This is a genomic window from Shewanella sp. 10N.7, assembly GCF_020806285.1.
In the GTDB taxonomy this organism is placed as follows: domain Bacteria; phylum Pseudomonadota; class Gammaproteobacteria; order Enterobacterales; family Shewanellaceae; genus Shewanella; species Shewanella electrodiphila.
In genome coordinates this window covers 1-57671 of sequence record NZ_JAJGZS010000029.1, presented here as the reverse complement: position 1 = coordinate 57671, position 57671 = coordinate 1, and the positions used below count along the sequence as shown (strand labels likewise).

The 57671-nt window shown below is 41.1% G+C and carries 48 protein-coding genes (1 of these 48 running past the window's edge); 21 read left to right on the top strand and 27 right to left on the bottom strand.

Going from position 1 to position 57671, the window contains the following annotated elements; translation table 11 throughout:
- From pepN to LMH66_RS16865, 6 genes are all read right to left on the bottom strand, one after another.
- A protein-coding gene (pepN, locus tag LMH66_RS16890) for an aminopeptidase N (RefSeq protein ID WP_229371455.1) crosses the window boundary here: on the bottom strand, positions 1 to 1225 show its start. The gene continues 1412 nt to the left of window position 1, outside the view; the window shows 1225 of its 2637 coding nt (coding positions 1–1225); the start codon lies at positions 1223 to 1225; the stop codon falls past the left edge of the window.
- Between the two features lie 117 nt (positions 1226 to 1342).
- Positions 1343 to 1936: a penicillin-binding protein activator LpoB gene (gene lpoB, locus LMH66_RS16885; RefSeq protein ID WP_198589569.1), complete on the bottom strand. Its 594-nt coding sequence runs from the start codon at positions 1934 to 1936 to the stop codon at positions 1343 to 1345.
- 73 nt (positions 1937 to 2009) lie between these two features.
- A complete protein-coding gene (locus tag LMH66_RS16880) occupies positions 2010 to 3377 on the bottom strand; it encodes a COG3014 family protein (protein WP_229371452.1) in 1368 nt (455 codons plus the stop codon).
- Positions 3374 to 3943: a peptide deformylase gene (gene def / locus LMH66_RS16875; RefSeq protein WP_229371450.1), complete on the bottom strand. Its 570-nt coding sequence runs from the start codon at positions 3941 to 3943 to the stop codon at positions 3374 to 3376. Before def ends, LMH66_RS16880 begins: the two co-directional genes overlap by 4 nt.
- A gap of 108 nt (positions 3944 to 4051) precedes the next feature.
- Complete coding sequence (locus LMH66_RS16870; RefSeq protein WP_102528199.1) at positions 4052 to 4264, bottom strand: SlyX family protein; 213 nt, start codon at positions 4262 to 4264, stop codon at positions 4052 to 4054.
- A gap of 36 nt (positions 4265 to 4300) precedes the next feature.
- On the bottom strand, positions 4301 to 5266 hold the full coding sequence (locus LMH66_RS16865) for a WD40 repeat domain-containing protein (protein ID WP_229371448.1): 966 nt from the start codon (positions 5264 to 5266) through the stop codon (positions 4301 to 4303).
- Between the two features lie 149 nt (positions 5267 to 5415).
- On the opposite strand from LMH66_RS16865, the gene fkpA reads away from it, so the two are divergent.
- Positions 5416 to 6174 (top strand): FKBP-type peptidyl-prolyl cis-trans isomerase, encoded by a 759-nt coding sequence (gene fkpA, locus LMH66_RS16860; protein ID WP_102528201.1) that lies wholly within the window; start codon positions 5416 to 5418, stop codon positions 6172 to 6174.
- A gap of 114 nt (positions 6175 to 6288) precedes the next feature.
- On the opposite strand, the gene LMH66_RS16855 is transcribed toward fkpA, so the two are convergent.
- Positions 6289 to 7257, bottom strand: a complete 969-nt coding sequence (locus LMH66_RS16855; protein WP_102528202.1) for a zinc transporter ZntB — start codon at positions 7255 to 7257, stop codon at positions 6289 to 6291.
- Positions 7258 to 7469: 212 nt separating this feature from the next.
- On the opposite strand from LMH66_RS16855, the gene LMH66_RS16850 reads away from it, so the two are divergent.
- Complete coding sequence (locus LMH66_RS16850) at positions 7470 to 7841, top strand: YacL family protein (RefSeq protein ID WP_102528304.1); 372 nt, start codon at positions 7470 to 7472, stop codon at positions 7839 to 7841.
- 145 nt (positions 7842 to 7986) lie between these two features.
- On the opposite strand, the gene LMH66_RS16845 is transcribed toward LMH66_RS16850, so the two are convergent.
- Together LMH66_RS16845 and narQ are read right to left on the bottom strand one after the other, a co-directional pair.
- Positions 7987 to 8616 (bottom strand): response regulator, encoded by a 630-nt coding sequence (locus LMH66_RS16845; protein ID WP_102528203.1) that lies wholly within the window; start codon positions 8614 to 8616, stop codon positions 7987 to 7989.
- Entirely contained in the window at positions 8609 to 10348 is a 1740-nt protein-coding gene (gene narQ / locus LMH66_RS16840) for a nitrate/nitrite two-component system sensor histidine kinase NarQ (protein WP_229371446.1), read from the bottom strand. The genes LMH66_RS16845 and narQ overlap by 8 nt, the downstream gene beginning before the upstream one ends.
- Positions 10349 to 10591: 243 nt before the next feature.
- Between narQ and nrfA the strand changes: the two genes are divergently transcribed.
- Together nrfA and LMH66_RS16830 are read left to right on the top strand one after the other, a co-directional pair.
- Complete coding sequence (gene nrfA, locus LMH66_RS16835; protein WP_102528204.1) at positions 10592 to 11992, top strand: ammonia-forming nitrite reductase cytochrome c552 subunit; 1401 nt, start codon at positions 10592 to 10594, stop codon at positions 11990 to 11992.
- Between the two features lie 171 nt (positions 11993 to 12163).
- Positions 12164 to 12610 carry a GFA family protein gene (locus tag LMH66_RS16830; RefSeq protein ID WP_229371442.1) on the top strand — a complete coding sequence of 149 codons (447 nt, stop codon included), beginning with the start codon at positions 12164 to 12166 and terminating at the stop codon, positions 12608 to 12610.
- Between the two features lie 25 nt (positions 12611 to 12635).
- Here LMH66_RS16830 and LMH66_RS16825 read toward each other — a convergent pair whose 3' ends face one another.
- The 4 genes from LMH66_RS16825 to lpxL all read right to left on the bottom strand — a co-directional run bounded on the left by LMH66_RS16825 (position 12636) and on the right by lpxL (position 18191).
- A complete protein-coding gene (locus tag LMH66_RS16825; protein ID WP_229371440.1) occupies positions 12636 to 14336 on the bottom strand; it encodes a M16 family metallopeptidase in 1701 nt (566 codons plus the stop codon).
- The gene (locus LMH66_RS16820) at positions 14336 to 15748 is read right to left on the bottom strand and encodes a M16 family metallopeptidase (RefSeq protein WP_420709435.1); all 1413 of its coding nucleotides are present in this window, start codon (positions 15746 to 15748) and stop codon (positions 14336 to 14338) included. Before LMH66_RS16820 ends, LMH66_RS16825 begins: the two co-directional genes overlap by 1 nt.
- A gap of 223 nt (positions 15749 to 15971) precedes the next feature.
- The gene (locus LMH66_RS16815; protein WP_229371436.1) at positions 15972 to 16937 is read right to left on the bottom strand and encodes a L,D-transpeptidase family protein; all 966 of its coding nucleotides are present in this window, start codon (positions 16935 to 16937) and stop codon (positions 15972 to 15974) included.
- Between the two features lie 327 nt (positions 16938 to 17264).
- A complete protein-coding gene (lpxL, locus tag LMH66_RS16810; protein ID WP_229371434.1) occupies positions 17265 to 18191 on the bottom strand; it encodes an LpxL/LpxP family Kdo(2)-lipid IV(A) lauroyl/palmitoleoyl acyltransferase in 927 nt (308 codons plus the stop codon).
- 104 nt (positions 18192 to 18295) lie between these two features.
- Between lpxL and hldE the strand changes: the two genes are divergently transcribed.
- Both hldE and LMH66_RS16800 read left to right on the top strand, forming a co-directional pair.
- Entirely contained in the window at positions 18296 to 19726 is a 1431-nt protein-coding gene (hldE, locus tag LMH66_RS16805; RefSeq protein WP_229371432.1) for a bifunctional D-glycero-beta-D-manno-heptose-7-phosphate kinase/D-glycero-beta-D-manno-heptose 1-phosphate adenylyltransferase HldE, read from the top strand.
- Positions 19726 to 20751: a hypothetical protein gene (locus LMH66_RS16800; protein ID WP_229371430.1), complete on the top strand. Its 1026-nt coding sequence runs from the start codon at positions 19726 to 19728 to the stop codon at positions 20749 to 20751. The genes hldE and LMH66_RS16800 overlap by 1 nt, the downstream gene beginning before the upstream one ends.
- An 83-nt stretch (positions 20752 to 20834) precedes the next feature.
- Here the strand turns inward: LMH66_RS16800 and LMH66_RS16795 are convergent, their stop codons facing one another.
- From LMH66_RS16795 to LMH66_RS16775, 5 genes are all read right to left on the bottom strand, one after another.
- Positions 20835 to 22193 (bottom strand): MipA/OmpV family protein, encoded by a 1359-nt coding sequence (locus tag LMH66_RS16795; RefSeq protein ID WP_229371428.1) that lies wholly within the window; start codon positions 22191 to 22193, stop codon positions 20835 to 20837.
- Between the two features lie 174 nt (positions 22194 to 22367).
- On the bottom strand, positions 22368 to 23381 hold the full coding sequence (locus tag LMH66_RS16790; RefSeq protein ID WP_229371426.1) for a sensor domain-containing diguanylate cyclase: 1014 nt from the start codon (positions 23379 to 23381) through the stop codon (positions 22368 to 22370).
- A gap of 288 nt (positions 23382 to 23669) precedes the next feature.
- Complete coding sequence (locus tag LMH66_RS16785; protein ID WP_102528213.1) at positions 23670 to 25049, bottom strand: NAD(P)(+) transhydrogenase (Re/Si-specific) subunit beta; 1380 nt, start codon at positions 25047 to 25049, stop codon at positions 23670 to 23672.
- 5 nt (positions 25050 to 25054) lie between these two features.
- The gene (locus LMH66_RS16780; protein ID WP_055025191.1) at positions 25055 to 25330 is read right to left on the bottom strand and encodes an NAD(P) transhydrogenase subunit alpha; all 276 of its coding nucleotides are present in this window, start codon (positions 25328 to 25330) and stop codon (positions 25055 to 25057) included.
- 5 nt (positions 25331 to 25335) lie between these two features.
- Positions 25336 to 26523: an NAD(P) transhydrogenase subunit alpha gene (locus tag LMH66_RS16775; RefSeq protein ID WP_229371424.1), complete on the bottom strand. Its 1188-nt coding sequence runs from the start codon at positions 26521 to 26523 to the stop codon at positions 25336 to 25338.
- A gap of 342 nt (positions 26524 to 26865) precedes the next feature.
- Between LMH66_RS16775 and LMH66_RS16770 the strand changes: the two genes are divergently transcribed.
- From LMH66_RS16770 to LMH66_RS16755, 4 genes are all read left to right on the top strand, one after another.
- Positions 26866 to 28650, top strand: a complete 1785-nt coding sequence (locus LMH66_RS16770) for an assimilatory sulfite reductase (NADPH) flavoprotein subunit (RefSeq protein WP_229371422.1) — start codon at positions 26866 to 26868, stop codon at positions 28648 to 28650.
- Positions 28651 to 28744: 94 nt separating this feature from the next.
- The gene (gene cysI / locus LMH66_RS16765; protein WP_229371479.1) at positions 28745 to 30436 is read left to right on the top strand and encodes an assimilatory sulfite reductase (NADPH) hemoprotein subunit; all 1692 of its coding nucleotides are present in this window, start codon (positions 28745 to 28747) and stop codon (positions 30434 to 30436) included.
- A 39-nt stretch (positions 30437 to 30475) separates the two neighbouring features.
- Positions 30476 to 31216 carry a phosphoadenylyl-sulfate reductase gene (locus tag LMH66_RS16760; RefSeq protein ID WP_229371420.1) on the top strand — a complete coding sequence of 247 codons (741 nt, stop codon included), beginning with the start codon at positions 30476 to 30478 and terminating at the stop codon, positions 31214 to 31216.
- 689 nt (positions 31217 to 31905) lie between these two features.
- Positions 31906 to 33627, top strand: coding sequence for a hypothetical protein (locus LMH66_RS16755; protein ID WP_229371418.1), 1722 nt, complete (start codon positions 31906 to 31908; stop codon positions 33625 to 33627).
- 244 nt (positions 33628 to 33871) lie between these two features.
- Here the strand turns inward: LMH66_RS16755 and LMH66_RS16750 are convergent, their stop codons facing one another.
- Positions 33872 to 34771: a phospholipase A gene (locus tag LMH66_RS16750; protein ID WP_229371416.1), complete on the bottom strand. Its 900-nt coding sequence runs from the start codon at positions 34769 to 34771 to the stop codon at positions 33872 to 33874.
- Positions 34772 to 35037: 266 nt separating this feature from the next.
- Between LMH66_RS16750 and cobA the strand changes: the two genes are divergently transcribed.
- The 9 genes from cobA to LMH66_RS16705 all read left to right on the top strand — a co-directional run bounded on the left by cobA (position 35038) and on the right by LMH66_RS16705 (position 46325).
- The gene (gene cobA / locus LMH66_RS16745; protein ID WP_229371414.1) at positions 35038 to 35859 is read left to right on the top strand and encodes a uroporphyrinogen-III C-methyltransferase; all 822 of its coding nucleotides are present in this window, start codon (positions 35038 to 35040) and stop codon (positions 35857 to 35859) included.
- Positions 35860 to 36399: 540 nt separating this feature from the next.
- Positions 36400 to 37761 carry a Na(+)-translocating NADH-quinone reductase subunit A gene (locus tag LMH66_RS16740; RefSeq protein WP_229371412.1) on the top strand — a complete coding sequence of 454 codons (1362 nt, stop codon included), beginning with the start codon at positions 36400 to 36402 and terminating at the stop codon, positions 37759 to 37761.
- Positions 37761 to 38978: an NADH:ubiquinone reductase (Na(+)-transporting) subunit B gene (locus tag LMH66_RS16735; protein ID WP_229371410.1), complete on the top strand. Its 1218-nt coding sequence runs from the start codon at positions 37761 to 37763 to the stop codon at positions 38976 to 38978. The genes LMH66_RS16740 and LMH66_RS16735 overlap by 1 nt, the downstream gene beginning before the upstream one ends.
- The gene (locus tag LMH66_RS16730; RefSeq protein ID WP_229371408.1) at positions 38968 to 39738 is read left to right on the top strand and encodes a Na(+)-translocating NADH-quinone reductase subunit C; all 771 of its coding nucleotides are present in this window, start codon (positions 38968 to 38970) and stop codon (positions 39736 to 39738) included. The genes LMH66_RS16735 and LMH66_RS16730 overlap by 11 nt, the downstream gene beginning before the upstream one ends.
- Positions 39738 to 40358, top strand: a complete 621-nt coding sequence (locus LMH66_RS16725) for an NADH:ubiquinone reductase (Na(+)-transporting) subunit D (RefSeq protein WP_102528222.1) — start codon at positions 39738 to 39740, stop codon at positions 40356 to 40358. The genes LMH66_RS16730 and LMH66_RS16725 overlap by 1 nt, the downstream gene beginning before the upstream one ends.
- Before the next feature lie 5 nt (positions 40359 to 40363).
- A complete protein-coding gene (gene nqrE, locus LMH66_RS16720) occupies positions 40364 to 40972 on the top strand; it encodes an NADH:ubiquinone reductase (Na(+)-transporting) subunit E (RefSeq protein WP_055025195.1) in 609 nt (202 codons plus the stop codon).
- A gap of 76 nt (positions 40973 to 41048) precedes the next feature.
- Positions 41049 to 42266 (top strand): NADH:ubiquinone reductase (Na(+)-transporting) subunit F, encoded by a 1218-nt coding sequence (gene nqrF, locus LMH66_RS16715; protein WP_229371406.1) that lies wholly within the window; start codon positions 41049 to 41051, stop codon positions 42264 to 42266.
- Positions 42267 to 42643: 377 nt separating this feature from the next.
- On the top strand, positions 42644 to 43849 hold the full coding sequence (locus tag LMH66_RS16710) for an amino acid permease (protein WP_102528224.1): 1206 nt from the start codon (positions 42644 to 42646) through the stop codon (positions 43847 to 43849).
- Positions 43850 to 44168: 319 nt separating this feature from the next.
- Positions 44169 to 46325: a S46 family peptidase gene (locus LMH66_RS16705; RefSeq protein ID WP_229371404.1), complete on the top strand. Its 2157-nt coding sequence runs from the start codon at positions 44169 to 44171 to the stop codon at positions 46323 to 46325.
- Positions 46326 to 46347: 22 nt separating this feature from the next.
- On the opposite strand, the gene LMH66_RS16700 is transcribed toward LMH66_RS16705, so the two are convergent.
- From LMH66_RS16700 to LMH66_RS16675, 6 genes are all read right to left on the bottom strand, one after another.
- Entirely contained in the window at positions 46348 to 47049 is a 702-nt protein-coding gene (locus LMH66_RS16700; RefSeq protein WP_229371477.1) for a 23S rRNA pseudouridine(2604) synthase RluF, read from the bottom strand.
- A 14-nt stretch (positions 47050 to 47063) separates the two neighbouring features.
- Entirely contained in the window at positions 47064 to 47768 is a 705-nt protein-coding gene (locus LMH66_RS16695; protein ID WP_229371401.1) for a hypothetical protein, read from the bottom strand.
- Between the two features lie 163 nt (positions 47769 to 47931).
- Positions 47932 to 49263: a Na+/H+ antiporter NhaC family protein gene (locus LMH66_RS16690; RefSeq protein ID WP_102528227.1), complete on the bottom strand. Its 1332-nt coding sequence runs from the start codon at positions 49261 to 49263 to the stop codon at positions 47932 to 47934.
- Between the two features lie 467 nt (positions 49264 to 49730).
- A complete protein-coding gene (locus LMH66_RS16685; protein WP_229371399.1) occupies positions 49731 to 50321 on the bottom strand; it encodes a TIGR04211 family SH3 domain-containing protein in 591 nt (196 codons plus the stop codon).
- 240 nt (positions 50322 to 50561) lie between these two features.
- Positions 50562 to 51830, bottom strand: a complete 1269-nt coding sequence (locus tag LMH66_RS16680) for an inorganic phosphate transporter (protein WP_229371397.1) — start codon at positions 51828 to 51830, stop codon at positions 50562 to 50564.
- Between the two features lie 25 nt (positions 51831 to 51855).
- Positions 51856 to 52539, bottom strand: coding sequence for a TIGR00153 family protein (locus tag LMH66_RS16675; RefSeq protein ID WP_229371395.1), 684 nt, complete (start codon positions 52537 to 52539; stop codon positions 51856 to 51858).
- Between the two features lie 224 nt (positions 52540 to 52763).
- Here LMH66_RS16675 and LMH66_RS16670 point away from each other — a divergent pair, with 224 nt between their 5' ends.
- Positions 52764 to 54248: an inorganic triphosphatase gene (locus tag LMH66_RS16670; RefSeq protein ID WP_229371393.1), complete on the top strand. Its 1485-nt coding sequence runs from the start codon at positions 52764 to 52766 to the stop codon at positions 54246 to 54248.
- A 478-nt stretch (positions 54249 to 54726) separates the two neighbouring features.
- Here LMH66_RS16670 and LMH66_RS16665 read toward each other — a convergent pair whose 3' ends face one another.
- Both LMH66_RS16665 and LMH66_RS16660 read right to left on the bottom strand, forming a co-directional pair.
- Positions 54727 to 55440: a pirin family protein gene (locus LMH66_RS16665; RefSeq protein ID WP_229371391.1), complete on the bottom strand. Its 714-nt coding sequence runs from the start codon at positions 55438 to 55440 to the stop codon at positions 54727 to 54729.
- 49 nt (positions 55441 to 55489) lie between these two features.
- The gene (locus LMH66_RS16660; RefSeq protein ID WP_229371389.1) at positions 55490 to 55936 is read right to left on the bottom strand and encodes a DoxX family protein; all 447 of its coding nucleotides are present in this window, start codon (positions 55934 to 55936) and stop codon (positions 55490 to 55492) included.
- Between the two features lie 107 nt (positions 55937 to 56043).
- Between LMH66_RS16660 and LMH66_RS16655 the strand changes: the two genes are divergently transcribed.
- Positions 56044 to 56961 carry a LysR family transcriptional regulator gene (locus LMH66_RS16655; protein ID WP_229371387.1) on the top strand — a complete coding sequence of 306 codons (918 nt, stop codon included), beginning with the start codon at positions 56044 to 56046 and terminating at the stop codon, positions 56959 to 56961.
- The last annotated feature ends 710 nt before the right edge of the window (positions 56962 to 57671 follow it).

Sequence of the window (57671 nt, the reverse complement as noted above, 5' to 3'; positions counted from 1 at the left end):
CGTCAATATTATCAAACGCATTCATGCTGGTAGGTACAGGCACTTCGATAGGATGAGTGGTGACTAAGCTATCCTGACGATAAGCACTTTGTTTACCAGTCGCATAAAACGTTCGCCAGGCATGACTAAACTCCGTTGCTTCGCTGGTGGCTAAGGTGCCCATGAAGGATGCAAAGCTTTCGTTAAGCCATAGGCCATTCCACCATTTCATTGTGACTAAGTCACCAAACCATTGGTGCGCCATCTCGTGCATGATAACACCAGCTAAGCGCTGTCGCTGGGCTGCCGTCATCGTGTCTTTATACATGAAACGGTTTTCTGCAAAAGTAATGGCGCCTGCATTTTCCATCGCGCCATATAAAAAATCAGGGACTAACAGTTGGTCGTATTTTTTAAATGGGTAGTCGATACCAAAATAATCATCAAAGAATGTTAGGCCTTGCTTGGTGTAGGTGAACCAGTCTTCAGCGGTGACTTGTTCGGCAACCGATTGACGGGCAAATAAGCGCATTGGGTATTTGCCGCTGTTGTCTTCCCAAACATGATAAGGCCCCGCATGCATCGAGAAGTTGTAAGGGCTAAGCTTAGGCGTGACTGGAAATGTCCATAGATTGCTATCAGCTTGCTCTTCAATGTTACTCTCGCGCATGGTGCTAATGACGCTCCAATCTTTAGGGGCGTTAACTGTGATTTGATAAGTGGCTTTTAAGTCGGGCTGATCAAATACGGCAAACATTTGCTGAGCGGCAGCTGGCTCGAAATGAGAGTACAAGTACACCTTGTCATCAACAGGATCGACAAAACGATGTAAGCCTTCGCCATTGGTGCTATGTTCGCGGCTGTATTCGACTTCAATGGTATTTTTACCATTGCTGAGTAACTGCGAATTGATACTGATATAAGCATCGTTATAATTCGGGTAAATGCCTTTACCATTAATGGTGAGCTTGCTAATTGTGGCTTGATTCAAGTCAAGTGTCAGCGGCTCTTTATTGCTGCTAAGGTTGAAATCTACTTTAGTGATAGCACTAAAATGACTTTCGCCAGTAAGATTAAAACTCAGCTGATAATTCACTTCTGAGACGACATTAGAGCGAGCCATTGCTTGGGCTTCGCTGATATTGGCACTGCCATCACGTTCTGTTGCAATAATTTGGGGAGTGCTATTACAAGCAAATAAGCTTGCGCAAGCAAGCGCGACGATAGACGACTTAAACAGGTTCACAATTTCTTCCCTAAATATTTATTATTGTTTTTTGGAACTAGCGTTTTATTCAATGACTATTGTTTACAGTTGTAAAAAAGCCGACTCTAAGTCGGCTAATTAAAGTTTATCAGAGGCTTATAAGCCTAAGAAAGACTTAGATTTAACTTTACGGATTTCTTTTTCATCAGACCATTCGATTAGGCCTGTTTCTAAGTCCATAAGACGCATGGTCATTTTGTAGTATACGTCTTTTGTGCTGCCATCTTGCTTGACGATGCTAGATAAGTTGCCGTACAGCATGTACTGGGCACCGACTTGACGACCGAATTTAATCGCAGTAGACGGGTCAACCATACCAGCATTGTTTTGGTAGTCTAGTTGCTTACGCACTGAGTCAACTTTAGTCATATCGATAAAGCGGAATTTACCTGAACGTAATAATTTATTGCTGATGGTATCAGTGACGGATTCTGTATCGATATGCTCAGAGGTTTTGTTTTTGATTTTATCAACAAAGATAATTGGGCGATCGTTCTGTGTCATGACGATGACAGGCGGGAACGTCAGCATGCTATCAACCATTTTTGCAGCAATGGCTTGTAAATCAGTTGAACCGAAGTTTTCATTAACGGTTTCTACTTCGGTTGCATCGCCATATTCAACCTTAGATTGACAAGCTGATAGCCCGATTACAGCGGCTAAAACAAAAATCAGTTTAAAATGTTTCATAGTAAGTTCCATGTTGGATATGACTTATAAGTAGTCGAGTTAAATAAATAGTCGAGTTAAATAAATAGTTGAGTTAAATAATTATTGAATAAAAACGGGTTTGATTACCAGTCTCTATCACCCAAATTAATGTTGCCCGATTAGGTTGTACATCAATTTTGGCAGCAGGACTGTTGCCTAAACGGATTTGGTACTCGCCTGGTTCAGTATATTGGCGGGCGATTTGTGCCTGTCTTGGTAATGTCAGCCAGCTACGTCTGTCAGCTTGCTCGGTCACTACATTAAAAATCTGCATTAAAATTGCTGCTGCATCGGCTTCGTTATTACGGCGCTTACTGCCACTTTCAACACTGCGAGTCATTTCAGACTTAGTATAGACCCGCGCAGCTTGGCGTACCAAGGCTGCAGGTAAATCTTCTTTTAGTGCGTTAATAGCTAAGGCATCAATATTGGCAATTGGTTCCGCTTTTAATACGGTTCCGAGACCTTGGATAGTCGAAGGTTGAATCACTTGGCGGTGTGGCTGATATGTAGCCAGTGACACTGTTTGCCAATTACCATCAATAGTAAACGGAACGGTTAAGCTTTGTTTTTCAGGCACGAAGCCTTTTTCGACCACCATCACCACTTGGCCTTGGCCTTTTTTAGGTAAAATTGCATCTCCCCAACGACGTTTAAACTCATCGTATTGAGGCATAGACAATTGTTTAGCTAACCTGACTAGATCTTGCTGCAGGTATTTATTGTTTGGTGTGATTTGTGCCGCTTTACGGTAATCAATATAGGCATCATTGGGCTCGCCTAACAGTTCATGAAGCAGACCTGTTGTGTAATAGCTATATGCATTTAAAAAAGAACTGGTAACGGTGCCAGTGGCTTGATCTAGCTTATTGATTTCACTGTCGATAGTGCCGTTAGCCATTGCCCGTACCGATTTTTGCGATTTTTGATAGCGTGCCTGTTCACTGGCTTGTAGTTGATTACTTCGACGCACTTCGACTAATGCACCTTGTGCATCACCAGAAAACAGATAGTTAAATGCTTGATATTGATGAACCATGATCCGTTCATAACCTGGTCCACGGTAAGGTATTGCGTTGTCGTTTAACACTAAACTACTTGCGGTGGCAGTTAAGTCAGATGCGCTAATGGTTGCTCTGTCATCAAACGCTTTATAAGCCTGAATAGCCGCTTGATAGTAGGTTTTACTGGTTTCGAAATCGCCCGAAACCTGGGCGACGCGGCCCGCTTCTTGAGCATATAACAAGCCATCATTGGTATCGATTTCACCCGCTAACTCTGACAATTTAGCACTGGGTGTTGGGCTTGCAAGTTGCTGTTTAATCGGTGCGATCTGCGAAGGATAGTTTATCAATATGCTATTGTATGCACAGCCAGTAAGACTGAAACACAGTAGACCTATGCTAAGCAGTTTATTCATTCGACAGCACCTTGCGTGTGCTGATTTTGTTGATTTTGTTCAGTACTGATTTCTTGATTGCCAGTTTGTGATGCAGTTTGGTCAGCCATAGTTATCCGTTCAAGCAAAGTAATTCCCTGTAAATGATCAAATTCATGCTGAAAAATTCGGGCAACAAAATCACTCAGTTGCTGCTTGATAACCTCTCCGCTTAGAGATTGATACTGAACATTAATTGTTTTGTGCCTTAATACGTCAACACGCCGTTCAGCGATAGATAGACAACCCTCGCTCCCCAGCTCCATTTCATCTGAATAAGCAATAATACGTGGGTTAATCACAACGGTTGCCGAGGTTTCTGGTGCATTTGGATATCGGTCATTAGATCTTGAATGCATGATAAATATAGCTAAATCACTAAATACTTGCGGCGCAGCAATTCCGACACCATTTGCAGCTGTCATCGTGGCTATCATATTCTCAGTAAGCTGAACCAGAGCTGGATCAAATGATATGACTGCTTGTGCTTGACGATTCAAAATGGCTTCGCCAGATTGTGCTATTGTCATGATGTCACTTGCAGGCATAGCGTTCCTTAATGCTTCATTGATAGTGATTTATATAAGATAGCTTGTTGGTTTACTCGTCAGTGAATATAGCAAACATCACTTTAGTAAACATGCTTTAGCCAACACTTAATAATGCGGTGGCGGGGTTTCTTCTGATGCTGAAGCCATGTTGCTGGGCTCAATGGCTTGTAGCTTATTTAATATTAATGACATTTGGTGTTGTTGAAATGCCACTAAGTCATTTAATTTAATCACTTCTTGGTTAAGATCTTCAAGTGTTATCTCCTGAAAAGCGACTTTCATTTCTAGATCATCAATCTTTTGTTGCATGTCTTGCATTACTTCCTCTCATCGCCATAGAGTTGCGCATTACGATTATGGCAATGGCCCCCATGACTCAACTAAACCTTGATTACTGATACTCACAATCTGCTGTTGGGCATCACTTGCAATAGAGTATACAACGGCACCTCTATTTTGACTGTTTTTAGTTAGCTGAATTTGCCTGTTTGCCAGTTTTTTACCTGTTTGGGTTTGCCATAGAATAATTTCTTTCGATGGCGAGCCGGTTACTAGGATTTTATCTTGTTGAATAAAGCGTGCACTACTGAAAGTCATTTGACGACGATTAATGGCAAGAGTTGATAATACCTCGCCGGTATCGCTGTAATAAATCGCGCCGTTGCCTGTAATATCACTGGCAAAACTAAGTTGGCCGTTCTGGCTAAGGGTGACTTTGCCAATACGAGATTCAAGTTGCCATTGGTGAACCGGCTGACCCGTTTGCGCCTGCCACAGGATCACTGAGCCATCATTTGAGCCACTCAGCGCCAATTGCCCATTTGCTGAAATAGACACACTGGATACTCTTTCTTGGTGGCCTAAAAATTTGATCAGGCTTTTTTGTGGTGCAAAAGACATCACTGAGCCATCAACTAAACCGACTAAAGTTTGGGCATTATTAGCAATTGCCACCGATTGCGCTGAGGCAGGAAGTGACCACCAACCGATAGATTCACCAGTATTAACATCCCAAATCGCCAATGAGTCTGCGGTTAAGGTGGCAGCATATTGCGCGTTGGAAGAAAGGGCTGTGTCGAAAACATTATTGTCAGTGGACTGCGCATCACTGCCATGTTGCCAGCGAAATTTTAAGGCTTGTTTATTGAGGTTCCATAACTGAACACCATTGCTAGCCGTGCTCACTAAAGCAAGTTGACCATCTTCAGATAAGCTTGCGCTATAGCTTGAATCTTTAGTGACACTAAACACTTTTTCAGCCGCGGGTTGGCAACCCAAAAGGGAGCAGATACACAATATCAGCATAGTAAGTCGAAACATGAACTTGCTCCTGTAAAAGTTGTCTCAAAGGCAGTGTTATTATTCAGGCCATTGCAAAAAACACTTTATTTAGTATAAAGTGGCCAAATATATACAAATTTTTTACCTACAGGTTATTGTAACCGCTATAGGACGCTGAGGAAGCTTTAATGAAATCTATTTACAAATTATCGTTAGTTGCACTGGCTGTTGTTGGTCTTACTGCATGTAACCAAGAACAAGAAGTCGTGGCAAAGAAAGTTGAATTAACAACTGACGCGCAAAAAGAAGCTTACAGTGTTGGAGGCTCAATTGGCCGTTACATGGCTGGTCATATTACCGAGCAAGAAGACCTAGGTTTCGCTGTTGATCGTACGTTAGTGATTCAAGGATTTAGCGATGGTTTAGCTGATACTTTAGATCTTACAGAAGAAGAAATGCAAACTGTACTTCAAGGTCTTGATGTTAAATTAAATGAAAAACGTGCTGAACAAGCAGAGTTATTAGCAAGCCAAGCTGTTGAAGAAGGTAAGAAATTCCTTGAAACCAACAAAGCTAAAGAAGGCGTTGTTACGACTGAGTCTGGTTTACAGTACGAAGTGCTAGAAGCCGGTGAAGGCGAGACTCCTGTGGCAGAAGACACTGTTGAAGTACACTACAAAGGTACATTAATCGACGGTACTGAGTTTGATAGCTCATACAGCCGTGGCGAGCCTGCTAAGTTCCCTCTAAACCGCGTTATTCCTGGTTGGACTGAAGGTGTTCAATTAATGCCTATTGGTGCTAAATACAAGTTCGTTATCCCATCAGAATTAGCTTATGGCGAACGTGATACTGGTACTATTCCAGCTAACTCAACGTTAGTGTTTGAAGTTGAATTATTGTCTATCGAAAAAGCACAAGTTGAAGCAGCACCAGCTGCTCAGTAATGTGTTGATGCTGTGTTTGTAGCAGCTATCGATTAAAAAGGACGCTATATGCGTCCTTTTTTGTGGGCAAAGGTTAACTGTAAACAAAATTTAATAAAATTATTTATGCAGATTTTATAACCATTTCCAGCGGTAAAATAACCACATTTGAATAGCGACGAGTAGAATTAACCCACCAGAGAACATAGCAAAAGCCCATGTGTTTTCGGTTCCGGGAATACCGCCAATATTCACACCAAGCAATCCGGTTAAAAACCCAAGCGGCAGGAAAATTGCCGATATCAGTGATAGAAAATACAAGCGCTTGTTAAGTTGCTCAGCCTGCTGAGACTGAAGTTGCTCTTGAGTGACGCTAGCGCGATCGCGAACAGCATCTAAGTCTTCTATGACCCTGATTAACGTTTCGTTTATTTCGCGTATACGCAGTTTATGTTCAGAATTGAACAACACATGTCCATCGTTTAATAGTCGAGATAAGGCATCCCGTTGAGGTGAAAAATAGCGCCTTAACGTGACTGTTTGTTTTCTAAGTTCAGCAATATCAGAGCGAAGCGACGAACTTATTGGTGCAGTAATTTGGTCATCAAGATCATCTAATTGATCTTCGAGATTATGTATTAGCTCCATTTTTCGGTGCGTTAAACGTTCACAAAGTGATACTAAAAAGTCAGCACTAGAATCAATACTGTTAGGTTTACTGATAATTTGTTCCGCGATGTCTTTTACTGACTGAAGTTGACGCTCACAGGTTGAAACTATTCGATGTTGCTGGGCAAAAATACGCATTGATACCATGTCTTCAGGTGAAGAATTAGGATTTAGGTTAATGCCGCGTAAAACCATTAATACCCCATCTTGAGAGCTTAATGAGCGTGGACGAGTATGCTCCGCTAATAAGGTATCAGTTTCCGTTTGCGGCAGTTGGGCATCGATAACCCATTGTTTTGCTTCTTCATCGCTGTAGCGTAAATGCACCCATAATAATCCGTCTTCAGGTTGCCATTGATTAAGTTCTGATGGCGTGATGCTCTGACCTGCATTAGGGCCCGATAAGAGTAAGCAATAAATAAAACCTGTATCCATATAAGTCCTGACTCGCGATGATGAACGTGTACTGTGATTTGTCGTGCTGAATGTAAGATTAAGTGTTGAATGTATAGGCAATAGTAGCACTGAATATAAAAATGACGGATTTTTTATTCATCTGCAACATTTTCATTATTTACGCGTTGTGACTGCGCAGTTTTAGCTAACATCAGTTAAAATAAGATCAAAGCCTAATGTTGAGTTTTATCATGGAATACGAGTTTCGCCGTAACAGTTTAGACGGCACTTTATTTGCTGAATTTAGTATGGAACATGCCATTCTTGGTCGCTTTTTTGCCGAGCGATTGGGTAATGATATTGAGCAGTGCAATAATATTATTAAGCAAATTGAGATTATTAGGGCTAATAAGCAAAATGATTGGCTAATGCATAGTCGTGATTTAGCCTTGTTGATCGACAGTGAACAAGTCAGAGTGTTCGCAATTGCTATCGACTTTGATGAAGATTTTGATTTGGAAGAGTCGATGAGCATGTACGATTCAGAGTCTGAAGCTTATTGTGGTCTAGAGGATTTTGAGACGGCACTTAAAAGCTGGATGGAGTTCATCCTTAAGCGTTAAGAGCTAAATGTTAAGAACTAAGCGTTAAGTTAACTGTTAATCTTGGCTGTTCAGTCTTAGTGTTTACAAACAAATGCTCGTGATTGCAGAAATTAAAAAGGCGCCTCTATTATGAGTCGCCTTTTTTAAATCAGTCAAAAATAAACTAGTGGTTTAAATATCTCACTGCCATTTCTGTTCGCGATTTTGCGTTTGCTTTACGGAGTAAATTTTTCACATGAACTTTCACCGTACCTTCACTGATATGTAAATCTTCAGCGACGACACGATTACTCTTACCTTCAGCTAACTCTTTTAAAATCTGCAACTCACGAGGGGTTAATGATGCAATCCAAGTTTCATCATTATCAGCATTTTTCAGCTCATAGATGTACTCTTCAACTTCATCACTAATAACGCGATGGCCAAGCATGGCTTTTTTCAGTTGCTCCAGTAATAAATCTGGCTCAGTGTCTTTAAGAAGATAACCATCTGCACCGGCTCGAAGTAAACGAATCACGTCTTGCTTCGCATCAGAAACGGTTAGAATAACAATCCTTGCGGTGACGCCTTCTTGGCGCATGGCATTCAAAGTATCTAGGCCAGACATGCCTTTCATGTTCAAATCGAGCAAGATAATATCTGGCTCATCTTCACCAATCGCAGTCAGTGCGTCTAACCCCGTTCCTGCTTCACCAAACAGTCTAAAGTCACTATCTGAAGTTATTAACTGACAAATACCACGTCGAAGTAGCGGGTGGTCATCTACTACTAATACTGAATAAGGTTTACCCATTTAAAGGCTCCTGCTGGGGTGGAAATACGAGGGAGACAGTTGTGCCGCCCTGCGGATTATTATCAAACTTGACAGTGCCATGCAGTTTCGTTGCACGCTCGTACATTATTCCGAGACCAAAATGCTGATCGCGTTCTTTTAAATGCGACACGCCAATGCCATCGTCCTTGATATTGATATGTATCATATCAGAATTTGCCAAAAAACAATCAATTTCTATGCGTGAAGGTTTTGCATGTTTAATTGCATTGATTGTTGCCTCGCGAGTGAGTTGCAATACATGAATGTGTTGCTTGGCAGCGAGTAAATGCGGTGATAACTGGTAATTTAGCTCAATAATGATCCCTGTCTGTTTACGAAGTTGCGCTAACATCACTTCAATGGCTTGACCTAAGTTAGGATCTTTAATGGTTAACCTGAATGTAGACAGTAACTCCCTAAGCTGGCCATAAGCAGTGCTGACGCCATCATTAATGTCCACTAGCTGGGTCTGCACATCTTCAGTCATGCAATTAGGCTCAATTTTTTTGCGCAATAAGCTGACTTGGATTTTGAGATATGAAAGTAGCTGACCTAAAGAATCATGCAGCTCTCTGGCAATGACGGCACGTTCTTCCATTAACGCGAGTTGCTGTCTTTCTTCTGTGGCATTGTGGATAACAATGGAACGAGTCAGCATCATGGCGAAATTGACAAATAACATGTTGTTAAGTGGTTTGAGAGATACCACCTCAATATAACCGAGATTTTTATCTTCTAGTTGTAAGTTGAACTTAACTGGCTTGACCTCTGTATGTGCATTAGAGTCTTGTACCTCAGGGTCTAACCAGCCATTATCTGCTTCAATACTATCAATGGTTTCGTCATCGTGTTCAATCACTAAACGAACATAATCTAATGCTTCAAAGTCTTTGAGCTGAGTAAGTGCAGTGCTGAGTGCTTTATAGTCGAGGCTATCGGCGTGTAATCTGATGAGATTGTCATACAAAAAACTTAGCTCGTTGTTTGCTCGTGTCAGTGCGATGGTCTTTTCATTGACCTGGCCTTCTAAATCTTGATAAAGGGTATCGAGCTCTGATGCGGTTTTCTTAAAGGCTTCTCCGAGTGCATGCAGCTCCATATATTCTGTTTGTGGTACATCAACTTTGAATTTACCTTTCGAAATAGAGTTAGCGACATCCATCAATTGGAGTATAGGCTGTACCATTCTCTTGCGGGTATAACGTGTCGCAGCGATGGCGACAATTAACATTAAGAATAAACCAATGATTTGACCAATCACCAATATCCGCAGTTTTAGTGCAGCAAAACGCTCCATTTCCAACACTAATATATCTATGGTATCAACAAAGTCTTTTAAAGAGTCACTGTACTCTTGACGCTGATGATTCTCGATGAAAAAGCGCATTTGCTCCCACTTATCCACCACCAACAGATATTGCTGAGATAATGCATCAGGACTGTACCAGGTTAATGAACGCTCTAACGCCTCAGAATGCAGAGTCGTTTCAAACTGATTTATCTTTTCTTGCAGCAGTTGTTCATCACGCTCTAAATACAGTTTTAAACGATAACTTTGCATACGCAATGAGCCCGAAGCGTTGATGGCTCTGGCGTCACCAATACTGAAACTTAGATTGATAATTGAATACACAGCTAAGCTGGAAGAAATGAAAATTAAGACTAACATTAGTCTTAGAATAGTGGAGGTGAGACTGCCTCTTTTAATCATTTGGTATCCAACTTAAGTCTGTTTTAACGGGAATTTTAAGCAATATTTTACATTAGAGATTACTGTAATATATTAACAAGTATTCAAAAGTGTGATGTACAACATATTAACATATTGATCTAGCGCAAGCTTATTGCCCAATACTCATAAAGGGGTATTCTTAATTTAACCTTAAATGGATAAGTTTGTTCATGGAGATGTCGTGAATATTTAAAATAAAATGTAACACGGAGATGAACGGTGATGAAAATGAAAGCAAAAGTTGTTGCGCTTAGTGCGTTGATGGCAACCAGTTTTATGATGACTAGTGCGATGGCTAGTGATAAAACTGAACCAAGAAATGAAGTATATAAAGATAAGTATAAATTGCAATATGAAACTTGGCATGCGACATCAGAAAGCGATGAAATCGTAGATGTGTTAGCAGAAGATCCAAATCTGGTTGTGTTATGGGCAGGTTACGGTTTTGCTAAGGATTATAATAAGGCACGTGGTCACCACTACACAGTGACTGACTTGCGTAATACATTACGTACTGGCGCACCAACTGGACCAGATGATGGCCCAATGCCTATGGCATGTTGGAGCTGTAAAAGCCCAGATGTACCTCGTATGATCGAAGAGCAAGGCGAAGACGGTTACTTTAAAGGTAAATGGTCTAAAGGCGGAGCTGAAATCGTTAACTCTTTAGGTTGTGGCGATTGTCATGAAAAAGGTTCACCAAAATTACGTATTTCTCGTCCATATGTTGATCGCGCTTTAGAAGCTATCGATAAGCCATTTGATAAAGCGTCTCGTAAAGACAAGCAGTCTATGGTTTGTGGTCAATGTCACGTTGAATACTACTTCGAGAAAACTGAAGACCGTAAAGGTTACGTGAAATTCCCATGGGACAACGGCACAACTGTTGAAGAAATGGAAGTTTACTATGATGCAATCAACTTTGCTGATTGGACTCACGCGATTTCTAAAACGCCTATGCTAAAAGCACAACACCCTGGTTATGAAACTTGGATGCTAGGTATGCACGGTAAAAACAACGTAAGTTGTACTGACTGTCATATGCCACGTGTTGCTAAAGCAAATGGTAAAGGTAAATTCACTGACCATAAAGTGGGTAACCCTTTCGATCGTTTCGACGAAACTTGTGCAACTTGTCATGAAGGTAAAACGAAAGAATTCATGATGGAAGTGACTCACGAGAATCAAAAGAACGTGACTGAAATTAAGCTAAGAGCTGAAACTCAACTTGTACATGCTCACTTCGAAGCTGGCGCAGCTTGGGAAGCAGGTGCAACTGAAGCTGAAATGAAGCCTATCCTAATGGATATTCGTCACAGTCAGTGGCGCTGGGATTACGCTACAGCATCTCACGGTGTTGCAGCTCATGCTCCAGCAGAAGCGTTACGCATCTTAGGTGGCGCAGTTGATAAAGCAGCTAATGCACGTATCAAACTGGCTCAACTACTTGCAGCTAAAGGCGTGAAAATGCCAATCGCTATCCCTGATATCTCTACTAAAGAGAAAGCGCAGGAAGCATTAGGTATGGACATGGATAAGATGAATGCTGATAAGCAAAGATTCTTAAAAGAACTTGCTCCTAAGTGGGATGCTGAAGCTGAAAAGCGTGAAGCGACTTACTAAATAAGTTTGCTCCTTTAAAAATATCTCTATTAAAAGCCCTCATTTGAGGGCTTTTTTATTGGTTATTTATTGATTCAGGGGGGAGTTATTCAGATAGTTTTGACTTCATTTGTGGCTGAGGTAATGATAAATACTCAATCAATTGGCAATTTAACCATTAAGGAATGAGTTATGGGTATGGAACAGCAGGCGGTTGAAATCGTTGAAACAAATAAACCTGTTATTTTACAAGGCGGCTGTTTATGTGGCGCAGTGCGATATCAGCTATCTGCCAAGCCATTTGATGCCGATTATTGCCATTGCAAGCAGTGCCAAAAATCGTCTGGTGCCGTATTTCAAGTATGGATGGATTTTAAACGCGAGCAAGTAACCTGGCTTAAAGGCGAGGTGAGCGAATTTGAATCTTCAGATAATGTTCGTCGTGGTTTTTGCAAGCAATGCGGTTGCACATTAAGTTATCGGGATACGCGCTACCCTGATTACTTCACACTGACCATTGGTTCTTTAGATGAGCCGAGCTTAATTAAACCTAACTATCATATCTATACATCAAACCAAGTGAAGTGGTTATCGATTACTGATGACTGCGAACGTTATCAGCAAGAAAGAACTTCGTAGCCTGTGGCGTCAGTTTTCTTATTTGTTAGTCGTGCGCTGAAATCAATTGTACTTGCCAGCTTGGTAGTTTTTGTCGAATATCTGCGCTGATTTTATCTGCGTCGCCACGGATGACGACTGTGGGGGGATGGGATAAAACATGATTCGAGATTTGTAAAAACTGTGCTGGGGTAAGCTGGCTTATTGCGTTGACTTTCTGTTGCGCTTGCTGAGTTGTTTTGCCTGATAAAATATTACGTATGTAATTACTTTCTTTACCAAAAGTCGTGTCCAATGCCAGTTGTTGCTGTCCAATTAAATAGGTCGAGACTGCATTTAACTCAGCTTGACTAACAGTGCTTTCGGTCAGTAGCTGAGTATGGTCAAGTATGCCTTTAATAAAGGCCCCTGAGTTTTCTAGTGCTGTGCTGCCATAAAAATATAAATACTGACTAAGTGGTGCATCAACACAGCGGCCGTATATCCCATAGGTTAATCCGCGGGTTTCACGTAAATCGTAGAATAATCTGCCGCTGTAACTTCTACCTAATAATGGTGCGATGGTTTTACAACCTACACTATTATTCGTTGCCGTTTGTTGGTGGTGATTCAATAAGTTGTTCGCATTTTCGCTAACAAAGCCTACTCTCACCTGTGTTTGCACTGTATCTGGGGCATCAATGAGATAAATAGTGGCTGTGGGAGTTATTTGATCTTTGGGAGTAACCTCAGCGGTTAAAGTTTTTGTATTATGGGCTGTGTTGCTAGCTGTGTTGCTGGCTGTGTAACTGGCTTTGTTATTCAACATGCTATCACTGGTACTGGAGTCATGTAGTAGCCAGAGAGGTAAACTGTCATTAATCGTTTTGCTATGCAGGTTTTCAGCTGTTTCACGTTCGATTAGAGGCTGATTCAAAGGCTTTTGCGAATCATGATTAAATGAATTTTCTACATCATTAGTAAACAAATGCCATTGCAATCGCTCACGGGTAGTAAGTTGTAAGTGCTGCAATTGCTTAAAACCTGCTTCGGTGTTTTCAAGAGAGTCTACTAATCCCTGGCTGTCGAGACTTACATTATAAGGATGCTGTGGGCCGAGTAATTGACTGCGAAAGACTTTATCGATTTCTGAACCTGTGAATGCACCAATGTGTTTATTGAGTTTTAAGTTTCTTTGTACTGTTTCAATATTGAGATTAGTTAACGCATTTTCATCCCAAAACGCCCAAACTAATGATTGCATTTCATTAAATGGCGCAGCGCATTGCATTGTAATAGCGATACTATGCAAGCTGGCTCTAAAACGGATGCTGTCATAGCAGGCGGCAATATCTGGCTTATGTTGCTGTTGGTTTGCTAGCTCTTTACGGCGTTGAGAAAATGCTTCGATAAGCACATCAGGGTTTTCAAGCGATGCACTAGGTGATATCCCAATAAAATAAACTCGATTGAGTTTTGGTTGGCTTACAGCATCTTCTTGATTAACAGCCCATTGGTGAATTGATAGTTTGTCATTGATATTAATACTATTTGGTTCATTAAAAACTTGCGTACTGGTATTTCCCTCCTTGTTATTATCTCTGATTAAAGGCGTCGATAATGATGGCAGTTTAGGGACGTTGTCTAATTCAGCAAACTGAGGCACTTTAGGCGGTTGTGACTCAGTAAAAATGACAGGGGAGTGCTGGCAACCTAATAACAAAAAGCTAGTTAAGATGATTAATAGGCTCAAGTGATAAGTTCTCATTATAGCGCCCATCTTTCTAGTTTCTCTGAAAACCCTTGAGGTAAGATTTCAAGTAACCCTTTCCCCCAGCGAATATACCAAGGCGGCAATAAATCGACTCGCACTGCTTTATCAATAAAGTATTCTTGAGTGACCCGCTGAATATCAGCTGAAGTGACGGCTTCGGTTCGGCGCCATGGCTGAGTTAATGGAAAGGATTTATCACGCTTAGAGGTGTTCGATAGGTATTTTGCTAAGGTCTGACTGTTTGATAATTGCTGGTTAATATCATTGAGTGAAACGGTTTTTAACGTGCATAAAGCTTGGTCGTTGAGGCCGTTTTCTATGACTTGACTAAATAGTGATTCAACCAAATTTTGTAGTTCATCTAAAGAGGTGTTTGCTCTAGGGACGAGGACAAGGTTAGTGACACCGTGATTTTCCATGGTCAATGGGATTGAGTAGCTGAGCATTTGTGGTGGGTTTTCTAATGTGTTGGCTGCGAGCGCACTTTTGAGATTTTTAAACAAGTGGCTTTGTAAAAGGCTTACAGCTTCAAAGTCAGGGTGCTGTCTGCCGACAGTGTGCCATGCCATTAATAATGCAGGCCAAGGGCCTCGCTTATCAATGATTTCAGTTTTAGTGGCTGTTGGAGTTACTGATACGGCAGAAAACTCGTCTAGGTTGTGTTGAGGTGCTTGCCAATCAGCAAAATATTGTTTGATGGTATTTGTGCTATCAATATCAATCTTGCCTACTAAGGATAGCTGCATCGCATCGGGGCGATAATAACGCTGGTGAAATTGTTCAAGTTCGGCTGCGGTTGCACTTGTCACATCCGCTTTACTGCCAATGATGGCATGAGCATACGGGCTGCCAGCGACTTGGGAAAGTAAATACTCCATTGCAGGTCGAAGATAAGGTTGATTATCTATGCTAGTGGCCATTTCCTCTAGCACTGCACCTTGTTGGTTTTTAACTGTGGTTTCAGATAGTACAGGACGGATAAACCTGTCAGCTTCAAGAAATAAACTCAACTCTAATGCTTGCGCGGGGACAGTGACATAGTAATTGGTATAGTCAAAATGTGTGCTGGCATTAAAGCGGGCCCCAATGGCGCTCATTTGCTGAGGGTAACTTTCGTTAGGGGCGTTTTCGCTGCCTTTGAATAGCAGGTGCTCAAACAAATGCGCATATCCTGTTTGCCCAGCTATTTCGTTACGTGAACCTACGTTAAATTGACTTGCAATAGCGACAGTTGATTGCTGCGGTCTATTTAGCTGTCTGACGATTAAGCCATTATCCAACTCAGTGAGGCTAATTTGATGTTCAATTTGACTAAGTTGATTAAATTGGCTGGAAAGCTTGCATTGAGACGCGGCCAGATTGAGTGGCATTAATCCCATGGTTAGTGAAAACAAACAGGTAAGCATTAATGCTAAAGTGAGGGTTTTATCTTTAACTCCCATCAACAGCTGAGATGTATTCTGCTTGATACCAGTTTTCAATCTATCACCATGAGTAAACTAACAATGGCTTTTTAGATTACTGATTTGTGGTGCGTTACTCAAGTTGGAATATGCAGGTTAGCGTTGAGGAGATGCCTAACCTCAATCAAATCTGATTGAGGTTAGATTGAGGCTTTAATGGAAAGAGTTACTCTGAATCCGCTGGCGCAGCGTCTTCATCTAATTGCGCATGTTGAATGCTGTTAATGCGAGTAGGCATCCCGGTTCTTTGCTCTAATAAACGCTTTAAAGTAAATGAGTCGGTTTCAGCATGAGCCACAATAGAGGTGATTTTCTTATCTAGCGTTAACGGTAATTGCTCAGATGACTCAAATTGCTCAATGGTTTCTGATAAAGGTTGGTGAACCTCTAAGTAACGATTACCGTCAGGCTCAATGGTGGCCTTAATTGGTTGATTTACGAACTCGACTCTGGTGCCAACGGGCACTGAATTAAATAGGTGCTCAATATCTTCATCGCGTAATCTCACACAACCTTGACTGACTCGAAGGCCAATACCAAAAGAGGCATTCGTTCCATGTACGGCAAAATAGTTACCTACATAAAGTGCGAATAACCCCATTGGATTATCAGGGCCAGCAGGCCATACATCAGGAAGCTCTACACCTTTATCGGCATAAATTTTTCGAGTGTTTTGCGTCGGAGTCCAAGTCGGATTGGCGCGCTTTCGATACACTTGAGTGACCCAGTTTTCTGGGGTGTCACGGCCAACCTGTCCGATACCAATGGGTAACACTTCTACAGTGTTTTTACCCTTTGGATAATAATATAAACGCATCTCAGCGCTGTTGATTACAATGCCTTTGCGAGGGGTATCGGGCAAAATAAGCTGGTGAGGAATGACTAAGGTACTGCCGGGTTTCGGTAGGTAAGGGTCAACACCAGGATTAGCTTCCATCATGTTGCTCAAGCCTAATTGGAATTCAGCAGCAATGGCTTCTAAAGTGAGCTTACCTTCAGGCACAATATAATATTGGTTTTCACCAATTAAGCGGCTGTCTTTAGCGGGCAAACGATATTCTACCGCGGCAGCGTTTAAGCTAGCCAAGAGGGTAGAAACAGCAATCAATGAAGCGCAAAACGACTTTAACATAAGGGCGATGTGTTCCTAATTATTGGTTTAGTAACTTAACAATGTAACAAGGCGTCCATATAAGTATTTGCCAAAGCGATTAGAAATCCGTATCTAAATCATCACTCAGCGTAGAGATCTTGCTGAGTCATTTGTTGAAGCGATTAAGTTTGGCATCCTTGATCATTTCTTAATTGATTTCAAGTTGCCGATACACTTTATTAGCGTTTTCTCAATTGCTTGTTGAAATAGGTGACCGAGTTTAGCCACCTTTTATTTTCATTTTTGACGGTTAAAGTACTACTTAGTCAGTTTGCTGATTCAATTAAACTGCTTTTAATGCAGCATTTATTCGTATAGCGATGGTGTCTCTTTGGTTGGCCGAGTTTTAAATCGTCTATGTAGCCACATATATTGAGGACGATTTTTATCAATAATCGTTTCAATTATTTTATTGCCACGAATGGCGTCAGCGAGTTCATTTTCACCTGGGAAGTTATCCAATGGCGGCATAATCTCCATATGGTAACCATCATCATTACTATTGCGTTCGACAAAAAATGGCAGCACTTTAGCGCGGCCAAGTTTCGCAAGAGTGGTAGCGCCGGTAATAGTTGCAGCATCTGGTACAGCATATAAAGGAATAAATACCGCACTTGAACGGCCAAAATCTTGGTCTGCGGTATACCAAATCACATCAGGATTTCTCAAGCTTCTTACCATATTACGCAGGTCACGTTTAGGCACTAATCCTTTATTTGAACGCAGACGTCCATTCACCTGTAGGTATTCCATCACAGGGTTATCGTGGGGGCGGTATACACCAATTCCAGGTTGGAATTGACCAAACATTCTTGCGCCCATCTCTAGTGGCAAGCAATGCACGGCAAAGAGAATAACGCCATGGCCACTATCAAGCGTGGCAGTGACATGTTGATCGCCTTTCATGGTCATATGACGCTGTATTTTATCGTTAGACCACCACCATGCATTGATAGTATCGAAAATGGCTTTACCCGTTTCTTCAAAATTCTGTTTGAGTAGAGTATCTCTTTCTTGTTGTGGCATATCAGGAAAGCAAAGCTGTAAGTTACGTTCAGCTGTGTGCTTTCGCTTTGCAGCAAATCTGAGTACTAATCGACCCAGTCCTGCGCCCATTTTCATTTGCCAGCGTAAAGGTAATAATTGGGTAAGTCTCATAAAACCAACACCTAACCATAACGGCCAATGTTTTGGGTGTAATAAATGAGAACCAAATTCCGCTTTTTCTACCACGTGTAACTCACCCCAAATTCAAAATTAGTTGCTATTCTAACTTAATTTTATAGCAAAATTAGGTACAATCACCGTTTAATGTCAGCAAAAAGAAAAAGTTTATTATGAAGGTATCTCTACCAGCATTCGAAAAAGCCCGTGTTTTAGTTGTCGGCGATGTCATGCTTGACCGATATTGGGTTGGCCCTACGGGTCGTATTTCTCCTGAAGCGCCTGTACCTGTAGTGAACATTAATGAAATTGAAGACCGTCCAGGTGGAGCAGCAAACGTAGCATTAAATATTGCAGCGTTAGGCGGCCAAATTCAGCTGGCGGGTATTGTTGGGGCAGACGAGACTGCTCAAGCACTGACTGTAGGGGTTCAAGCACAAGGGGTTGAGCCTCGCTGGTTAACTGTGGCTGATAAGCCAACGATTACTAAGTTACGTGTGTTTTCCCGTAACCAGCAGTTAATCCGGTTAGATTTTGAAGAAAAATATGCCAAAGCTGACAGTGAAAACTTATTCAGTAGTAGTGAAGCTATTTTAGATGATGTCGATGTTCTCGTGCTTTCTGATTACGCCAAAGGTGCTATCGATACTCCTGTTGAGTTTATTGCCAAAGCACGTGCTAAAGGTGTCACTGTGTTAGTTGACCCTAAAGGCACTGACTTTGCTCGTTACCGCGGTGCATCTTTATTGACACCAAACATGAGTGAGTTTGAAGCTGTTGTTGGTACGGTAACAGACGAAGCAGATTTAATCGCTAAAGCAAAACAGCTGATTAAAGAACATAATTTTGATGCCATGCTGGTCACTCGCTCTGAAAAAGGCATGACGCTTATCAGCCAAGATGAAGCTGAGCTGCACATTCCGACTGTGGCGCGTGAAGTTTACGATGTCACAGGTGCTGGCGATACTGTTATATCTGCGCTAGCTACCTCGTTAGCTGCAGGAAGTACGATGGCGCAGGCCTGTTCTATTGCAAACATCGCTGCAGGTGTGGTTGTTGCTAAGTTAGGTACCGCCACTGTTAGTCGCATTGAGTTAATTGAAGCGCTTGCGTTAAATCAAGGCGAGTCAGGTTTCGGTGTCGTCACTGAAGATCAACTGGCTTATGCACTTGAGCAAGCACGGTTACGCGGTGAGAAAGTCGTAATGACCAATGGTTGTTTTGATATTTTACATGCAGGACATGTGAGTTATTTACAACAAGCAAAAGCCTTAGGGGATCGCTTAATCGTTGCAGTAAATGACGATGCTTCAGTGAAACGACTTAAAGGTGAAGGAAGACCCGTAAATCAAGAAGATCGCCGCATGGCTGTGCTAGCTGGTTTAGCGTCTGTCGATTGGGTTATTCCTTTCAGTGAAGATACTCCGCAACGCGTTATTAGCCGTTTATTACCAGATTCGTTGGTGAAGGGCGGTGACTACAAAGTCGAAGAAGTGGCTGGTGGTACTGAAGTGATGGCTGCTGGTGGTAAGGTTGAAATTCTTGGCTTTGAAGATGGCGTATCTACCACGGCAATAATTGAAAATATTATGGCTAAAAAATAGTGTTAAAACCGGCACTGCTAGTTCTTATCAGTGCCGTTAGCGTTAGCCCATTGTTGTTGGCTAACGCTGACGCTAATTTTCATTCTGATTCAACTTCAACTTCAACTTCAACTTCAACACTTACGCCAACACAAAATTCAGTTCCAACGTCTTCATTAAATTCTACACCTGCGATAAATTCTTCTGAAGAAAGCGTGCAATCAAGTTTATACCCTCGTGAACCCATTGCAGAAAAAAGTGCACTTATTTGTCGGATATCAGATTATGCAAAGTGCCTTGCACAGCTTCCTGTAGCTGTAACTCGTCAGTTACCAAGTCATAATGATATTGCCAATAGTCTAGGTTTTAAAAGCGCAGTGGTATTTCCTGTTAATGATGAGAATGTGGCAGGTTTGATCGTCATTAATCGTGTTCTTCCTTTGGTATATCAAAATGTGGCGCTTAATGGACAGATTTACCAATTAGACTTAGCGCAACAGTCACAGTTAACTTTGTGGCACGAAATAGGCCACTTACAGAATATCGCTTTGCAAGGCAAAGGGTTACCAAGTGAACTAACAGCCTATGAACATGAATGGTTAGCTGATGTATACCTTGTTTGGCGTCTAGCGCAGTCGGATAGTTTAATTCTTGCTTGGCAACAGCTTCATCGACGTAATATGGCTGTGATTAACGACAGAGATAATATCAGTCACTGGAGCTCCCCACAGTTGTTATGGTTGCTGACTCATTATTCGTTAGAAGAAATAAAACAGTTTGAGCATTATAGTGACTTCATTAGCGCAATCTACCCACTCAGTCCGTCTATTGAAACCACTGAAATGAAAGAAATAGCGAGCCTTATTCAGCGCACATTTAATCGCGGAGTTATGCCGGTTTTACCCAATTATATGTTTTGGCGACAGGTTAGATTAATTGAAGTTTTACAGCCTACATTGTCGATATTAATGGGGGATGATAATGCAAATCAATGGCTCATTGAGCAGTTTGCTGAGGCACCTACCTACTTTGATGCTAAATATTGATGCTGAATAAAACAGCCTGTCATATCAATGATGACAGGCCTCGTATATATATTGTAGTTATGTTTAGTTATGTTTAGTACGAACTAAAAATGCCATTGCACGTAAACGGTGTTGTAATTACTGCCACCTTTAATGCGTCCAAAAGCAGAGCTGGTTTCAAAAATGCCTGAACGGTGATGAATGCTGTAGCCCAACCACGCATTTTGTAGAGGTGCATAGTTAAAGACATCACCAATGTTTACATCGAACGAGAAGTCTAAATAATTTAATAGTTTAGATGGACGATAATCTTTTTCATCAAGCTCACTACCTTCAATATAAGTGACTTCGGAAACATAAGATAATCCTTCTGCGACACCGATGCGGAAACGCCAACCTAAATCAAGGGTGTAAAACGCTTTTACCCCAATAACCCCTTCAGCTAGGTTGTCTTGTACTTCAGAGTCATGATGCCAAACACCACCCGCAGTAAAGTACAGATCAATAGGTAACGTAAATAAGCTGTCGGATAGCGGAATACCATAAAATAATGAGGTGAGCTGATTGTTATATCTGTCGCCTTTTGCATTCCCCGTTAGAATATCATTGAGGTTTGAAGGCGTTGCCCAGCCGTGAGCAACACGTAAAAATTCACCGCTTTCTGTAGGTACGGGATTGGTATTTGGGCGCTTAGCATCGGGATAAAAGCCAAAACCAAAGAAGGATTCAAATTGATATTGATTTTCAATGGTCGGTAAATCATAGATATCATTTTCAAGGCGAGTGACCCCGAAATTAGCTAATAAGTATAAATTGCTGGCCAAATGATAACGAGTATTTAAGCCAGCAGAAAAGGCAAGCCCTGCGCCAGGGTCTATCTGGTCAAAACCATAATAATGCTCATTAAAGGAGTTACTTTTCCACTGGAACTCTGCAAAAGGGTTTAATTGCCAGTCGCCAGCAGTCCAGTGATACTGGGTGCGGGTATAACCATAATAGCGTTTATTACCGTCACTCATAAAAGCAGCGTCAGCTTCTAAGCCCTCTTTTTGGAACCGATACTGGATACCAAAATCAAACGCATCAGATTGAGTTTCGTTTTGATATTCTTGTGGAATATCCACAAAACGAAAGCGACTGTAGATATTTACTTGGTGTTCATCATTCTTCCATAAATGTACACCACCTTCTAATCCGTCTAAAAAGAAATAGTCATTTTCAAACTCAATTAGTGGCATGACATCGGTGACGACATCGTCTTCGGTGGCATAGGGAATATCAGCACGGCGCATTCCAATGCCTACGCCCCATTTACTTGGAAAGTACTCTACGGTCTTATCAGTGTGTGTGCTTTCGCTTGTTTTGTTGCTTGCTAATGGTTCAACTTCTACATTTTCACTGGCGGTCACAGATAGTGGACAAATGCATAAAAAGAAAGGAATAAGCTTCGAATATTTAGACATAAACTTAACTACCAGTAATAAATAATTAACAATTGAGTAGGAAGTGTAAAGCGACTAAGTGTCAGGTTTTACAGTAACTTTGGAAGGATTATAGCATGGCATTTTTTTTAATATGACATAACCGCTGATTTTTATATCAAGTTGTTAACGTCTTTAATCAAATACAATTGCAGCTTAGCGGATGATTTGCGAAATGCTTTTTGGTTGTTGCCAAAAAGAGTAATTATGTTTCCCTGCTTGTTTGATCCCATACATGGCATTATCTGCTTGCTCGCAAACTTCAACAAAAAGATCTTTGCTAGTAAAACAGCTTATGCCAATACTGAGTCCAAGGGCGATATTTTTATCATCAATGGTTTGTGTTTGTTTAAAGTGACTGACCAGTGAACCTGCTAAAACACTTATTAATTTATACTCAGATATCGTGGTAATAATGACAAATTCATCACCACCAATTCTCGCAATCTTAGTTTTACTTTTGGGAAGTAAAGTCTCTGAGTAGTGCTGCAATACTTGGCTGATTTCAATCAGTGTCAAATCACCAAAACGATGACCAAAACGATCATTAACAGATTTAAAATTATCGACATCTATAAAGAGTAATGTACCAGAGTCAAACTTTGAGCTGCGCTGAAAGTCTTTGTAAACTTTCTCTGCTGCAGTGCGATTTAATAAGTCTGTTAATGGATCTCGATGTGCGAGTCGTGCTAAATCTAATTGGTAGCGCTTTTCTTGGGTGATATCGATGTGGGTTCCGAGAATTTTTAGCGGAGTACCATCTGTTGCATATTCAACTATCCTACCGCGATCTGAGACCCAACGGGTACTGCCATCTTTATGGATCATTCGGTGCACTGCTTGATAAACATCTTCTTGCCCATTAACGTGATCTTCAAATGCTTTAATGACCCAATCTTTATCTTCAGGGTGGAGGCTATTTTTCCAACTTTGCATATTGGCTGAATATTCTTCGCGGGTGTAACCTAACAATGAGCCCCATTCTTGATTATAAATACACAAGTCGCCTGTGGGCACATCTTGTTCCCACAAACACAACCCAGTGCCATCCAATGTTGCAGATAGCTGTTGCTGGATCTGTTTATTTTTTTGCTTTAGTGATTCATTTTCACTTTTAAGCTGAGCAATTTGTGCAGTTAGTGCTTCAATTTGAGAAGCGTTGATATCCATATTCGTCAATCATCCGAGTCATTAGGAAAAATAAACCAGCTAACATTTGTACGATTTTTAGACTTAATAGTCAATTATCATGACAATAGTCTAAATATTATCCATTAGAAAGCGTGAAAGATAAGGGAATGACGACAACCTGTCATTTAATTAAACTATTTTTTGTTCGATAAATGAACATGATGAAAATTAATCAGCTTGTTTAGCGAGTTATCGACAAGAAAAAAGGCCGCTTAGCGGCCTTTTCTATGAATATTGAGCATCAAGAGCGGATCAAGAGTGCATCAATTATTCAGCTTCTTTCAAGCTTTGTGTCAGTTCAACAATACCTTTTTTACCATCGCCGAATAACATTAATGTGTTATCCATGGCAAATAATGGGTTAGGCAAGCCTGCAAAACCTGGGCTTAAAGAACGTTTAATGACTACAACGGTTCTGGCTTTATCAACGTTCAGAATCGGCATGCCGTAAATTGGGCTGCCTTTATCTTCACGTGCCATTGGGTTAGTAACATCATTGGCGCCAATCACAATAGCCACGTCAGTTTGCTCGAACTGTGGATTAATTTCATCCATTTCAATTAACTGCTCGTACGGCACTTCAGCTTCTGCAAGTAGTACGTTCATGTGGCCAGGCATACGGCCTGCTACAGGGTGAATTGCATACTTAACGTCAGTACCGCGGCTCTGTAATACGTTGGCAAGTTCACGTACGGCATGTTGAGCCTGAGCCATTGCTAAACCATAACCAGGTACAATCACAACGCGCTCAGCCGTTTCGAGCATCATGGCGATTTCATCTGGTGATGTTGATTTTACTTTACCAGCATATACTTCATCAGCATCAATCTTCTCGCCGCCTTCGGCCATTACACCGAATAACACATTAAACAGTGAGCGATTCATTGCTTTACACATGATTTGCGTCAAGATAATACCTGAAGCGCCTACCAAAGAACCTGAAACAATCAGCACAGTATTGCCTGTAATGAAACCCGTCGTTGCGGCTGCGATACCTGAATATGAGTTAAGTAATGCAATCACAACTGGCATGTCTGCGCCGCCAATGGGCACTACAAGTAGTACACCTAACACCACTGCTACAGCCACTAAGGCATACATTAAGTTGGTGTTGGTTGGATCCATGACCATCGCAATCGCAAGCGCAATTGCACTGATTAATAGAATCGCATTTAACGGTTTGTTGCCGGGTACTTTAATCGGGTTACCCGAGATAAGCTCCTGCAGTTTAGCGAAAGCAACAAATGAACCTGATAACGTGACAGAACCGATAATGATAGTGGCACCGATAGAGATAAGTGCTACTGCATTGGTTGCTGCTGCAGGATCAAGGAAGCTTGCAGCGGCAATTGCCAGTGAAGCACCGCCACCAAAACCATTCAGTAATGCCACCATTTGCGGCATGTCGGTGACTTTGATTTTTGTCGCCATCACGGCCCCGATAGTACCACCCAGTAACACACCTGCGATGATCCACTCGTAGCTAAGAATGCTTTGATCAAACAAGGTCACGACAACAGCAATGAACATGCCCATCGCAGATAGTTGGTTGCCACGAACCGCAGTACGCGGTTTTGTAAGCCCTTTAATACCTAGAATAAATAAGACTGCGGCAACAAGGTAAGCTAAATAAATAAATGTTGTCATTGAGTCTATTTCCTTTTAAACATGGCTAGCATGCGGTTAGTTACCATGTAACCGCCCACCACGTTGATGGTGGCAAGCACTACAGCAATAAAGCCAAGTACGTTAACCATAATACCTGCGCCAGAGCCAGCTGATAATAATGCGCCAACTAGCGAAATACCTGAAATCGCATTTGAACCCGACATTAGCGGTGTGTGAAGCGTAGGAGGAACTTTAGTAATCAGTTCAACGCCTAAAAATACTGCAACAACAAAAAGTGTCAGTAATAGTAATAAGGTCATATCCATTAGGCTGTCTCCTCTGATGGGGTTTCAGGTGTCGCCAAAGGCGCTAAACCCAGTAAGTCACGAAGACGGGCACTACTAACATCATTACCATGAGCTACAACAGTATCGCTGACGATTTCGTCTTCAAAATCAAGTACTAGCTCACCTTCTTTAGTGATAAGTAGGTTAAGTAGGTTTTCAACATTTTTACCGTACATTTGGCTGGCATGATTCGCTGCAGTGCTTGGCACATTTGACGGGCCTAAAATCATCACACCATTATGCATAATGACTTCATCTACTTGAGTTAACTCACAGTTACCGCCACTTTCAGCGGCTAAATCAACAATGATTGTGCCGCTTTTCATGCCATCAACCATTTCTTTAGTGATAAGCACTGGTGCTTTACGACCCGGGATAGCCGCAGTGGTAATGACAATGTCTTGTTGCGCTAATACATTCGCCATAGCTTGTTGCTGACGTTTCAAAAAGTCATCACTTTGCTCAGCAGCGTAGCCACCTTTGGTTTCAGTATTTTCAGCTTCAATATCCAGCTCAACAGGCTTGGCGCCGACTGAAATAATTTGTTCGCGAGCAGCAGGGCGGATGTCATAAGCTTCAACAACAGCGCCTAACCGCTTTGCTGTTGCACAAGCTTGAAGGCCTGCAACACCGACACCCATGATAAAGGCACGAGTCGGTTTTAATGTACCGGCAGCAGTCATCATCATTGGGAACAAGCGCGGGGCTTTGTGCGCGGCAAGTAATACGGCTTTATAGCCAGAAATGGTTGCCATTGACGATAAGACATCCATGCTTTGAGCACGAGTGATACGCGGGATCAATTCAAGCGCAATTGCACTGCCGCCAGTGTTGGCGATTGCCTGGGCATTTTGAGGATTAACTAACGGATCCATCATCCCTATAACCAATTGATGTGGTCTCAAAACAGCTTGAATTTCATCAAATTGATCACCCTTACAGTTTACCACTGTAATGATATCGGCTTCAGTGAGTAGAGCTTCTCGTGAAGAAGCTATTGTGGCCCCAACTTTGACGTAATCGTCATCGGTGAAACCTGCTTGTAGTCCAGCGCCTGATTCTACGATCACTTGTAGCTGTTTTTTCATTAAAATGGTCACATTAGCAGGGATTAGCGCAACGCGTTGCTCACCTGGGTGACTCTCTTTCGGTAGACCTAATTTCAAAAGGACAACCTCTTAGTTATATGTAGGGAAGGGTCGGGTCGTTTTAGTATTTCGAGTTGCCTGAACAGCAGCCATTACGACTTTTGATTGTTCACACAACTTTAGTACCATTTTTATAAAGTGCATCATTCTGGCAACTCTTAAGTTTGATACAAGTAAAGAATGAGCTAAATCTCATTTTTACCGAGGTCTGACCTAAAAGTTTGCGCTACACCACACTTTTGTAGCTTAAAAAACCGCCTTTGCATATTCCTTAATGGAATAAAAAAGTGATTTTTATTATTTTTTGGTTGTAAGCATTAGGAGTAGTCTGTTGACATTAAACTGTTATAAGGCCATCTAATGTTGTTAAAAGAACTTTCTTCATTCGCTTCGCCATTGTCTCAAGGACAAGTCGACAAGCTAAAACAGCTCACTTCAGAGTTATCTGCAACACAATTAGCTTGGGTTAGTGGCTATTTGGCGGCAACCTCAAATCAAGGTCAAATTGCCTCAGCGCCAGAAACTGCAGCAGCGCAAACAGTGACGATTTTATTTGGCAGCCAAACAGGTAACGGTAAAGCGATTGCTAAATCACTTGCGGCGCAAGCAACGGCAAAAGGATTCGCTGTCAATTTAGCCTCAATGGCCGATTATAATGTTCGCCAATTGAAGCAAGAAACAATCCTAATCGCTGTCGTCAGTACCCATGGTGAAGGTGAAGCGCCTGATGATGCCATTGAGTTACATAAGTTTCTAGCATCAAAAAGAGCGCCTAAGCTCGACGCACTTAACTTCTCTGTATTAGCGCTTGGCGATACGAGCTATGAGTTCTTCTGTCAAACCGGAAAAGATTTCAGTGAACGTTTAACGGCGTTAGGTGCAAAACAATTACTACCTATCGTTGAGTGTGACGTTGACTACGAAGAGGCGGCTGAAAGCTGGCAAGAGCAAGTACTAGAAGCCGTTGAGCCTTTAGTGCAAGCAAGTGGCGCGAGCGTAGTGTCAATCGACACTGCTAAAGCAACTACAGAAAGCGAGTTCACTAAACAGCAACCTTACGAAGCTGAAATATTACTTAGCCAAAAATTAACTGGTCGTGATTCTGATCGTGATGTTCGTCATGTAGAGATTGATTTAGGCGAATCAGGCATTAGCTATGAAGTAGGTGATGCATTAGGTATTTGGTTTACGAATAGCTCAGGCTTAGTCAATGAGGTGATTGCTGCTTTATCTTTGGATGCGAACACAGAGGTTAAGGTTGGCAAGCATACATTCTCTCTTGAGCAGGCCTTGCTTGAAAAGAAAGAACTGACACAGCTTTATCCGGGCTTAGTCACAGCTTGGGCTGAACTTGCTGCTAACGATGAGTTAACTGCAATCGCTGCAGATAAAGAGCAAACTCGTCAGTTTGTACTGGGTCATCAATTAGCTGACTTAATTAGTTTATATCCGGTCACTATTGATGCCGCTAAATTAGTTGAGCTGTTAAGACCGCTGACTCCACGTTTATATTCTATCGCTTCAAGCCAAGATGAAGTTGAGAATGAAGTGCACTTAACCGTTGCATTAGTTGAAGATGAGCGAGCTGGCCAAGCAAGATTTGGCGGTGCTTCACATTTCTTAGCATCTGCAGAAGAAGGTCAATTAGTAAAGGTGTATGTTGAGCCTAATAAGCATTTCCGTTTACCTGAAAATAATGACACGCCAGTTATTATGGTTGGTCCTGGTACAGGCGTTGCGCCATTTAGAGCATTCATGCAGCAACGTGCAGTAGATGGGGTTAATAGTGACAGCTGGTTATTCTTCGGTAACCCTCATTTTGAACAAGACTTCCTATATCAAGTCGAATGGCAGCAATACCTAAAATCTGGCGATTTATCTCGTTTAGATGTCGCTTTCTCACGGGATCAAGAACATAAAGTTTATGTGCAGCATCGTATCGCCGAGCAAGGCGAGTCTATTTGGCAGTGGCTACAAAATGGCGCGCATTTTTACATTTGTGGTGATGCAGAGCGGATGGCGAAAGATGTCCATCAAGCACTGATTAATGTTGCTGTTGAGTTTGGCGGATTAGATGAAGCTGGTGCTGAAAGCTATTTAGAAGACTTACGCAGTGCTAAACGTTACCAAAAAGACGTTTACTAAATACAGATTATCGCAGTCTTCAACAAGACAATAAGAATAAAGCAGCGTTGGTGAATAGAGTCGCTAGCGCAGCAAGTATTAAAGAGGCCACATGATGAGTGAGCAAAAGTTAGCAGTAAATGAATATCTAAAAACCGACAGTGATTATCTACGCGGTTCGATCAAAGAAGGCTTAGACACTCAAGTCACGGGATCGTTTAGTGATGGCGATCAGCAATTGATCAAGTTTCATGGTTTTTATCAGCAAGACGATCGTGATTTACGTAACGAGCGTAAAGAGCAAAAGCTAGAGCCATTGTATAGCTTCATGCTTCGTGCTCGTGTTCCTGGTGGTATTTGTTCGCCTGAGCAATGGCTTGATGTCGATAAGATTTCATCAACATTAACGACTTCTAACAGTATTCGTTTAACGACTCGTCAAACGTTTCAATATCACGGTATTCCAAAACGTAACCTGAAAACCTTGATCCAAGGGTTAGATAGAGCGGCACTAGATTCCATTGCTGCTTGTGGTGATGTAAACCGAAACGTGATGTGTAACCCAAACCCAATTGAGTCTACATTGCACCAACAGGCTTATGCAGTAGCAAAAGAGTTGTCAGATCATTTACTGCCACATACCCGCGCCTATGCTGAAATTTGGTTGGATGAAGAAAAGCTATTAGACACCGAAACCAATGAGCCTGTTTATGGCAAAACCTACTTGCCTCGTAAGTTTAAAATGGCAGTTGCAGTACCGCCAGATAATGATGTTGATGTCTATACCAATGACCTTGGTTTTGTCGCCATTGAAGAAGCTGGAGAATTAGTCGGCTTTAACTTGGTTGCTGGTGGCGGAATGGGGTCAACTCACGGTGAAGTTGAGACTTTCCCGCGTTTAGCTGATGACTTTGGCTTTATTAAAACCGCAGATGTGATTAAGTTTGCAGAAGCTGTAATGACTGTTCAGCGTGATTGGGGCAACCGTGTTAACCGTAAGCGTTCACGTTTAAAGTACACCATTGTTGATCATGGCGTCGCAGAATTTAAAGCAGAAGTTGAAAAACGTGCAGGAGTGAATTTTGAGCCGAAGCGTGATGCGGTTATTGGCGATCGCGGTGATAGATATGGTTGGGTAAAAGGTGTCGATAATAAATGGCATCTCACGTTATTTATCGAAAGTGGCCGTATTAAAGATGAGCAAGGTCAAACACTGCAAACTGGTCTTCGTGAAATCGCCAAAATCCATAAAGGCGACTTCAGAATGACATCAAATCAGAACATGATTATTGCTGGTGTTGCTGAAGAAGATAAAGCTGCTATTGAAGATCTTGCTCGCCAACATGGATTTTTTGGCAAGTTAATTAGCCAGACTCGTGGCCATTCGATTGCTTGTGTTGCTTTGCCGACATGTCCACTTGCGATGGCTGAAGCTGAGCGTTATTTCCCTGAGTTTATTGATCATATTGATGCGCTGCAAACTAAGCATGGTATTAGCGAACAAGCCATCGTTGTGCGTATGACTGGCTGTCCTAATGGTTGTGCTAGACCATTTGCCGCGGAAATTGGCTTAGTGGGTAAAGCGCCAGGGCGTTATAACTTGTATTTAGGCGCAAGCTTTGAAGGTACGCGTTTAAATAAAATGTACAAAGAAAACATTCAAGAGGCGGAAATACTCGCCGAGCTTGATAACCTGTTTGGTTTGTATGTACAAGAGCGTGATGCTGGTGAGACCTTTGGTAACTTCACAGTACGACATGGTATTGTCAAAGCAGTGAATGATGCTGCGAAAGATTTTCATGGTTAAGGCGTTATTTTCCTGCGCTTTACCAGTGAGGGTAAGAATATGATTGAGCAAAATGAGTTATTAGCGTTGTTAACAGCGCCTAAATCTGAGCAGGCGATTGTGCTCGAGAAAGTTAATCAATTCTTGTCAGGTTTAACTGCACAAGAAAGGGTGACATGGGGATTAGCTTATTTACCCGGCGAGCATGCACTATCATCGAGTTTCGGTATTCAAGCTGCTGTTATGCTGCATTTAGTCAGTCAGGCACAAGCAGATATTCCGGTTATTTTGACTGATACAGGGTATTTATTTCCTGAGACATATCAGTTTATCGATCAATTAACTGAGCGATTAAATCTAAACCTTAAAGTGTACAAAGCGGAGCAATCTTCAGCTTGGCAAGAAGCACTTTTTGGTAAGTTATGGGAAAAAGATCTTGAGGGCTTAGAGCAATATAACCGCATCAATAAAGTTGAACCGATGCAACGAGCCTTGAATGAGTTAAATGTTGGGACTTGGTTTGCTGGTCTTCGCCGGAGTCAGGCAAGTACTCGTGAAGCTTTGCCAATTTTAGCGATTCACGGTGATCGGTTTAAGTTATTGCCAATTATTGAGTGGACTAATAAAGATGTGCATGAGTACCTCACTCTGCATGATTTGCCTTACCATCCTTTATGGGAACAAGGGTATGTCTCTGTCGGTGATATTCATTCTAGTAAACCCCTAGAGCTTGGAATGAGCGAAGAAGATACTCGTTTTAATGGCATGAAGCGTGAGTGTGGACTGCACTACGAAATCTAGGTTTATCAATAGTTAAAATATCAGCTAAGGCTGATATTTTTATATTGTACTCACTATTATTTAACTGTCATTTAGCTATCGTATTTGTGTCACTTTTTAACGTTATCATAGTGCTACTGGATATAGTGAGTCGGCTTAGTGGTTTGTCGATGTGCATAATCGAACAAATGTTTACTCTGTACTTTTACAACCTATGACTGATTTTTGATGTTGAGACATTTTTTACCAACAATTTATCCACAAAAATATGCACAAGTTAATTTTATAGTCTAAATTGAGAAGTTCCCGTAGATGGTTTTTGTCGACACTTTAGGTTTGTGATTGCAAACCCTGTACCTCCAAAAGCCTTGCTCGTTAACACGAGCTTCCTAAGATTGGCTTGCTAGCGTAAGTACAATCTATTTAGGTTTCTCGGTTAGTTACTTTATGGTGACTAACCGAGAAATCGCTCCCTTAATTCATTTCTTGCCCTTAACCTTAACTTCCGCTGACCATCTCTGTAAAAAACCAAGCCTATTTACCGTTTTTATATGATCCAAAAATAAAAAAATGCTAAGTTATTGCGAAACTTATTAAAAATTGAACCCTGCTCGGTAGGCTGTTCGATGACAATATCAATACTTAATCCAATAACTCTCAAGGAAGAGTGACTTGTTTTAATTTACATGTGATTTATGGAGCAAAAAATAATGAAAAAACTCGCAATTGCAGCAGCGGTTATCGCTGTTGGTGCTGGCGCGTATGTGCTGTCTGGTAAAGATGGCGGTACATCATCTAACAACGAACTTCTTGAGTATATACCTGCTGATACATTATTGTTTTCAGGGCAATTAACCCCATTTCCGCTAGAAGATTACTTGTACTCCATGCCAATGGGCGTGAACAGTAAACTATCTTTAGAACAAATTGAGCAAGCGGGCCCATTCGGTTCAGAACAAGAGCGCTTTTTTGTTAGCTTATATAAAAGCTATTTAATGAGCTTTGAAAACCCTGGCGTATTTTTAAAGACATTTGGCTTACCATCACACATTGAATCATACACTTATACTCTAGGTGCTTTACCTGTGTTCAAGGTTCAAATTGAAGATGAAAATGCAATTTGGTCCTTATTGGATAAAGCATCTGATGAAAGTGGCTTAGTACACAAAGCTGAGTCGATAAAAGGCCAAGATTACCGAGCTTATTCATTGATTGATGAAGATGAATCTATCGATATGGTATTTTCGCAAAAAGAGGGCTGGTTAACCGTCACCTTAAATACTTCATTTAATAAGCCTGAACTGCTTGAAACAGCACTTGGCTTAACCAAGGTTGAAAACCCAATTAGCGATTCAGGCATGCTTGAAGAGATAGCATCAACTCATGGCTTCTTGAAAGACAGTATTAGTTTTATCAATCACGTTGAATTGGTCAATGGCCTAACGTCTAGTGATGGTAATATGCTCGCTAAACAACTGACTAAACTGGTTCAAATGGAAGGCTCTGGTGAGGATCCTTTCGCTGAATTCAAAACGTCAGAATGTAAGGCTGAATTTAATTCTATCGCGGCTAATTGGCCACGTTCTGTGATGGGGCTTAAATCGTTTTCAGTTGACAGAAAAGAAACTAATTTTGATGCTGAAATCGTGATTGAATCAAATAACCAAGTTATTTTAGGTGCATTGACTAAAATGCGCGGTTTTATTCCAAGTTTTAGCCAAAACATCAATGACAATGTTGCTTCTTTAGCTTTTGGTATGGATGTGACGCAACTGGCACCGGCTTTATCTGAAATTTGGAAAGACTTACAAACACCGAGTTATCAATGTGAAGCATTAGCCCAAATGCAATACGGGGTAAGTGAACAAAACCCTGCTATGCTGGGGATGATGACAGGCATGGCTAACGGCGTTAAAGGGATCAGCGCAACGATTGTTGATTTCTCATTAACTGACGAAAACGGTGAGCCAGGCTTTAAGCATTTAGATGCGCTTATTAGCTTATCTGCAGACGACCCTGAAATGCTGCTAAATATGGTACGTCCTTTTGTACCGCAATTGGCTAATATTCAGTTAGAGAAAAATGGCGATGCAATTGATGTGAGCCCTTATTTAATGTTACCACCAGAAATGGGCGTGACTGCTCAAATGGCGATGAAAGATAATCACTTGGTTATCTTTAGTGGTGACAAAGGTGAAGCATTAGCAGATAAACTAGCTACAGAGAAGTTAGAGGCGAATGGCTTAAATAGTGTCGCTTTAGACTACCAAAAGCTACTTACGCCAGTGTTTTCTTTGATAGAAGAAAGTGGTGAGCCGATACCTGAAGAGCTAGCAATGCTTAAAGATTACGATATGCGTATGCAATTTGGTCTTGATGTCACAGCTAAAGGTATTTCTATCTCGACCAAAGCCAACAGCAAAGCTAAATAGGTTATTAATCTCGAAGATCAAAAAAGGTGAACCTAGTGGTTCACCTTTTTTATTGCAGTTGCTTAAGTTATTGTAGACTAATGTTAGTGCTGAACTGCTATCACTGAGCAATCATTTATCACAGAGCTATCATTTATCACAGAGCTATCATTTATCACAGAGCAATCATAGCAGAGCTTTCATCACAGAATTGTCGTGCTCAACCTATCCAAATCCTACCAAAGTTTCTAGCGCTAGCTAAACATTATAAAATGTCGTTTATTGAAACCCCAATACCGATACGTTGGTTGTGATGGTTATAATCAATCATGCTTTCGCCATAGCCATTAAAGTATTGCGTATATAAGCGCAAGTTACCTAATATTGGATAACTCCAAGTAAATTCTATTGAGCCTTTATTTGGACTTTCGAGATTATTGCGTCCCATCATTGTAAAGCGGTGCTCGCCTAAACCGTATACAGCCTTCAGTTCAAAGTTGCCCATATAGTCTTCAATGTCTGGATTATCATCACCATCAGGCGATGTCGGTGTTTCTTTTTCATCTTCAGGTATCCGATACCAAGCTTTAAAAGCTAATGCGAACGGTCCTCGATCGAATACCATCTCACCATAAATTCGATTCCAGCTGCGGGATAAACTGCCAGACTTACCATTAGATTGATGAACAGCACCAAAGCCCCAGAACGAGTTTCGCAGCCCTGCTATTTCCCAATCATTATTAAACAGCATAAATATTTCGGGTTCGTGGTTAGTTTCTCTAAAAGGAGAAGAGATGTCTTTATTGTATACCTGCCAATAGGATTGATTGGTATAGGCAAAGAAAAGGTGGCCATTATCACCAAACACATTGTACCAAAGGGGGAACTTGAAGCTAATTTGAAATTTTGCTTCAGCATTATCTACCTGTTCATCACTCCCTTCATTTCCCGTTTTAAAATCGATGTATGGCTCTGAATTCGGATTGTCATTGTAGGTATAAGGCAGAATATAGTTCACCTTATGGGGCGTAATGACGAAACTTTTATCTGAAGTTTCTACTTCACTTTGGATTCTTTCATCAACTAAAGAATCCTCACTGCTTGCATTGAAACTTGCGAAAGCAAATAAGTAAAAGATGAATGGCAGGCAGAGTGACTTGGACATTTAACCCTCTTTAATCTCTATATTTTTTGACAGGTTATCATTGCGATAACAAAGGTGAAACAAAATCTGCGATTAAAATGTATTTAGATGCAGATGTAATACTAGGTCTATATGAAGGTGAGTTTATGTTGTTGAGATAAACATAAAGCAAGTGATAACGCGACTCTATATAACCAAAAAGAATAAAAGCTAAGTTTTATCTATTATATATGGAATATGTAAACCGTTATATTTAGCCTTAATTGAATAAAGTGGGGTTAAAGGTAATGGCGTTAGTTTCAATACCAGGTCAGCAGGCTAAAGGAAAAGTATGGTTAGTTGGCGCAGGCCCTGGCGATGTTGAATTACTGACTTTAAAAGCCTATCGAGTGCTTAAGAACGCTGATGCAGTCTTGTATGACGCACTGGTCAGCCAAGACATTCTTGATCTCATTCCACAACATGCAGAGAAGATTGCTGTTGGCAAGCGTGCAGGTAAGCACAGTGCAGCACAAGATGAAATCAATCAACTACTCGTGACTAAAGCCTATACCCGTAAAAATGTAGTGCGCTTAAAAGGTGGCGATCCATTTATTTTTGGCCGTGGCGGTGAAGAGTTACAAACATTGGTTGAAAGCGATGTTAAATTCGAGGTTGTACCTGGTATCACTGCAGCAAGTGGCACTTCAGCTTATGCAGGGATCCCATTAACCCATCGAGATTACGCTCAAGGGGTTTCTTTTATTACAGGGCATTGCCAAATTGAAAGTCGTCCTATGGACTGGCAAGGTTACGCTAACTCGAATAATACGTTAGTGGTTTATATGGGTATTTTAAATGCCAATATCATTAGTGAAGGTTTAATCAGTCATGGGCGCTGCCCTGATACGCCAGTGGCGATAGTGTCAAAGGCAACGACATCATCGCAGCAGCGTTTTATTGGCAAGTTAAGTGAGTTGTCTCAACTCGCTGCAGATCCAGCGTTAAAAATGCCAGCTTTGATGATCATTGGCGAAGTGGTTCAACTTGCAGATTCATTAAACTGGTTTAACCCAGTTGAAAAAGCGCCATCGCAAATACATTCTGAAATTACCGCTTTAGGGTTGTAATTTATATATTTTTAATAAAATTTAACTGTTGAGTCATCATCAGTGAATTGAGAATAATCAAAACATTAATCGATCTATTGATTTTAGCGATAAGTAATCTATCTGGGACTAAATCCATATTGATGATTACAATTGCGGTTAAAAGGCTGAATGACTATTTCAGTCTTTTTTTTACTTATTTTTTGCGAATAGGGATTATTTTTAACAACAACTGGTAAACTTAACCCGTAAATAACATCCTCATTTGTTTTTTCATGTAATTGTCATTCTGATTCTGTTGAGTTTACTGTGATCTCAGTCTATGTTATTTGATAGTATCTTGTGCTAGGTAAGCGTTATTTGCTTAATTATCCCTCTTTTTACGACGTGTTAAACTTTCGAAAATGAAATTTAATATCGGATGTAGTTCAAAATTACAAGCGTGAAGCAATTTTTGCCGTACATTTATTTCACATTTGTTTTAAAGGTGTGACTTCAATAGCGGATTTAGCTCACAGAATTATTTATTATGTGCTATCTGAATTTTAAAGGTTACAAGTAATGGCTGGATCCTCAAATCAGGTTATAACTATTAAACGAGGCCTCGATGTGCCTATTGCGGGGCAACCGCAACAAAGCATTGAATCTGCTAAACAAACCTCTCGTGTTGCTATTCTTGGCGAAGAATATGTTGGGCTTAAACCGACAATGCTTGTTGAAGAAGGTGAGATGGTCAAAAAGGGTCAAGCTCTTTTTGAAGACAAGAAAACACCTGGCGTGCTATTTACAGCACCAGCAAGCGGTGAAGTAATAGCAATAAATCGCGGTGAGAAACGCGTGTTATTGTCAGTTGTTATTCGTTGTGAAGGTGATGAATCCCTCTCTTTTGAATCGTCAGAAGATGTGATGTCATTAACGCGCGATGCGGTAAAAGCTAATCTTGTAAAAAGCGGTTTGTGGACAGCGCTTCGTACTAGACCATTTTCTCGCATCCCTGCGATTGAAACTGTGCCTACGGCGATTTTCGTTACGGCAATGGATACCAATCCACTTGCTGCCGATCCTCGAATTATCATTGCTGAGCAGCAACAGGCCTTTAATGTCGGCATGCAGGCGTTAACCCGTTTAACCGATGGTAAACTGATGTTGTGCCATGATGAGGGTGACAGTTTACCCGGTCATGATTTACCACAAGTTGAATCGCATCAATTTGGCGGCGTACACCCAGCGGGTCTTGTTGGTACGCATATTCATTTATTACATCCAGTTAATATCGAAAAAGTGGTTTGGCATATTGGCTATCAAGATGTGATTGCGTTTGGAAAGCTATTTCAAACTGGTGAATTATTTAATCAAAGAGTGATTTCTTTAGCTGGCCCTAATGTGCTTAAACCACGCTTGGTTCGCACGCAAATGGGGAGCGACTTAAGTGAATTGGTTGAAAGTGAACTCAAAGACATTCAATCACGGGTTGTTTCTGGTTCAGTGTTGTCTGGTCATACAGCGATAGGTGTATATAACTACCTTGGTCGTTACCATTCTCAAGTTTGTGTGCTTACTGAAAATGCACGTCATGAACTTCTGCCTTGGGTACGACGCAACAAAGAAAAGTTTTCGCTAACCGGCATTATGATGTCTGGTTTTAGCCGTACTAAAAAGTTATTCGATTTTACTACTCATGCAGGTGGTTCACCGCGGGCAATGATGGCGTTTGGTCAATTAGCCCGTGTAATGCCATTAGACATTTTACCGACCTTATTGGTAAGAGACTTAGTGGTTCGAGATACCGATGAAGCGCAGTTACTGGGCGCACTAGAGCTAGATGAAGAAGATTTAGCTTTATGTACCTTTGTTTGCCCAGGTAAATATGATTTTGGTAAAGAATTACGTGCTTGCCTAGATATCATCGAGAGGGAAGGTTAATGAGTCAGCAACAGAACAAACCGGGTAAGCAAGAGCGTTATTACGCTCACGGTCACTCGATGAAAAGCTACTTGCGCTCTTTATGGATCGCACGTGGCCGCAGTACTAAAGGTAAAGTGCATGTTCGTGATGCCATTGATGTTAAGCGTACCATGCACATTGTTGGCATGTGTTTATTGCCAGTATTGTTTTTCGGAATGTATAACCTAGGTTTACAAGCGCAAGTTGCTATAGCTGCTGGTGCAACTCAGCCTGAAAGTTGGCAGTTAGCCATTTTTAGCACCTTATTCGGTCAGTTAACTGACCAATCAGGTTTAGTCAGCTTATTTGCCTATGGCGCAAGTTATTATGTGCCGATCTATCTCGCCACATTGATTGTGTGTTTATTTTGGGAAGTGATTTTTGCCAAGATGAGAAAGCAAGAGTTGCATGAAGGCTTTTTTATCACCGCATTACTGTTCTCAATCATAGTGCCAGTTTCAACCCCGTTATGGATTATTGCTGTTGGCGTGAGCTTTGGTGTCATAGTAGCCAAAGAGATGTTTGGCGGCATGGGTTATAACTTCTTAAACCCTGCGCTTGCAGGTTACGCCTTTATTTATTTTGCTTATCCAACTGAAGTGGCGGCAATTAGTCAGTTTGTTGCAGTGGATGGTTTCGCGGGTGCGACCACCTTGACTGAAGCTGCTGCCAGTCGCGCAAATCTCTATGCAGATGTGAGTTGGCTTGGCGCATTATCTGACCCTAAATGGATGGATGCCTTTTTAGGCTTCACTCCAGGTTCAATTGGTGAAACCAGTACCTTGGCTATCCTAATTGGTGGCGGCGTATTGTTATTAACTCGAGTTGCTGATTGGCGAGTGGTTGCTGGCGTATTGTTGGGCATGATTGCTACGGCTATCTTGTTTAACTTATTTGGCCCTGCCAAGAACTCAATTGCTGCAATGCCTTGGACTTGGCACCTTGTTACTGGTGGTTTTGCCTTGGGTATGATGTTCATGGCGACAGATCCTGTTACCGCTTCTTATACTCGAAATGCGAAATATGCCTATGGTGCATTGATTGGGTTTATGACGGTGTTAATTCGAGTGCTGAACGTGAAATTACCTGAGGGCATAATGTTGGCGATTTTATTTGCCAATTTATGGGCTCCGCTATTCGATTATCTGGTGGCTCGCGCCAACATTAAACGGAGACTAAAACGTCATGGCCTTTAAGAAAGATACTGTCGCAGGCACGATGATATTTATCATCAGCCTGAGTTTAGTTTGTTCGTTTATGATCACCGGTACCGTTGAAATTCTTAAAGAACGTAAACTGGTTAAAAAGCGTGATGAGGTGCAGCAGTTTGTACTTCGCGCCGCTAATGTTGATATTAGCGCTGGTGACTTCCGAGAATTATTTACTGAGCGTGTGACGCCGAAAATGGTGAACCTAGAATCAGGAGAGTTTGTTGCCCAAGAGAACTTACTGGATCTCGATGAGCGCATGGCGGCCATTAATCCAGAAACCTCATCAAAACCTAAAAAAGATACCGCGAAGATTAAAACTCGTGCTAATGACATCCGTATTTTCGAAGTACGTGATGAGAGTGGTCAGCTTACCAGTGTGGTCATGCCGATTTACGGTAAAGGTTTATGGTCAATGATATATGGTTACTTGGCGGTAAAACCTGATCTAAATACGGTAGAAAATATCATTTTCTATGAGCACGGTGAAACGCCTGGTATTGCTGATTTCGTCACGGATTCTGAATGGACTGACTTATGGAAAGGTAAGCAGTTATTTGATGAAAAAGGCAATATTGCGATTAAAGTTGTTAAAGGCGGCGCCAAAGAGGGCGATGTTCACGGTGTAGATGGCGTGAGTGGCGCAACTAGAACAGGTGTTGGTATTCAACGCGCAGTTGAATTCTGGTTTGGTGTTGAAGGTTATCAACCTTTTCTTAAGCAATTTGCTGTTACGGAGGCTAAATAATGAGTAGTGCAGTTTCTACAAAGCAGATCTTAACCTCGCCTATTTTTGCTAATAACCCAGTCGCGATGCAAGTGCTTGGTGTGTGTTCTGCACTAGCTGTTAGTAACTCAATGCAAACGGCATTAGTGATGACATTGGCGGTGACGTTTGTATTGGTCATGTCGAATTTAATCATTTCGACGATTCGTAACTTCATCCCTAACAGTGTGCGAATTATTGCGCAAATGACCGTGATTGCTTCACTGGTTATTATCGTTGATATGGTGTTACAAGACGTGGCTTACGAACTTTCAAAGCAGTTATCTGTGTTTGTGAGTTTGATTATCACCAACTGTATCATCATGGGGCGAGCAGAAGCTTTCGCGATGAAATATCCTCCGCATCTGGCATTAGTTGATGCGTTAGGAAATGCCATGGGTTACGGCGTGATATTGCTTGGTGTGGCATTTGTGCGTGAGCTATTAGGTCGCGGTACTTTGTTTGGCCATGAAATATTTACCACTATTGAAAACGGTGGTTGGTATCTTGCAAACGAAATGTTCACCTTACCGCCAAGTGCGTTCTTCTTGATCGGCGTGATGATTTGGGCGATCAATGTTGTGCAGCGTAAGAGAGGATAATGGCGATGGAACATTATATTAATTTATTTATTCAAGCTGCGTTTATCGACAATATGGCGCTGTCATTCTTCTTAGGTATGTGTACGTTCCTTGCGGTATCTAAAAAGGTATCAACGTCTTTTGGTTTAGGTATTGCCGTTATCGTAGTGATGATGCTCGCTGTGCCTTTGAATCAAGTTATCTATGTAAATGTACTCGCACCTGGCGCGCTGGCTTGGGCTGGATTTCCAGAATTAAATCTAAGCTACTTGCAGCTTATTACCTTTATTGGGGTGATTGCTGCCTTGGTGCAAATTTTGGAAATGTTTCTTGAACGTTATATTCCAACTCTGTACCAGTCCTTAGGTATTTTCTTGCCACTATTAACCGTTAACTGTGCGATTTTTGCAGGGGTTATTTTTATGGCAAACCGTGACTACAACTTAGTTGAGTCGATGGTCTTTGCAGGTGGTAGTGCTGTGGGTTGGGCAATGGCGATTATTCTGTTAGCAGGTCTTCGTGAGCGGATGAAGTTTCATGCTATTCCGCTGGGCTTACAGGGGATCGGTATAACCTTTATAACGACTGGTTTAATGGCGCTGGGTTTCATGTCTTTCGCTGGTATTACCTTATAGTGTGGTGCTTAAAAATGACAATGCAATCGAATATGAATTCTCTGAGTGATGACAAATTGTTGAGAAGGTACATTTAATGGAAATGGCAATTGGCATAGGCATGTTTACCATAGTGGTAAGCTTGCTGGTAATGGTAATTTTATTCGCCAAAAGTAAATTGGTGAATACCGGTGATGTCACCATTGGAATTAATGGTGAAGCGGATAAAAGTGTGCGTACGCCTGCAGGGGATAAACTGCTTGGTGCACTTGCAGGTAACAGTATTTTCATTCCATCAGCCTGTGGTGGTGGTGGAACCTGTGGTCAGTGTCGTGTGACAGTTAAATCTGGTGGCGGCGATATTTTAGCTACTGAGCTTGACCACATTACCAAAAAAGAAGCAAAAGAAGGTTGTCGTTTAGCTTGTCAGGTTGCCGTTAGAACGGATATGGAACTTGAAGTTGACGAAGAAATCTTTGGGGTTAAAAAGTGGCAATGTGAGGTTATTTCAAATAATAACCAAGCGACATTTATTAAAGAGCTGTTGCTTAAAGTGCCTGAAGGTGAAGAGGTTCATTTTAAAGCGGGTGGCTATATCCAAATTGAAGCACCTGCACATGAAGTGAAATACGCTGATTTTGATATTCCTGAACAGTATCGCGATGACTGGGAACGGTTTGAATTATTTAATCTAGTTTCTACGGTTAGTGAAGATGTCTTACGTGCTTACTCAATGGCAAATTACCCTGATGAAAAAGGGACAATTATGCTCAACGTGCGTATTGCAACACCACCAACCAACGATTTACCGCCAGGGCAAATGTCATCGTATATTTTTAACTTGAAATCGGGCGACAAAGTGACGATTTCAGGCCCCTTCGGTGAGTTCTTTGTTAAAGAAACTGAAGCTGAAATGGTATTCATTGGCGGTGGTGCTGGTATGGCGCCAATGCGTTCACATATCTTCGACCAACTTAAAAGTAAGCAAACCAAACGTAAAATGTCATTTTGGTATGGTGCTCGCTCTGCTAGAGAGATTTTTTACCAAGAAGATTTTGACATGCTTGCTGCAGAAAATGACAACTTTGTCTGGCATGTAGCGTTATCAGATCCCTTACCTGAAGATAACTGGCAAGGCTATACTGGTTTTATTCATACTGTATTGCTTGAAAATTATCTTAAAGATCATAAAGCGCCAGAAGATTGTGAGTTTTACATGTGTGGCCCTCCAATCATGAACTCCTCAGTGATCAGCATGCTTGAAAGTTTAGGTGTTGAAGAGGAAAACATCTTACTTGATGATTTTGGTGACTAGCCTGAAATAGACAAGTTTTGATTGAATCAATATTATTAAAGCTGAAACTGAGGTTTCGGCTTTTTTTATGCTTGTTTATTTCGAGTAAACGATTAGGCTATAAAATTCATATCGCCACTCTTCCTTCCTATCGCTGCCATTTTCTGGATAATAATTAATGTAGTGTTGTAATGCTACGCCATTGCAAAATTGTTGCGTTAAAGTTTTTAATAAATTGTTGCGTAATTGTTTATTAACGGGCTTGTAAGCCTTTATCTCTCTATACCTATTGCTTGTTACAAGAAGCATCTGATACTGTCAAATGAGTAGCATGAATCATTAATAAGACTTCAGCTGCGCAATATAATAACGACCAATAATTAAATGGGACTCATGTTTTGAATTTAAAAATGCTTGGCTCAATAGCCATTGTGGCTGGAACTGCGATTGGTGGGGGCATGCTCGCTTTGCCCCTTGCGACAGCAGCATTAGGTATTATGCCAGCAATTTTGTTGCTGGTAGTGATTTGGGGATTATCAGCTTACACCTCATTACTGATGTTAGAGATTAATTTACGTGCAGGTGTTGGTGACAACGTGCATGGCATTACGGGTAAAACATTAGGTAAAGTAGGCCAACTGATCCAAGGTGCATCCTTCCTAAGTTTATTATTTGCACTGACGATGGTGTATTTAATGGGCGGTTCTTCATTACTTGAATCCCGCTTAGAGCCGTTACTAGGCGTAGACTTAAATAATCAAATTTCAGTATTACTATTTACGCTGTTTTTTGGCGGTATTATCGCCGTGGGCGTCAAGTGGATTGATAAAGTCTCGCGAGTCCTTTTTACTGCTATGGTGGTGTTATTAGTATTAGTGGTAGCTTTCTTATTACCTGAAGTTAATATTGTTGCCTCGTTAACTAACTTCTCAGCTAATGTTGCTGAAGGCGATAAGTTGGATCAATTATGGCTGGCAGCAATTCCAGTAGTGTTTACATCATTTGGTTTCCACGTGTGTATTGCTACCATCGTTAGATACCTTGATGGTGACGCAGTGTCACTGAGAAAGATCCTATTAATAGGTTCGACTATTCCGCTATTTTGCTACATCTTATGGTTACTCGTTACCCTTGGTACATTGGGCGGCGAAACCGTTCATGGCTTTGCAGGTTCATTGCCTGAGTTAGTCAGTGCGCTGCAGGCTGTGGCTCAGTCAGCTATCGTGAGCCAGTTTATTGATTTATTCGCAAATCTTGCACTGATCACTTCTTTCTTAGGTGTGACCATGAGTTTATTTGACTATGTTGCAGAATTAACCCGTGCAAGAGATGATGCTGCTGGTCGTGCTAAAACCTGGTTGATTACCTTTGTACCACCATTACTTTGTGCACTGTATTACCCTGATGGCTTTTTCCAAGTACTGGGATTTGCAGCAATACCGTTAGTCGTTATGATTATTTTCTTGCCAATTGCGATGGCGCTAAAACAACGTAAAGCGCAAATGGGCGGTTATGAAGTGAGTGGTGGTAACTTTGCTATGGGTGTTGCTGGTATCTTGGGTGCGCTGATTGTTTTAGCTCAGCTAATGGTGGCATTAGGCTAATTTTTCAAAAGTTACTTCAAAAGTTACTTCAAAAGCGACTTTAAAAAGTGGATATTGTTGAAAGTAATGCAACAAGAATGTAACGGAGTTTTACAACCACTGTTCTTAACTTCTTTCGATATGATAAAGTCAGGCTATATGCCTGACTTTTTTATGTGTTAAATACGCAAAGTGTTTAACAAGCACAAAGGACAGAAGAGCTTTATATCATCTGTCATTTCAATAATTGTGCTGCAGTTTATAGGCGTAAAAGAATAATAAACCTGAAATCAGGTTAATAAGCTAGATGTGCACTCACTTATAAAATGGAATTATTACAATGAAAACATGGTTATTAAGCGCCGCAATCGTGGCCTCATTTGCTGCACAAGCAGATGAAGGGATGTGGCAGCCTTATCAACTCCCAGCAATGGCTGATGAGTTAAAAGCAAAAGGGCTAGAGATTGATGTTAAATCGATATCTAAATTGACAGAATACCCAATGAACGCAGTGATTAGCTTGGGCGGTTGTACTGCATCATTTGTTTCTCCAAAAGGGTTAGTTGTCACTAACCATCATTGTGCTTATGGCTCAATTCAGTACAACTCAACCCCAGAAAAAAACTTATTAAAAGATGGTTTCTTAGCAAAAACCTATGCAGATGAATTACCTGCAACGCCTGGTTCACGCATCTTTGTAACAGAAGAAGTGACTGATGTAACTGATCAAGTTAAATCTGGCGAAATGAATAAAGTGGGTAACGATTTTTATAAAGGGATTGAGCAAAAAGAGAAAGCCCTTGTAGCTGAGTGTGAAGCTGAAGATGGTTACCGTTGTAAGGTCTATAGTTTCCACGGTGGACTTGAGTATTACTTAGTTAAACAAATGGAAATTCGTGATGTTCGCTTAACCTATAATCCAGCTGCGAGCGTGGGTAAATATGGTGGTGATATTGATAACTGGATGTGGCCGCGCCATACCGGTGATTTCTCTTTCTACCGCGCTTATGTGGGTAAAGATGGCAAACCTGCAGATTTCAGTAAAGACAACGTGCCTTATGAGCCAAAAAGCTTTCTAAAAGTATCAGCTAAAGGTGTGAGTGACGGTGATTTTGTGATGGTAGCAGGCTATCCAGGTCGTACAAACCGTTACCGCACAGCTAACGAAGTAGAAAATCAGTTTGAGTGGGCTTACCCTGAAGGGAAAGTACTACGTGAGCGTTTAATTGAAATCATCAAAGAAACCGCACCAGAAGGCAGTGACGAACGCATTAAGTATGAAAGTGCTATTGCAGGTTTAGCGAACTACGCTAAAAACTTTACTTCAATGATTGAGTTTTATGGCAAATCGCCAATGCTTGAAGAGCGTAAGGGCTTGGAGCAAAAACTGGCTAATTGGATTAAAGCTGATAAGAAGCGTCAATCGCAGTATGGTGAGACTTTAGCTGAACTTGATAAGTTGATCGCTAAAGAGCAACAAGGTCAAGAGCGTGACGTGCTGATGAGCTATATGGGCTATAGCAGCATGATGAGTACAGCGGGTCGTTTATACCGTCTTGCTAATGAAAAAACCTTGCCAGATATGGATCGCGAACCAGGCTATCAAGAACGTGATATGACTAATTTCACTTCTGGAATGGAGCGTATTGAGCGTCGTTATGCCGCTAGTGTGGATAAAGCCATCCTTGCTGATTTGATTAAACGATACGCAGCATTACCTAGCGAATACCGTCTAGCAGCCTTTGATAAAGCTTTTGCAATCGGTCAGCCATTTGATGAAGCTAAATTCACTAAGCACCTTGATAACATGTACGCTAAAACTACGTTATCTGACAAAGAAACGCGCTTAGCGTGGATGGATAAGTCGGTTGCTGAATTTAAGAAGTCAAAAGATCCATTCATTCAATATGCTGTTAGTACGTATGATGAAAGAATGCAGCGTGAGCTAGATAATAAGCAGCTTGCTGGTGATTTAATGAAAGTACGCCCGCAGTATATGGATGCGATTATTGCTTACAACCGTGAACTTGATAAGCCTGTGTATGCTGATGCTAACTCAAGTTTACGTGTCACCATTGGTAATGTGAAAGGTTATAGTCCACAAGATGGATTAGTGGCGGTTCCTTTTACTCGTTTAGAAGGCATTGTTGCGAAAGATACTGGTGTCGAGCCTTTTAACTCTCCAGCTAAACAGCTTGAGTTAATTAACCAAAAGCAATACGGCGATTACTATGTTAAATCTCTAGATTCTGTACCGGTTAACTTTTTATCAACTCTTGATACAACCGGTGGTAACTCTGGTTCACCTACCTTAAATGGTCGAGCTGAACTGGTGGGGTTACTATTTGATGGTGTTTACGAGAGTATTATTGGTGATTGGGGTTACGATCCTGAGACAAACCGTTCAATTCAAGTGGATAGCCGTTACATGTTATGGGTTATGAAATACTTAGATAACGCTGATAACTTACTTGAAGAGATGGAAATCGTTAAGTAGAAGGTTCATACATTACAGGCATCTAGAGTTTCAGTAGGTGCCTTAGAACCGAAATTTCTGCGGCCTCTAGGGGCCGCATTTGTTTTTCTGCTAAGTTCAAAAGTTCGCAATTCATCATACTCATACGCACCAAATCAATCACGTTATAGCCTAAAGCTTTAGCCATTCTGCGGATCTGTCGGTTTAAACCTTGGGTCAACGTAATTTGAAATTGATTCTCACTGACTGCGGTAACTTTACAAGGTTTAGTGGTGACATCACGATAGCTCACCCCTTGGCTCATTTTCTCAATAAACTCATCATTAAAAGGGCGATCTACTGTTACTAGATACACTTTTTCATGGCCAAAATCTGGGTGCATTAATCGGTGGGTTAATTCACCATCATTTGTGAGCAATAACAGCCCGCGTGAATCCTTATCTAATCTACCAGCAGGATAGAGCCTAGGAGCGGGCGGCAGAATATGGATAAGACTAGATGGAAGGTCGGGCAATAAGCGGCAGTCAATGCCTACAGGTTTGTGATACAGCCAATACTGTTTACTTTCAATAGGGGCAATTGGCGCACCATCCAATAAGATATTGGGATTAACAGCAGATTGATTCACTCTATCTAATGGTGATGCCTGTTGGCCGTTAAAACTGACACGACCAGCAGCAATAAGTCGCTGAGCTTGACGTCTTGAGCTGACACCACAATGGGCGAGGTATTGTTCTAAACGCATATTAACTGACAAGGTTAATCGCTCGCAAAGGTGAGGTTTGATAGCTGTTTTTGCTGAAACTTAATCATTTTTTTCATATTTAGCCCCAGCAAGACACACCATAATATATTGGCTTGAGTCAGTACCCACATGACTAAAGACACCCAACAAATATCGCCGACTCTATGAGTGCAAGGATCAAAATCAAGCGTAGACCAGTTGAGTAAATACATTAACGCAATAGAGAAAATTAGCCCAATAATGTTAAAGCCAAATAAAGATGTTGAAAGTGAAATGTTTTTTCTAAAGTAATCAATGAAACAAAAGCTGTGCAGTACAAAAGTACAAATGAGATAACCAGTTGAAAAGAAACGATGTTGCTCAAGAAAGTTAATTGGAAAAATACCAATCAGTACAATCAATACCCCTAGAATAGCGCCAGTAATGGTAATGATCCTGCTATATACATCGGTAAAAACATAATATCGCGCCAGCATCGAAAGCATCAAACAAGCGCCGCCAATCACTAAGCCCATGTTATATACAATCGCTAAAGGCGAGCTCATGTAGTCGCCTAAGGTGTCAGCGCGAATACTTAATGGACTGACTCCTAATCGAGCAACCTCAGCAATAAGTGCAGTACTAATCCCCAAACCACTGATCAACGCCGTCGCTAAAGACATGAAAATAATCATTAAATGTAAATCGTAATGTTTATTGGCTTCAATTGTTTGACTCATGAATGGCTTAATATCTGCTTTCGTTAACTAATTGTTAGTGACAGATTATCACTAATCGACATATTTTATTAAGAGGGAGATACAAAAAACCTGATATAAATTGCCAGTTGGCATTTCTATATCAGGTTTTAAAAGCGTTAAACTTATCGTCTAACCGCGCTGATTAGTTGCGCTTGCGTAAAATCACAATGGCTACAGCGACTACCGCTAAAATCATGCAGTACCAAGCGTAAGAGATGGCTGCTAATGGGCTAATAGCAAATGTAGATGCTATCAATAATGCTTGGGCGCCATGAGGGATAAGACCCTGAACAATACAAGCGAAGATATCTAATACACTTGCAGCACGTTTAGGTTCAACACCATGTTTTTGAGCTAAATCTTTAGCAATATCACCAGCAACGACAATCGATACAGTGTTGTTTGCCACACAGGTATTGGTGGCTGCAACAATACTGGCCATACCTAATTCAGCTGCTCGGCTTGACTGGCCGCCTTTAGCTTTTGAGAAACGTTTGATTAGTAATTCAATTTTTTCACTGACAAACTTCAGTCCACCTTGCTGCTGCATTAGTGCAGCTAAACCGCCAACAAGCATTGAAAGGATGAAGATTTCTTGCATGTTAGTGAAACCAGCATAAATATCTTGTCCAAACTGTATTACACCGTAATCAGCTACAAACAGCCCTGTTGCTCCAGCAAGTAAAATACCCACGGTTAGCACAACGAATACATTCACACCCGCTACTGCTAGAAATAAGATCGTTAAGTAAGGGATAACATTGATGATATCAATTTCTTGCGCGGCGACCTCAGCTTGTCCTTGGCCTGCAAAAGCAAATAGCACAAGCGTGATTAATGATGCTGGTAAGGCAAAGATTAAGTTCTCGCGGAACTTATCTTTCATCTCACAGCCCTGTGTTCGGGTTGCAGCAATGGTGGTATCAGAAATAATCGATAAGTTATCACCGAACAACGCACCTGACATAACAGCACCTGCCATTAGGGCGTAATCAATTTGCGCTTGGTCAGCAACACCTAAAGCAATTGGCGCAACAGCAGCAATGGTGCCCATTGAGGTGCCCATAGCGGTTGCAATGAAGGCGGCAATAACAAAGAAGCCAGGAAGCAACATGCTTGAAGGAATCATTGAAAGACCTAGTGCAACGGTTGCATCAACACCACCAGTGGCTTTAGCAACAGATGCAAAAGCACCTGCGAGTAAGTAAATTAAACACATCGCGATGATGTTGCTGTGACCGATACCCGCAATAAAGGTATCAATAGACTGATTTAGTTTTTGCTTCGATAGCAATAGCGCCAAAATAATCGCAGGTAAAATAGCGATGACACTTGGTAATTGATAAAAAGCGAAATCTACCCCTTGGCTTTGAAAGTAAACGCCAGCACCGATAAATAGCGCTAAAAAGGCGAATAGAGGCAATAAAGCGATAAAGGAGGCTGGGCTCGTCGTAGTTGTATTTTTTGTCGTCAAGGTCGTCTCTCTTTTTTTATTTCAGTGATACTGGTTATGCGTCTATGGATGCAATTGAGTACTTTAGCAAACTCTTCATTAATAGTCGTATTATGATGACTTCTTAAGTTCTGGCAAGCATAGGAGATCTACAAATTAGTGTCAATCTAGACGTCTAGACTTCTTTGCTTCTGAGCTAACTTTTACAAACTACACTAGGTTTCGTTTTGTAAAATTAACATTTGCGTATAAAAAATGTTGTGTGAGCGGGATTTATAAGCAAGTTGTGAGGCAAAGCTAGTGGCTCGTAAACCCGTTGGTTTAATTGGGGTTCAGATTACAGTTGTTTTTGATGCGCGTGTAAAGGGCAATTGAATACTGACAAGGTGAATAAAGGGCATTAGAAAACAGGTTTGATCTTGTATTGGAATCAACAAAAAAGCCAATGCAGAGCATTGGCTTTATAGCGTGAGCTTATATAGCTGAAGTTACATCCAGCGACTTTTCTGTTTACGCTGTGGTCTTGGTAAATAAACCAAAATAATGCCAATTAATGCGCCTAGACCTGCAATCAATGCGCCTTGTTGCCACATTTTAGATTGGGCATTATCTTTAATCGATTGCAGCTGCTGGTTAGCTGTATCACGTTCATTAGTGACTTTTGCTAACTCTGATTGCAACGAAGCAATTTGGTTGTTCGAAGACGTTAGCTGTTGTGCAACAGACTCGGAACTTTGATCTAATTGCGCTAAGGTTGATTTTGTTTGCGCTAATTCAGCTTCAATAATCGGTAAGCGAGTTCGCAAGCTTGAACCTGTTTCAATCAAGTCTGACTTTACCCAGCCTTCACGATCTTTATGATCACGAACTTTACTGTAATCGTTTTGCGTCTCGTTTAATAAGGTAATTGTCTGGCCAGCTTCAATACTGCCTAATATACGATACTGAGTACCAGGACCACCGTGGATGTAAATAAAGACATCGTCAGTAATGTAATGCGTCTGAGCCATTAAACCTTTTGAGAGCAGTAGCAGGGCTACTAATGTAAGCATTCTGAACACGTTATTTTTCCATACCATTAGAACTATCCGTCATGCTATTTATTTAGTGACTTGATTGCAAGGAAGAACGTCAAAGACTTATTTAAATAAGCGGTATTACTGATGTAAATGTGCATTATTAGTCAAAAACGCTGCAATCATTGCTTTTATTGCACAGTTTATTAGGCATTTTAACTCTCAAAAAAGAGCCACAAAAAAGCCGGACATTTTCATGACCGGCCTTTTAAGCAATTTTTAAGCAATATAGCAATCGCTATCTTAGCTAAATACACCCTTAATGGTGAAGAAGAATAAGATAGATAATGCAGCACCTGCAGGGAGAGTAACTACCCAAGAGATGACGATATTACGGACTACACCGATATTAATTGCAGCGATACCACGTGCCATTCCCACACCCAATACAGCACCAACAAGTGTCTGTGTTGTCGAGATAGGAAGACCAGTACCAGACGCAATGACAACCGTTGAAGCTGCCGCTAATTCTGCAGCAAAACCACGACTTGGCGTTAGGTGAGTAATGTTTTTACCAATGGTTTTCATAACGCGCTTACCAAAGATAGCTAGACCCATTACGATACCAACAGCACCTAAAGGTAGAATCCACCAAGCTAATGCTGCTTTAGACTCAATTTCACCGCCACTGTTAACAACAGAAACAACTGCCGCTAATGGGCCAATTGCGTTAGCAACATCGTTTGAACCATGGGCAAATGCCATACAACAAGCGGTAACAACCATTAAGATAGCGAATACTTTCTCTACGTTTGCATACTCAGCTTGACGGTTAACATTGGTTGGCATGTTTAAGCGACCAATAGCCACTCTACCGAAGATCCCTACACCGATAGCAACAGCAAGTGCTAAACCGTATGCTTCAACTGTAGAGAAGTGTAAACCAACGTGCTTAAGTCCTTTTGTGATAGTCACAAGCGACATAATAAAGCCCGCAAGTCCCATGTAAAAAGGCACGAAACGTTTTGCGTTCGCGAGTGGGTCATCGGTGTTGAAAATTAACTTTTGAACACTTTGGAACAGCATGAAAGCAATGAAACCGGATATCGCAGGTGTTACCACCCATGAGCCGATAATGCCAACAACTTTACCCCATTCAACCGCTTCAGTACCAACACCTACAGCAGCAAAACCAACAATGGCGCCAATGATAGAGTGAGTTGTTGATACAGGCCAGCCTAATGCTGACGCCGCGATTAACCATAAACCTGCCGCTAATAAAGAGCCGATCATGCCGTATACCAGTAATTCAGGCGATTCAACGAAGAAACTTGCGTCAATAATACCTTTACGAATAGTACTGGTAACTTCACCACCTGCTAAATAAGCACCGGCAAATTCGAAGATCATTGCAATAATAATTGCTTGTTTGATTGTGATGGCGTTGGAACCTACTGAGGTACCCATAGCATTGGCAACGTCATTTGCGCCAATACCCCATGCCATCAAAAATCCAAATACAGCCGCAATACCAATTAGCATTGGGCCATTGGTGACTAATACATCAACCATGTTGTTTCCTTGATAACCTTGTTAGTTATGAACTGCGAGCTAACATTAGCTCTAGGCGAGAGCCTACACGCTCAGCTAAATCAGCTAAGCCTCCAACCCATTCGATGATTTTGTACATGAACATTACATCGACAGGATTCAAATCTGCTTCCAAGCTTAGTAGTAAACGACGTACTTGGATCTGCAAATCATCAGAATCAGCTTCAATCAGATCTAATTCATTGATCATCTTAGCGACTAATTCGACTTCACGACCACGGAAACCTGTTTCAAGAAGGTCATCGAGTTCGTTAATTGCTTGCTTAGCAAGAGAGACAGCATCTAAACAACGTTTGAGGTAAGCGTTAAACGGTGCTTGAACTGGTTGAGGGAACACTAATTGGCGACCAATAATTCGGCCTGAGATGTCTTTAGCTTTGTTGGCGATTTTGTCTTGTTGAGTTAATAACTCAAGCAAGTCAGTACGCTCAACAGGCATGAACAACCCACTAGGAAGGGTAAGACGAATTTCACGCTTCAGCGCGTCAGCGTCATTTTCTAATAAGCTAATTTGCTTACGTACATTTACAGCTTCATCCCAATCACCCGAAGTCGTTGCTTCAAAGAAGGGTACGAGTAAAGATGCACATTCGTGAACTTTATCTATATGCTGTTCTAATGGTTTAAGGGGTGATTTTGCAAACACACCTAAAATAGAGTTTACTGGCATTGCGGTTAACCTATTTAATGATTCCAAAGTTGGAAAAACGGGCGCATGTTACCTCAAGCGTCCGCATATTGAAACTGTGTTTTTAATTTAATCTACAGTTATTAGCGCTCAGTATATAGAACTGAGTTGCGCAATCCTAAGGGATTTTTATTACAGAAATGTGACATTATGAACTTAACATGACGCATTTATGAAGATTTAATGACAAGGTGAGTAGAAAGTCAATGGACGCTGAGATAGAACTGAAGCTGTTTATGCAGTCGCAATACCATGATTTACTAGTTAAATTACTCAATGGAATGAGCGAATCCACACCACAAAATACCCGTGAATTATCCAATAAATATTTCGATACAGCGGCATTACAACTTCGTCGTTGGAAGATGGGATTGCGGGTAAGAAGTAGTGAAAACTTTACAGAGCAAACCATTAAAACTGCAGGCTCAGTTATTGGTGGTATTCATACACGACCTGAATACAATGTCCCTATTGAACAAAAAATACCCTCTCTTAATTTGTTTCCTAAAGACATCTGGCCAAATGAAGCGGATATCGACGGATTACAACAAGATCTACATTGTGTTTTTGAGACCAATTTTACCCGCCAAGCTTGGCATATTTATATCGAAGGTAGCTTAGTTGAAGTGGCATTTGATGTCGGTGAGGTGCTTGCTAATGGTGAATCAGAGCCTATTTGTGAAATTGAGTTTGAATTATTAGCAGGTGAAGCATCAGCTTTATTACACCTTGCCATTGAAGTGGCGCGCACCATTCCGGTTCGACTAGGTAAAGCCAGCAAGGCGCAGCGTGGTTATCAATTATCTGGGCACCAACATTCAGCTCCGCTAGAGAAGATAGATTACATTTGTCTGCCAACAGACAAGAGCTTGCCAAAAACCTTAGAAGTATTACTGGAAACAGGTATCGAGCGTTGGCAAATCATTGAGTCCTTATTGATTGAAACCCGAGATATTCCTCATCAAGCTAAACTTTGGATGCAGCTCAGGGCATGTGTCAGATTATTAAGGCTGACCTTGAGTCAATTTGGGTTACTTAATAAGCAAGTTTTGCAATATTTTGAATTAATAGAACAGCAAATGCAGTTCATTGAGCCATTGCAAAGTTTAAGTCTTATTTTAGATGAACAAAAAAAGTTACTTGGTAAACGCGCAGATAAAACCGTGATCGCCGAACTCGTGATGACAAAAGTCACTGAGTTGGTTTCAAGCCATAAACTGGCTCACCTTTGGCAAGTGCCAGAGTATGGACAACTGCAATTATCATTAGTCGATTTATTATTAAAAACCACTAACGGTAGCCATCAGATGGTGGATTACCCTGAACTTGGCTTATTCGCTAATCATTTACAGCAGGACTCTTGGCAAAAAATTGTTAATTTAATGCCGGTAACAGCTGCAATGGACAGTTTGGATTATCAAAAGGTTGCCCAGAGATTAGACGAAAGTATTTTGGTTGGCTTTGCTTATGGTGAGTTATATCAAGCTGAAGATAGAGAAGCCTTTCGCGCCCCTTGGCAAGACCTGGCGTTAGGGATCCAAACATTAGGCAGTTATCAATTATTATCTGAAATCACCCAAGACAGTGATATTGAAATCGCTAGTTGGTTGGAAGATAAAGCACAAAGTTTACTTTTTGCGATGGAGCACTCTAGAAAAAGCGCCCTTGGTAATCAACCTTACTGGAAATGATAAACTCCTAACAACTTGTATCGAATCACAGGTATCTAATAAGAGTCAGTGCTAGATAACTCATTTAAGCCATCGCTTAATATATAAAAAAACCTATCAAATGATAGGTTTTTTATTGGTTATGTACGACCATAACAATGTTTGATAAAAATTTAAGATGCTATGAATGATAAATATGCAATAGTTTGATAATTTATCTAAGAATGAAAGGCACTTCCTTATAATAAAGTTTAATCATTTTTAAACTCACTTTTGGACAATTCCGAGTTACGATGAACAAGTACAGCTGAACTTTCTGATAACGTATTCTATGCCAAACACATCAATTGACTACAAAGTAGTGGCCAATTTTACTTGATCACTACAAGAAGATTTTAACGAATTGAAAGCCTGTTCTGTTTAAAAGGTAAACTTACTGCTTTACTCAGCTTCATCATTGAAGTGCGTTAAGCAGTAATATACTTGACTAAAACTTGCCTTAATTTACTGGCACATCCAATAAAATCACTTCACTGTCTTCTAAGACTTCAATTGTGATTGTTTTTTGAAGTGTCACTTCAGCGCCATCACCTTTTTGCATGACGACTTCTGTTTGATCATCCATAACTTTAAAGCTACCTGAAGATGCCAACACATACATTTGTTGCTCAATTTTTTGAGTAAATCGGGTTCCTTTTTTAAGTACTCCGCCATATACCCGGGCTAGCTGATTAATAAACAGCGCGCTACCTTCATCTTCAGGGAATCCAGATACTAATAATGGCAGTCCGTTTGTGTTGTTCTCATTGCTGAATTGTTTAGTGTCCCAACGAGGCTCCACGTTACGCTTATTAGGCTCAATCCAAATCTGATAGAAAGTTAGTGGATCTTTCGTCAAATTATATTCCGAGTGAGCAATCCCTGTTCCTGCACTCATCACTTGGACTTCTCCGGCAGGTGTCACCCCTTTATTGCCAGCACTGTCTTTATGCGTAATTGAACCTGTTCGAACAAAGCTAACAATTTCCATATCTTGGTGTGGGTGAGTAGGGAATCCCGTTCCAGACTGAACCCAATCATCATTAACAACTCGCAGTACGCCAAAACCCATACGTTGTGGATTATAGTAGTTAGCAAAACTAAAGTGATGACTCGATTTTAGCCAACCGTGATCCGCTTTACCTAGCTCATTAAATGCATATAGTTTAATCATGGTGTTACCCTCGTTGAATTCTAATAAAAGTTGTTAATTGTGCAGTGCGTTAGTGAGTGCGCTTAGCAATGACATTATCTATAGATAATCGTCCGCCACCTTGCAGCATTAGCGCTGTGCTGATGACAACTAAAGACAAAGCAAATTCGTATCCGTTATTGACCATAAACAGTCCGTTTTCAAAATGGACAGTAAAGAGTGCCACAAGCATGGTTATTGCCAATACCAGTGCGGTTGGGCGAGTGAGCAATCCAAGAATAATGAACAGTCCGCCAACAAATTCAGCGCTACCGGCCAAGAAAGCCATAAGCACACCAGGTGCTAAACCGATTGATTCCATCCATTGCCCTGTGCCTTCTAAACCATATCCTCCAAACCATGCAAAAAGCTTTTGAGCACCATGCGCCATGAAAATTAATCCGACTGGGATTCTCAATACTAAAGCTGTCCAGTTTTGGCTTGAAGCTGTCATTTTATTAAGTTGTGATGCAATCATATTTATTTCCTAAGTTCATTGTTTCTGAATGTTGAAGCTATTATATTTAAAGGTACTGACGATTAATAACGATCATAATTGAACAACCAGTTCAAAAGGATTGAACAATGAACTCACCTATCACTTTAGATGCATTAAAAGTACTGGATGCGATTGAACGTAAGAAAAGCTTTGCTGGGGCAGCAGATGAATTATTTCGGGTGCCCTCGGCCATCTCTTATACGGTCAATAAACTTGAAGAAGACTTAGATCTTGCTATTTTTGACCGCAGCAAAAGAAAGGCTGAGTTAACCGCTGTTGGAAAATTGATTGTTGAACAAGGTCGATTGATATTGGATGCAACTAACGAATTAACCTATATGGCTAAACAGTCAGCGAGTGGTTGGGAGTTAGAGATTCGGATCGCCCTCGATAGTATTTTATGTTTCAAGCCTATCTATGCGTTAATTGAACAGTTTCAAGTCACTCATCCATGGATTGATATCAAAATTACTGAAGAAGTTTTTGGTGGTACTTGGGATGCTTTAAGTGCAGAGCGTTGCGATCTTATCATTGGTGTTGAAGGTAGTGAGCGCAACAACAGCTTTAAGACAATCCCTATCGGTCAACTTGAGTTTATCTTTGCAGTCGCTAAAGACCATCCTATTCGACGAGCACCGCAACCTCTAAGCAACGACTCTATTAAACAATATCCATCAATTGTTGTGGCAGATAGCTCAAGGCACCTCGCATTGCGTTCAGCGGGCTTACTTGATGGACAGCCACGTATAACCGTCGCCAATATTGTCCAAAAAATTGACTTGCAAGAATTGGGGCTGGGGATTGGATATTTACCGGTCCATCGTATTCAAGATGAATTGGCGAGTGGGAAATTGGTGGCGTTATCCGTCAACAAGCCAGAAATTCGGGCTATCGACTTATGTGTCGCTTGGCGTAAAGATAATAAAGGCAAAGCGCTTGCTTGGTTTGTAGAGCAAATACAAGCCCTACAAAGCGATGTTTTTCTGGGAAAGCATCGCAATTAACAGTGACACCCATAATTAATTTTTTTGAACGCCATAGAAAGATTAGAATGCTTCATTTTTGATAATATTAAATTCTTCTTTGTTTATTTTACCCGACTCAAGTTCATCTTTTACTTTTGAAACTATCACGCGACAGTCCATACATGACGATCAGCATCTGAAATATAACCATAGATATAAAGGCTAGTTTTTTGGTCCCAGTAAAGCTATTTTTATTGATAATATTGGCAAACTCTTGGGCAATAATTATAACTGTACAGATACAGCTAAAAGGGAGTAAGTCTGGAGCAAGCTTTGTTGAATTTAAAAGTGACCGTTTGAATTAGCTGCTAACACTTATAAGCAAATTAATCGGGTCAGAGTAAAAGTAGGTTTGTATATGACCCAGTGTTATTTTCAAAAACAGAAATAACATAAGAATCAACTTCAGGCTCAATCCTTTCATCCATAATTAGATTAGGTTTTGTATGCCAAATGGCTTTGAATCCACATTTGACGAAATATCGAGCCAACTCGCTTTGGGGCAAAAACGTTTAAGACCACCAATTCTATACTTCATTTATATTGGCTCAGTTACAGCAGATCATTACTTCTATCTAACCCATTGCCTGCCGCAGGCTTATGTGCAGATACAGCTGCGAGACGCTACAAGTAAGTCCATGTAAGCTCTGCCAAAACATCCATGTTTTGGAAGCTCGCTGCTGCATCTA

Coding starts and splice junctions, on each gene's coding strand:
- lpoB (WP_198589569.1), bottom strand. CDS start 1,936: ATGAAACATTTTAAACTGATTTTTGTTTTAGCCGCTGTAATCGGGCTA.
- LMH66_RS16750 (WP_229371416.1), bottom strand. CDS start 34,771: ATGTCCAAGTCACTCTGCCTGCCATTCATCTTTTACTTATTTGCTTTC.
- fkpA (WP_102528201.1), top strand. CDS start 5,416: ATGAAATCTATTTACAAATTATCGTTAGTTGCACTGGCTGTTGTTGGT.
- LMH66_RS16855 (WP_102528202.1), bottom strand. CDS start 7,257: ATGGATACAGGTTTTATTTATTGCTTACTCTTATCGGGCCCTAATGCA.
- LMH66_RS16760 (WP_229371420.1), top strand. CDS start 30,476: ATGATTGAGCAAAATGAGTTATTAGCGTTGTTAACAGCGCCTAAATCT.
- LMH66_RS16755 (WP_229371418.1), top strand. CDS start 31,906: ATGAAAAAACTCGCAATTGCAGCAGCGGTTATCGCTGTTGGTGCTGGC.
- LMH66_RS16665 (WP_229371391.1), bottom strand. CDS start 55,440: ATGATTAAACTATATGCATTTAATGAGCTAGGTAAAGCGGATCACGGT.
- LMH66_RS16705 (WP_229371404.1), top strand. CDS start 44,169: ATGAAAACATGGTTATTAAGCGCCGCAATCGTGGCCTCATTTGCTGCA.
- LMH66_RS16825 (WP_229371440.1), bottom strand. CDS start 14,336: ATGAGAACTTATCACTTGAGCCTATTAATCATCTTAACTAGCTTTTTG.
- LMH66_RS16655 (WP_229371387.1), top strand. CDS start 56,044: ATGAACTCACCTATCACTTTAGATGCATTAAAAGTACTGGATGCGATT.
- LMH66_RS16685 (WP_229371399.1), bottom strand. CDS start 50,321: ATGGTATGGAAAAATAACGTGTTCAGAATGCTTACATTAGTAGCCCTG.
- LMH66_RS16785 (WP_102528213.1), bottom strand. CDS start 25,049: ATGACAACATTTATTTATTTAGCTTACCTTGTTGCCGCAGTCTTATTT.
- LMH66_RS16790 (WP_229371426.1), bottom strand. CDS start 23,381: ATGGATATCAACGCTTCTCAAATTGAAGCACTAACTGCACAAATTGCT.
- nqrE (WP_055025195.1), top strand. CDS start 40,364: ATGGAACATTATATTAATTTATTTATTCAAGCTGCGTTTATCGACAAT.
- LMH66_RS16795 (WP_229371428.1), bottom strand. CDS start 22,193: ATGTCTAAATATTCGAAGCTTATTCCTTTCTTTTTATGCATTTGTCCA.
- LMH66_RS16695 (WP_229371401.1), bottom strand. CDS start 47,768: ATGAGTCAAACAATTGAAGCCAATAAACATTACGATTTACATTTAATG.
- LMH66_RS16845 (WP_102528203.1), bottom strand. CDS start 8,616: ATGGGTAAACCTTATTCAGTATTAGTAGTAGATGACCACCCGCTACTT.
- narQ (WP_229371446.1), bottom strand. CDS start 10,348: ATGATTAAAAGAGGCAGTCTCACCTCCACTATTCTAAGACTAATGTTA.
- LMH66_RS16725 (WP_102528222.1), top strand. CDS start 39,738: ATGAGTAGTGCAGTTTCTACAAAGCAGATCTTAACCTCGCCTATTTTT.
- LMH66_RS16865 (WP_229371448.1), bottom strand. CDS start 5,266: ATGTTTCGACTTACTATGCTGATATTGTGTATCTGCTCCCTTTTGGGT.
- nqrF (WP_229371406.1), top strand. CDS start 41,049: ATGGAAATGGCAATTGGCATAGGCATGTTTACCATAGTGGTAAGCTTG.
- LMH66_RS16730 (WP_229371408.1), top strand. CDS start 38,968: ATGGCCTTTAAGAAAGATACTGTCGCAGGCACGATGATATTTATCATC.
- cobA (WP_229371414.1), top strand. CDS start 35,038: ATGGCGTTAGTTTCAATACCAGGTCAGCAGGCTAAAGGAAAAGTATGG.
- LMH66_RS16700 (WP_229371477.1), bottom strand. CDS start 47,049: ATGCGTTTAGAACAATACCTCGCCCATTGTGGTGTCAGCTCAAGACGT.
- LMH66_RS16660 (WP_229371389.1), bottom strand. CDS start 55,936: ATGATTGCATCACAACTTAATAAAATGACAGCTTCAAGCCAAAACTGG.
- LMH66_RS16850 (WP_102528304.1), top strand. CDS start 7,470: ATGGAATACGAGTTTCGCCGTAACAGTTTAGACGGCACTTTATTTGCT.
- def (WP_229371450.1), bottom strand. CDS start 3,943: ATGCCTGCAAGTGACATCATGACAATAGCACAATCTGGCGAAGCCATT.
- LMH66_RS16880 (WP_229371452.1), bottom strand. CDS start 3,377: ATGAATAAACTGCTTAGCATAGGTCTACTGTGTTTCAGTCTTACTGGC.
- LMH66_RS16740 (WP_229371412.1), top strand. CDS start 36,400: ATGGCTGGATCCTCAAATCAGGTTATAACTATTAAACGAGGCCTCGAT.
- hldE (WP_229371432.1), top strand. CDS start 18,296: ATGAAGGTATCTCTACCAGCATTCGAAAAAGCCCGTGTTTTAGTTGTC.
- nrfA (WP_102528204.1), top strand. CDS start 10,592: ATGAAAATGAAAGCAAAAGTTGTTGCGCTTAGTGCGTTGATGGCAACC.
- LMH66_RS16735 (WP_229371410.1), top strand. CDS start 37,761: ATGAGTCAGCAACAGAACAAACCGGGTAAGCAAGAGCGTTATTACGCT.
- LMH66_RS16820 (WP_420709435.1), bottom strand. CDS start 15,748: ATGCTTACCTGTTTGTTTTCACTAACCATGGGATTAATGCCACTCAAT.
- LMH66_RS16670 (WP_229371393.1), top strand. CDS start 52,764: ATGGACGCTGAGATAGAACTGAAGCTGTTTATGCAGTCGCAATACCAT.
- LMH66_RS16675 (WP_229371395.1), bottom strand. CDS start 52,539: ATGCCAGTAAACTCTATTTTAGGTGTGTTTGCAAAATCACCCCTTAAA.
- cysI (WP_229371479.1), top strand. CDS start 28,745: ATGAGTGAGCAAAAGTTAGCAGTAAATGAATATCTAAAAACCGACAGT.
- LMH66_RS16870 (WP_102528199.1), bottom strand. CDS start 4,264: ATGCAAGACATGCAACAAAAGATTGATGATCTAGAAATGAAAGTCGCT.
- LMH66_RS16830 (WP_229371442.1), top strand. CDS start 12,164: ATGGGTATGGAACAGCAGGCGGTTGAAATCGTTGAAACAAATAAACCT.
- LMH66_RS16680 (WP_229371397.1), bottom strand. CDS start 51,830: ATGGTTGATGTATTAGTCACCAATGGCCCAATGCTAATTGGTATTGCG.
- LMH66_RS16815 (WP_229371436.1), bottom strand. CDS start 16,937: ATGTTAAAGTCGTTTTGCGCTTCATTGATTGCTGTTTCTACCCTCTTG.
- LMH66_RS16770 (WP_229371422.1), top strand. CDS start 26,866: ATGTTGTTAAAAGAACTTTCTTCATTCGCTTCGCCATTGTCTCAAGGA.
- LMH66_RS16780 (WP_055025191.1), bottom strand. CDS start 25,330: ATGACCTTATTACTATTACTGACACTTTTTGTTGTTGCAGTATTTTTA.